This is a genomic window from Pseudomonas sp. KK4, from assembly GCF_001984065.1.
Classification (GTDB): Bacteria; Pseudomonadota; Gammaproteobacteria; order Pseudomonadales; family Pseudomonadaceae; genus Aquipseudomonas.
Window position 1 is genome coordinate 115,344 of record NZ_LYVP01000002.1, and the last position, 43,549, is coordinate 158,892.

The following is a 43,549-nucleotide window of genomic DNA, read 5'->3' on the forward strand; positions in this document are numbered from 1 at the left end:
AGCCTTTGCGGTGGCAGAAATGCCGCGAAGAGGCCGTCAGTCACACCTAAGACTCAGGCCTCTAAACGGCATCTCGCGGCAACATAAGTCCCAACGGCAACCGCACCCGCGCTTCAAGCCCGCCACCTTCACGGTTGCGAAGTTCGACATTGCCGCCATGCATCGAGGCGATTCGCTTCACGATTGCCAAGCCCAATCCGGTGCCTTTACCACCTCTGGCGCGGTCACCACGAGTGAAAGGGTTGAAGATGGCTTCCAGTTCCGATGAATCGATTCCCGCACCCCGATCCATGACACTGAGCACCACGTACGGAGCAGCCGTATCTCCCGAAACGTAGGCGGCCACTTCAACTCCACTGCCGGCGTGGTGCAGTGCGTTGCCGATCAGATTGTTCAGCAGTCGCTTCATCGAAACCCGGCGCAACGGAAACGGCTGGATCGGCTCCAGGCGCAAGTGCACTTTCTCTTCGCTCTGGTTGTACGGCGCGGCGACTTCGCGAACCAGATCGCTGAGGTCCACCTCTTCCACCGACTCGTCGCGGCCGTCGCGGATGAACGCCAGGAACTGGTCGAGAATCGCATCCATGTCTTCGATGTCGCGGACCATGTCATCGGTCAGGTCGTTGCGGTCGCCCATCAGCTCCAGTGACAGGCGTAAGCGGGTCAGCGGCGTACGCAAGTCATGGGATACCCCGGCCAACATCAGTTCACGTTCACGCCCGGCCTGTTCGACGTCTTCGGCCATCTGGTTGAAGGCGCGATACACCTCGGTCATTTCACTGGGCGTGTCGCTGATCGGCAGACGCACGCTTCTTCCCTGGCCGAGTTGCCGCGCGGCATAGACCAGACGTTTGAGGGGTTGGTTGAGCTGGCTGACGAAAATCCATGCCGATGCCGTGGACAGCAAGCCGATGGCCAGGAACCAGCCAAGCACGTTCCAGATTTTCTGACCGCGCAACGGATGCGGGTACAACGGCACTTTCAGCCAGCCGTCACCCAGGCTTGGCGCTCGGACCCACAACGCCGGTGGCGTGTGCATGCGCAATCGAACTTCAGTGTCGGCCCCCAACTCGGCCTGCATCTGCCGCTGGTAGATTTCGCTGTAAGGCCAGTGTTGTTCGCCTTCCGGCACACCGGCACCCACCACCCGGATCAGGGTCGCGGCTTCGGCAATCTTGTCGCGGTTGTTTTCGTCGGCTGCCCAATAGGCGCGCAATGTCAGGGCGACACCGTGGCTGTATTGTCGGTCCACCAGCACGTCTTCGTTCATCAACAGATAAACCAGGGTCAGTGCCTTGGAAAACAGGACGACGATCAGCACCAGCCAAAGGGTGCGGGAGAAGAAACTCTGGGGAAACCAAACCGGGGTTTTCATGGATAAGTGCTACGTACTTGCAGGAACGAGCGATGCTCGCATATTGCCGGTCGCGAGTCTGCGGACAACGTCCGAGAGACCCGCCCCTGCAATTGGCCGATCACTTGGTGGCGGTGCCGTCCGGAACGAACACGTAGCCCACGCCCCAGACAGTCTGGATGTAGCGCGGTTTGGACGGATCGGGTTCGATCATCCGGCGCAGACGGGAGATCTGCACATCGATGGAACGCTCCAGGGCATCCCATTCGCGGCCACGGGCCAGGTTCATCAGCTTGTCGCGGGTCAGCGGTTGGCGGGCGTTCATCACCAGCGCCTTGAGTACCGCGAACTCACCGGTAGTGAGCATGTGCACTTCTTCACCGCGCTTGAGCTCGCGGGTGGCCAGGGACAATTCGTAGTCCCCGAAGGTCACGCTTTCATCTTCGCTGCCCGGCGCGCCCGGTACGGGTGCGGACTGACGACGCAGGACGGCTTTGACACGGGCCATCAGCTCATCGGGGTTGAACGGCTTGGCCAGGTAATCGTCGGCGCCCAGTTCAAGGCCCTTGATACGGCTCAGCTCGTCGCCCTTGGCGGTCAGCATGATGATGGGAATCTGGTTGTTCGCGCCACGCAGGCGGCGGCAGGCGGTCAGGCCGTCTTCGCCGGGCAGCATCAGGTCGAGGACGACCAGGTTGAACACTTCACGCGCCAGCAGGCGGTCCATTTGTTCGGTGTTCGGTACGGCGCGGGCGCGGTAGCCCTTGCTGACGAAAAAACGCTCCAGCAGGCTGCTGAGGCCCGGATCGTCGTCAACAATAAGAATTTTTTCGCCTTCAGCAATGTTTGCAGTGCTGCTCATTGGATGCTCCTTTGATCTCGGCGCGCATTATGGCGTAGCTGCCGTTATACGCACCGTGAGCATTGTTAGCAGATTTTTCCTTCAGCGCCAGGAATCCGGGCATCGGCGCACTGCCTGCGATACCCCCCGAAGGGCTGAACGCTGGTTATAATGCGCGGCCTTTTGTGTCAGGCAACGTCTGATCGTTACCCCCGGCAGCCGCTTTTTATTTTCATGGCGCCGGCAGTAATCGTTCGATTTCACGGGTCAACGGGATACCTTTTGACCCAGGCAGCGGCGCAGGCCAGGCCGCTCAACCAGACTCGCCAAGGCCCTATCCTTGCGCCTGCGAGCCTGCTTTCACAATTTGTCAGGTGGTTTTATGGACAGCATCAACAGCCGCATCGCCGAGGAACTCGGTGTACGCCCACAACAGGTCGAAGCGGCCGTCGCGCTACTCGATGAAGGCTCTACCGTTCCCTTCATCGCCCGTTACCGGAAAGAAGTGACCGGCAGCCTCGATGACACCCAGTTGCGTCATCTGGAAGAGCGTCTGCGCTACCTGCGAGAACTCGACGAACGGCGCATCAGCATCCTGGCCAGCATCCAGGAGCAAGGCAAGCTGACCCCGCAACTTGAGCGCGACATCAAGCTCGCCGACACCAAGACCCGCCTCGAAGACCTGTACCTGCCGTACAAGCAGAAGCGCCGCACCAAGGGCCAGATCGCCCTGGAAGCCGGCCTCGGCGAGCTGGCCGACGGCTTGTTCAACGACCCGACCCTGAGCCCGGAAGCCGAAGCCGCACGCTTCGTCGACGGCGAAAAAGGCGTCGCTGATGTGAAGGCTGCCCTCGAAGGCGCCAAGTACATCCTGATGGAGCGCTTTGCCGAGGACGCCGGCCTGCTGGACAAGCTGCGCAACTACCTCAAGCAGGAAGCCACCCTCAGTGCACGCGTGATCGCCGGCAAGGAAGAGGAAGGCGCCAAGTTCCGCGACTACTTCGAACACGACGAACCGCTCAAAAGCATGCCATCGCACCGCGCCCTGGCGATCTTCCGCGGCCGCAACGAAGGCATCCTCAGCTCTGCGCTGAAAGTCGGCGATGAGCTGCCGGGCACCATGCACCCGTGCGAAGGCATGATCGGCCAGCAGTTCGGCATCCAGAACCAGAACCGTGCCGCCGACAAATGGCTGGGCGAAGTGGTGCGCTGGACCTGGAAGGTCAAACTCTATACCCACCTTGAAACCGACCTGCTGGGCGAACTGCGCGACGGCGCGGAAACCGAGGCGATCAACGTCTTCGCCCATAACCTGCACGACTTGCTGCTGTCGGCCCCGGCCGGCCCACGCGCCACCCTGGGCCTCGACCCGGGCCTGCGTACCGGTTGCAAGGTTGCCGTGGTCGATGCCACCGGCAAGCTGCTGGATCACGCCACGGTCTACCCGCACGTACCGCACAACAAATGGGACCAGACCATCGCAATCCTGGCCGCCCTGTGCGCCAAGCACTCGGTCGATCTGATCGCCATTGGCAACGGCACCGCCAGCCGCGAAACCGACAAGCTGGCCGCCGAACTGATCAAAAAATACCCAGCCATGAAGATGACCAAGGTCATGGTGTCCGAGGCAGGTGCGTCGGTTTATTCGGCATCGGAACTGGCGTCCAAGGAGTTCCCGGACCTGGACGTGTCGATCCGTGGCGCAGTATCGATTGCCCGTCGCCTGCAGGACCCATTGGCGGAGTTGGTGAAGATCGATCCGAAATCCATCGGGGTCGGCCAATACCAGCACGACGTTTCCCAGCTGAAACTGGCCCGTGGCCTGGACGCCGTGGTCGAAGACTGTGTAAACGCCGTCGGCGTGGACGTGAACACTGCGTCGGTGGCGTTGCTGGCGCGTATCTCCGGCCTCAACGCGACCCTGGCGCAGAACATCGTCAGCCATCGTGACGAGCACGGCGCGTTCAAAACCCGTGCAGCCTTGAAGAAAGTCGCACGTCTGGGTGAAAAAACCTTCGAACAGGCCGCTGGCTTCCTGCGGGTCATGAACGGCGAAAACCCACTGGATTCGTCTGCGGTTCACCCGGAAGCCTATCCGCTGGTGCAGCGCATCGCCGCCGAGACCGACCGCGACATCCGCTCGCTGATTGGCGATGCCGCGTTCCTCAAGCGTCTGGACCCGAAGAAGTACACCGACGAAACCTTCGGCCTGCCGACCGTCACCGACATTCTGCAAGAACTGGAAAAACCGGGCCGCGACCCGCGTCCGGAATTCAAGACCGCCGAGTTCCAGGAAGGCGTCGAAGACCTCAAGGACCTGCAACCGGGCATGATCCTCGAAGGGGTGGTGACCAACGTGACCAACTTCGGCGCCTTCGTTGACATCGGCGTACATCAGGACGGTTTGGTGCATATCTCTGCGCTTTCGGAGAAATTCATCAAAGATCCTCGCGAGGCAGTGAAAGCCGGTGACGTGGTGAAAGTGAAGGTCATGGAAGTCGACATCCCGCGCAAACGCGTCGGCCTGTCGATGCGCATGAGTGACACCCCGGGCGAGAAAATCGACGGTGCCCGTGGAGCGCGTCCGGGTTCGGCGCCACGCCAGTCCCAGAATACCGCTGCGCGCAAGGAAACCACGGCGGCGGCCCCGGCCAACAACGCCATGGCCTCGCTGTTCGCCAACGCCAAGCAGTTGAAGAAACGCTGATGGAGATCCCCGCCGGGTACACCGAGAGCGCATTTTTCAAGCTGCTGGGTTGCCGTTTGCACAGCCTGGAAACCGGGGTGGCGCAAGTCGCCCTGGCCCTTGAGCCGCATTTGCGCAATCGCGCCCAAAAGATGCACGGCGGGGCCTTGTTCAGCCTGGTGGACATTGCCATGGGGCTGGCCTGTTCCAGCACCCACGGCTTTGACCAGCAGAGCGCGACCATCGAGTGCAAGATCAACTACATCCGCGCCGTCGCTGACGGTGAGGTGATGTGCACGGCACGGGTGATCCACCCGGGCCGGCGCACGCTGGTGGTCGAAGCCGACGTGATGCAGGGCGACAAACTGGTCGCAAAAGCGCAAGGCACCTTCGCTGTCCTGTAGCTAGAAGTCATCGATTTGAGGTAATTTCGGCGCAATGAAAGCTGCGCCGCAATTCCTTGTGGGAGCGGGCTTGCTCGCGAAAGCGGTGTATCAGTCAAGATTGAAGTCGCCTGACGCACCGCTTTCGCGAGCAAGCCCGCTCCCACAGGGGCCATAGCGACCAGCATTCGACTGACCGGCATAAGGCCTGTGCGGCTCAAAAACCAGGCGAACACGCCAGTTTCAACTTCACCCTTGTAGACCGTCTTGCCCACCCCCATATTGGGGCGACTGACGCGTGAAGGAATCCAACTTGAGCGAACTTCTCAACCGCCGCCTGGCCCTGCTCGGCGAGCGCGCTAACCTCTCTCTGCTCGAACAGTGCCTTCACGGCATCGAACGTGAATGCCTGCGCGTGACCGGCGAAGGTCGCCTGGCGCAAACGCCGCACCCGGAAGAATTGGGTTCCGCGCTGACCAACGAACAGATCACCACCGACTATTCCGAGTCGCTGCTGGAGTTCATCACCCCGGCCCTGCCCGACCCCGCCGATACGCTGGCGAGCCTGGACAGCATTCACCGCTTTGCCTACAGCAAGCTCGGCAACGAGTACCTGTGGAGTCCATCGATGCCGTGCCCGTTGCCGGCCGAGGAAGATATCCCGATCGCCTACTACGGCACGTCCAACATCGGGCAGCTCAAGTACGTGTACCGTAAGGGCCTGGCCCTGCGCTACGGCAAGACCATGCAGTGCATCGCCGGGATCCACTACAACTTTTCCCTGCCGGAACAGCTCTGGCCGCTGCTCAAGGCGGCTGAAGGGTTCGTCGGCACCGACCGCGATTTCCAGTCGACGTCCTATATCGCGTTGATCCGTAACTTCCGCCGCTACAGCTGGCTGCTGATGTACCTGTTCGGCGCGTCGCCAGCGCTGGACGCCGGTTTCCTGCGCGGTCGTTCCCATCAGCTGGAACAACTGGACCCGGACACCCTGTATCTGCCGTACGCCACCAGCCTGCGCATGAGCGACCTGGGTTACCAGAGCAACGCCCAGGCCGGCCTGACGCCTTGCTACAACGATCTGACCAGCTACACCGACAGCCTGCGCCAGGCGGTGGCCACGCCTTATGCGCCCTACGTCGAAGTCGGCACCCACAAGGACGGTGAGTGGGTTCAGCTCAACACCAACATCCTGCAGATCGAAAACGAGTACTACTCCAACATCCGTCCGAAACGCGTGACCTATTCGGGCGAGCGTCCGATCCAGGCGCTGATGGCCCGCGGCATCCAGTACGTTGAAGTCCGTTGCCTGGACATCAACCCGTTCCTGCCGATGGGCATCGACCTCACCGAATCGCGTTTCATCGACGCCTTCCTGCTGTATTGCGCCCTCAACGAAAGCCCGCTGCTGACCGATAACAGCTGCGGCAACGCCACGTCGAACTTCCTCAAAGTGGTCAAGGAAGGCCGCCGTCCGGGCCTGCATCTGCAACGCGAAGGTCAAACGGTGGAAATGAAGGAATGGGCGGCCCAACTGCTCGAGAACATTGCACCACTGGCAGCGCTGCTGGATCAGAGCCATGGCGGCGATGCCCACAGCAAGGCGCTGGATGCGCAGATGGCCAAGGTCAAGGACTCGTCGCTGACGCCGTCGGCCCAGGTCCTGGCGGCCATGGCCGAGCACAAGGAAAGCTTCGCTCAGTTCTCCCTGCGCCAGAGCCTGGCCCATGCTGAGTTTTTCCGCAGCGAGCCGTTGCCGGCCGAGCAGCAGGCAGCATTTGAAGAACGCGCACGGACTTCCCTGGCCGAGCAAGTGGAGCTGGAGCAGAACGAAGTGGGCGACTTCGATGTGTTTGTCGGGTCGTACCAGGCGAGCATCCTGGCGATCAGTAACTGATCCTGTAAGGTCCTGCGGACCTTATCGCTAGCAGGCTAGCTCCCACAGTGGATTTTCGTGTTGGCACATTTGTGTGAACACTCTTGAACCGCTGTGGGAGCCAGCCTGCTAGCGATCGACCGCGAAGCGGTCGCTCTTAAAAATTTCCGCTCATAAGCTCATTCGAAAAAGTTATTTATTTTCGAATTCTTAGATCATTTAGTCTCCTATCTCGCCGAACCTCGGTCGCCTGATATGGAGATTTTCAATGAAACTGCACTTCCCTCTTCGCTTGCTGGCGGCCGCATCCCTGGCTGCAGCGAGCCTGTTTGCCCAGGCGGCTGACGTCACCGTCGCCTACCAGACCACCGTCGACCCGGCGAAAGTCGCCCAGGCCGACGGCGCTTACGAAAAAGCCACCAAGGCCGACATCAGCTGGCGCAAATTCGATAACGGTGCCGACATCATTGCTGCCATCGCCTCCGGCGACGTGCAGATCGGCTACCTCGGTTCCAGCCCACTGACCGCCGCGATCACCCGCAAAGTCCCGGTGGAAACCTTCCTCATCGCCACCCAGATCGGCGCCGCAGAGGCCCTGGTTGCCCGCGACGGTTCCGGGATCAAGACCCCACAAGATTTGATCGGCAAAAAGATCGCCGTGCCGTTCGTGTCCACCGGCCACTACAGCCTGCTGGCGGCGTTGAAACACTGGAACATCGACCCGTCGAAAGTCACCGTCCTCAACCTCGCGCCACCGGCAATCATTGCCGCCTGGAAACGCGGTGACATCGACGCCACCTACGTCTGGGACCCTGCGCTCGGCGTTGCCAAAGAGAACGGCAAAGTGCTGATCACCTCCGGCGAACTGGCCAAGTTCGGCGCACCGACCTTCGACGCCTGGATCGTGCGCAAGGATTTCGCCGAGAAGCACCCGGACATCGTCACCGCGTTCGCCAAGGTGACCCTGGACGCCTACGCCGACTACCGCAAGGACCCGCAAGCCTGGCTCGCCAATCAAGCCAACGTCGACAAACTGGTGAAGCTCTCCGGTGCCAAGGCCAGCGACATTCCCTTGCTGTTGCAAGGTAACGTCTACCCGCTGGCCGCTGACCAAGTCGTGACCCTGGGCGCGCCGACCACCAAAGCCATCACCGACACCGCCGCGTTCCTCAAGGAACAAGGCAAGGTCGAGGCGGTACTGCCGGACTACGCGCCCTACGTCAGTGCCAAGTTCATCACCAATTGATCGGGAGTTAATCGCGATGGCTTTGCTACAGCTGGAGCGCATCAGCGCACAGTACCCTGGCAGCCCGGAACCGGTGCTGGCGGATATTTCCCTGAGCCTGGGGCCCCAGCAACTGCTGGTCGCCCTCGGCCCGTCCGGCAGTGGCAAGACTTCGCTGTTGAACTTGATTGCCGGTTTCGTCGAGCCCAGCGCCGGGCGCATCACCCTGGATGGTGTGCCGGTCAAAGGCCCAAGCGCCGAACGCGGCGTGGTGTTTCAGGACGATGCCCTGCTGCCCTGGCAGGACGTGCTGGCCAACGTCGGCTTCGGCCTGGAACTGGCCGGCGTGTCCCGGGAAAAGCGCGAAATCCGCGCCCGGGAAATGCTCGCGCTGGTGGACCTCTCCGGTTTCGAACAACGCCGCATCTGGCAGCTCTCCGGCGGACAGAAGCAGCGTGTCGGCCTGGCCCGCGCGCTGGCTGCCGACCCACGCGTATTGCTGATGGACGAACCCTTCGGCGCCCTCGATGCGTTTACCCGCGAACAGATGCAGGAACTGCTGTTGCAAGTCTGGCGCCGCACCGCCAAACCCGTGTTCCTGATCACCCACGACATCGAAGAAGCGGTGTTCCTCGCCACTGACCTGATCTTGCTGGCGCCGAACCCGGGGCAGATCGTCGAACGCCTGCACCTGGATTTCGGCCAGCGTTACGCCGCCGGCGAGTCGGCGCGCTCGATCAAATCCGACCCACGCTTTATCGAAACCCGCGAACACGTGCTCGCCAAAGTGTTCTCCCAACGCAGCGCCGCCCAGCGGCAGGAGCGCGCATGAGCAGCTATGAGATCCCCGCGGCGGCAGTAAAACCCGGCGCTACCGTCATTCCCGTGCGGCGCAGCCTGAGCACCCGCTGGATCAGCGTGCTGACCCTGGTGGCGCTCCTTGTCATTTGGTGGGCCGTGACCGCCAGCGGCATGATCGAACCGCTGTTCCTGCCGCCACCGTCCGCCGTGCTGCAAAAAGGCTGGCTGCTGGTGACCACCGGCTACATGGATTCGACCCTGTGGCAGCATTTGGGCGCGAGCCTGAGCCGTATCGGCCTGGGCCTCGGTTTCGCGGTGCTGACCGCAGTGCCGGTGGGCATCGCCATCGGTGCCAATCGCATCGCCCGGGGCGTGCTCGATCCGCTGATCGAGTTCTACCGCCCGATTCCGCCGCTGGCGTATCTGCCGCTGATCGTGATCTGGTGCGGCATCGGTGAGCTGTCGAAAGTCCTGCTGATCTACCTGGCGATTTTCGCGCCGATCGCCATCGCGACCGCCACCGGCGTGCGCACCGTCGACCCGGCGAAATTGCGCGCCGCGCAGTCCCTGGGCGCGACCCGGGCGCAGTTGATTCGTCATGTGATTCTGCCGAGTGCCTTGCCGGACATTCTGACCGGCGTGCGCATTGGCCTGGGCGTGGGTTGGTCGACCCTGGTCGCCGCCGAGCTGATCGCGGCCACCAGCGGTTTGGGGTTCATGGTGCAATCGGCTGCGCAATTCCTGGTCACCGATGTGGTGGTGCTCGGGATTCTGGTCATCGCGCTGATCGCCTTCGCCATGGAAATGGGCCTGCGTGCCCTGCAACGCAAACTGGTGCCTTGGCACGGCCAGGCCCATTGAACGATTGTCTACGCCGACAAATCGGCGCCCCGGAATTGAAGAGAAAGACCATGAGCACCCTGCACATCACACCTCTAAGCTCCGCCCTCGGCGCGCAAATCAGCGGCGTCGACATCAGCCAGCCGCTGAACCTGGAACAGCGCGATGCCATTGAGCAGGCGCTGCTCAAGCATCAGGTGCTGTTCTTCCGCGAGCAGCCGATCACGCCGCAGCAGCAGGCGCGTTTCGCCGCCAACTTTGGTGACCTGCACATTCACCCCATCTACCCGAATGTGCCGGAACAACCAGAAGTGCTGATCCTCGATACCGCCGTCACCGACGTGCGCGACAACGCGATCTGGCACACCGATGTCACCTTCCTGCCGACCCCGGCCATGGGCGCGATACTCAGCGCCAAGCTGTTGCCGGAGTTTGGCGGCGACACGCTGTGGGCCAGCGGCATTGCGGCGTACGAAGCCTTGTCGGCACCGATGAAGACCCTGCTCGAAGGCCTGACCGCCACCCACGATTTCACCCGCTCGTTCCCGCTGGAGCGCTACGGCAATACGCCAGAAGCGCTGGCGCAATGGGAAGAGGCACGGCGCAAGAACCCACCGCTGTCGCATCCGGTGATCCGCACGCATCCGGTCAGCGGGCGTCGTTCGCTGTTCGTCAATGAAGGCTTCACGTCGAAGATCAACGAGCTGTCGGAGACCGAGAGCGAGGCGATCCTGAAGTTTCTGTTCGCCCACGCCACCCGCCCGGAATTCACCATTCGCTGGCGCTGGCAGCAGGACGACATCGCATTCTGGGACAACCGCGTGACCCAGCATTACGCGGTAGACGACTACCGCCCGGCGCGGCGGGTGATGCAGCGAGCGACGGTGCTGGGGGATGTGCCGTTCTTTCGCTGAGTCCGGATGATCTTTATCGGCTTTTATGGCCTCTTCGCGAGCAAGCCCGCTCCCACAGTTCGACCGTATGCTCAGTAGCGACGCGGTCTACTGTGGGAGCGGGCTTGCTCGCGAAAGGGCCGGAACAGGCGCCAAAAATCAGCGCCCGGACACTTACTCAGCCGTCGATGGCTTCTCCCAGAGATTGATCCCACCCTCCTGGGCAAACCGGTCAATCTCCGCCAGTTCCTCAGCACTGAAGCTCAAATTCTTCAACGCCCCGACGTTCTCAATGATCTGCTCCGGCCGGCTCGCGCCGATCAGCGCCGAGGTCACCCGTGGATCACGCAGGGTCCAGGCCAGTGCCAACTGCGCCAGGCTCTGACCGCGACGCTTGGCGATCTCGTTCAACGCTCGCACGTGAGCGATGTTGGCCTCGGACAAGTGCGACGCCTGCAACGAACCACCGCCCGGACGATTGACCCGCGCATCCGCCGGCACGCCGTTCAGGTATTTGTCGGTCAGCAACCCTTGGGCCAGCGGGGTGAAAGCGATCACCCCGGTGCCGAGTTCGTCGGTGGTGTCCAACAGGTCTTTTTCCACCCAACGATTGAGCAGGTTGTAGGCCGGCTGATGGATCAGCAGCGGCACTTTCCACTCGTTGAGCAACGCTGCCATCTCACGGGTTTTCACTCCGGAATAAGACGAGATGCCAATGTACAGCGCCTTGCCCTGCTGTACCGCGGTGGCCAGGGCGCTGGCGGTTTCTTCCAGCGGGGTGTCCGGGTCGAAACGGTGGGAATAGAAAATGTCCACGTAGTCCAGGCCCAGGCGTTGCAGGCTCTGGTCGAGGCTGGCCAGCACGTATTTGCGCGAACCGCCGCCCTGACCGTAAGGGCCGGGCCACATATCCCAACCGGCCTTGCTGGAGATGATCAGCTCATCGCGGTATTGCTTGAAATCTTCACGCAGCAAACGGCCGAAATTGATTTCGGCGCTGCCGTACGGCGGGCCGTAGTTGTTGGCCAGGTCGAAGTGGTTGATGCCCAGGTCGAACGCCGTACGCAGCAGGGCGCGCTGGGTGTCGATCGGCGTGGTGTCGCCGAAGTTGTGCCACAGGCCCAGGGACAATGCCGGCAGCACCAGCCCGCTGCGGCCTACGCGGCGGTACGGAATGGAGTCATAGCGGTTTTCGGCAGCGGTGTAAGTCATCGAATCCTCTCTTGTTTGAGTCTTATTCATTGAAGCCTGGCAAACCTGCGGCCTATGCAAAGCGGTTCGAAGGCCTGGCCAACCCAAGGTTCTGGCGCAATGTCCGGCCTTCATACTCCGTTCTGAACAACCCGCGCCGTTGCAGTTCCGGCACCACGCCTTTGGCGAAATCTTCGAGACCGCCGGGCAGGTGCGGCACCAGCACGTTGAACCCATCGGCTGCGCCCTGTTCGAACCACGCCTGCATGCGGTCGGCAATCTGCACCGGCGTCCCCACCAGGCTGTAGTGCCCGCGACCCCCGGCGATCCGGCGGCCCAGTTCGGCGAGGCTGAGGTTCTCCTGCCCGGCCAGCTCCGTCAGCAGTTTCTGGCGGCTTTGCTGTCCGCTTTCGGTCAGTGGCAAGTCGGGCAGCGGGCCGTCCAACGGGTACTTCGACAGGTCGAAGTTGCCCAGCATACGCCCAAGCAACGCCACGCCAACCTCCGGTTCGACTAATTGCTGAAACGTTTCACATTTTTCCCGGGCGTCGCTTTCGGTTTGCCCGACCACCACGAAGACCCCGGGCATGATTTTCAATGAATCGGCACTGCGCCCGTAGCGACTCAAGCGGCTTTTCACATCGGCATAAAACGCCTGGGCACTGGCCAGCGAGGCCTGCGCGGTAAACACCACCTCGGCGGTTTGCGCCGCCAGCTCACGACCCGCCTCGGAGGAACCGGCCTGCACGATCACCGGTTGCCCCTGAGGCGAGCGCGCCACGTTCAACGGGCCCTTGACCCGGAAGTGTTCACCCACGTGATCCAGCACATGCAACTTGGCCGGGTCGTAATAGGCGCCGCTGTCCTTGTCACGGATAAACGCATCGTCCTCCCAGCTATCCCACAGCCCCGTGACCACCTGATGAAACTCCCGGGCGCGGCTGTATCGATCGGCGTGCCCGATGTGTTCGTCGCGGCCGAAATTCTGCGCTTCGGCCGCGTTGTCCGAGGTCACCAGATTCCACCCCGCTCGCCCGCCGGACAGGTGATCGAGCGAGGCGAATTTACGCGCCACGTGATACGGCTCGTTGTAGCTGGTGGTGGTCGTGGCGATCAGGCCGATGCGGTCGGTCACCACGCTCAAGGCGGACAGCAGCGTGAGTGGCTCGAAGCCGGCCGAGCGCGACATACGGCTGGCGATGTCATCCCGCGGCGCGGCGACGTTATCGGCGACGAACAAGGCGTCGAACTTCGCCGCTTCGGCCATCTGCGCCAGGCGTTTGTAGTGGCCGAAATCCAGCCCGGCATCGGCCGGTACATCGGGGTGTCGCCAGGCGGCGATGTGGTGCCCGCCGGCCATCAGAAAGGCGCCCAGTTTCAGCTGTCGAGTCATGCTCAGAAATCCTTGCGCAGTTGCACGCCGAAGTAGCGCTCGTCATCGCGCGGCACGGCGCGGTAGATGTAGTTGCCGCCATTGGCCAGCAGCGGCGAGTAGGACTTGTCCGCGAGGTTCTTGCCCAGCAGCGCCACACGCCAGCCATTGTTGTAGTCGGCCAGGGCAACGCTGGCGTTCCAGATGCCGTACGCGCCCTGCTTGGTGTCGGGGTTCTGGCTGATGTCGTACTGCACTTCGCTCTGCCAGCTGTAATCGGTGCCCAATTCGACATCCAGGCCGTTGTCCAAAGGAATGCTGTAATCGGCGCGCACGTAGCTTTTCCAGTCCGGGCTGAACGGCAGCGGCTTGCCGTCGACGTTGCACGACGCCGCTGCCCCTACCGGGCAGGCGAACTCGTCGATGCGGGCGTGGGTGTAAGCCAGGGCGCCGGAGAATTTCAGTTGCTGGGTGGCCTGCAAGGCGTAATCGAGTTCGACGCCTTCGGTGCTGACACTGCCGGCGTTGATCAGGCGGGTCACCACTTGCCCGGCGACGGTGTCGAAGAAGTTCGCCTGGTAGTTGTCGTACTCGCTGTGGAACACCGCCAGGTTGGTGGTCAGGCGATTGTTCCAGGACGTGGCCTTGATCCCCAGTTCCCAGTTGTTGGAGGTCTCCGGCTTCAGCGCATCGGTGTCCCGTGGCTGCATGTTGAAGAACACGTTATAGGCCGGGCCCTTATACCCCCGCGAATAAGTGAGGTAGGTGGTGACCGAGTCACTCAAGTCGTACTGCACGCCGACGCGCCCGGACCAGCCGTCTTCATCCACTGAGCCCGAGCTGCTGGTATCCGGCTGAATACCGGTGACGGCGATCGGCGAGGTGGAAACCCGGCGGTGATCGTATTCCAAGTCGTCGTGAGTCCAGCGCAGACCGAAGATGCCGCGAAAGTCCTCGGTGAAATTGAGGGTGCTTTCACCGAACACCGCGTAGCTGTCATTGGTGGTGCTGTAGTCGGCGATGCCACGGTTGACGCTGGCGGGCGTGGTCAGGGTGCGCTGGTACGTCTCGTCGTCCTTGCCGTGCATGTAGAACAGACCGCCGACGTACTCGAGGAACTCACCCTTGGGCGACGCCAGACGCAGCTCTTGCGAGTATTGATCGAAGGCCAGATCGCCCTTGTCAGCCGTGCCGGGGAACGCCGCCGTCACCGTGCTCAACCGGTCGCCGTCCTGATACTGGGTGTTGTCCCAGCCGCGCCAGGCGGTGATCGAGGTCAAGGTGTAATCGCCCAGTTGCCAGTCGAGTTGGCCGGACAGGCCCTTGTTGATGTCATCGACGTGACTGCGGGTCTCTGTATTGATGTCACGGTTGTGGCCGGAGGCATTCACCGGGCTCAGGGCATTGGCGAACGCCGGGGTCAGGGACTTGCTGACCACGCCATTGGGTGCGTCGTCGTGGGCCTGCATGTAGTCGGCGATCAGGGTGAAGGTGATGTCGTCATTGGGGGTGAATTCCAGTTTTCCGCGCACGCCCTTGTGGTTGTAGCCGTTGACCTCCTGACCGTTGAATGTGTTGTCGACGTTGCCGTCGTAGGTGCCGAACAGGGTGGTGATCGAGCCCTTGAGCGTCTGCGGAATCAGGCTGCCGCCGAGGCCGAAACGGGTGCGGCTTTCGTTGCCGGTGTAGAAAGACTGGTCGATGTAGCCGTGGGTTTCGCCGGGCGGTGGGTTGCTGGTGATGTTGAGGACGCCGGCCGAGGCGTTCTTGCCGAACAGTGTGCCTTGCGGCCCGCGCAGCACTTCGACGCGCTGCAGATCGAGCAGGTCCAGGGTCGACTGGCCCGGGCGGGCATACACCACGCCGTCGATCACTGTGGCCACCGTTGGCTCGACCCCCGGCGAGGTGGAAATGGTCCCCACACCGCGGACGAACAGCGAGGTGTCCTTGTTCGACGCGCCGGTGCGGAAGTTCAGTGACGGCACTTGCTGGACGATGCTCGATACGCTGTTGCGGTTGTCGCGCTCCAGTTGCTCGCCATCGAGCACGGTGACCGCCACCGGGACTTTCTGCAGCGACTCTTCGCGGCGGGTGGCGGTGACCGTTACCGATTTGAGGGTGGGCTCCTGATCGGTGCTGTCGGCAGCGAAAGCCCCCGGAACGGGCAGCGTCGCCAACCCGGCGAGCAGCCAGCCCAGGGTCGACCGGCGTGGTGTGGCGGCGCGAATCAATTGCGCCAGTGTTCGTGATTCCCCAGAAATGAAGTACATGGTTTGCCCGTTCGAAAGTGGCCCTGAACCACTGCCGTTCTGCGACGACAGCGCCTGTGAGTTGTCTTGGGCATTCGCTTGAGCGAGTAGCAGACAGCGCGCCTTGTTAGCGCTAACATCACCAGTATTGGCAAGCAGCACATAGACCGTCCAATACTGAAAAATTACGTTTATATGCTTTTTGGTTTAGTTGAGGGATCGACCGTTGACTGAAGACAAGCCCCGCAAACGCCGTGGCGCCGGCCGTGTGACGCTCAATACCGTGGCTCGGCAGGCCGGCGTGTCAGCGATCACCGTGTCGCGCTATTTCAATCAGCCGGAGCAGGTGTCCGAGGAATTGCGCGAGCGCATCGCGACGGTGGTAACCGCACTGTGTTACGTGCCAAACCTGGTGGCCGGTGGCCTGGCGTCTGCCCGTGGCAAGATCGTCGGCATGGTGATCCCCAACATCTCGGGCCCGATCTTCGCCAACACCATCCAGGGCTTCAGCGACACCCTCAGTCGCCACGGCTATCAACTGTTGCTGGCATCGAGTTACTTCGATGCGACCCAGGAAGAAAGCGCCGTGCGGGCCTTTCTCGGCTGGTCCCCGGCAGCGCTGGTGTTGACCAGCCACTTCCACAGCGCCGGCACCGAAAAGATGATCGCCGAGGCGGACATCCCGGTGATCGAAACCTGGGATTACCAACCCGATCGCGAGCCTCTGCAGATCGGTTTTTCGCACTTTGAAGTCGGCGTGACCGCCGCCCGCTATCTGCACGGCAAAGGTTATCGGCGCATCGCCTTCGTGCAGAACAGCGCGCCGGGAGACTTCAGTGCGCTGGAGCGGCGCGACGGCTATGCGACCACCGTACGGGAGTTGGGACTTGAGCCCTGGGTATTCGCCCCGGACCCCGACAGCGCACCGTTCGAGGCCGGCAAGCAAGCGATGCAAGCCTTGATGAACACCTCCCCCCGCCCCGACGCCATCATCTTCGCCAACGACAACCTCGCCGCCGGCGGCCTGCTGGCCGGGCAACGCGCCGGCCTGAACATCCCCGAAGACTGCGCAGTGCTCGGCTTCGGCGACTACCCCTTCGCCGAAATGCTCCTGCCCAGCCTGAGCACCATCAAACCCCCGGCCCTTGAAATCGGCGTGCTCGCCGCCACCCGAGTGCTGGAAAGTCTGGGTGTGTTGCCGGTTGAGGGTGAGGTGAAGCGTCTGAATCTGCTGGAGTGTCGGGTGATTGAGCGGGAGAGTGCTTGAGCGATGTGGCGCCTTTAAGGCGTGGTTTTAGACGTCAACGATTTGCCGAAATAAGGCATGGCGTTCAATTCCACTACCGCCCACACACCATCGGCGTACTCGGGATTATCAAGGTGAGCGTCGATGTCGCGCACTTGCGGCAATGGATCGCCATCGGCAACCAGTCCCTCGTAATGCAGGGATAGCGCCTCCTTCACGCTACAGAGCGCCTGTTTCACCGTGCAACCTGCGGAGAAACAGCCTGGAACGTCGGGGACAATCACTCCGTAGTCCGAGTCGGCATCCTTGTGCAAAACAACCGGGATTTTCATTTCGGCTAGTCCTTCTCATGAGTCAAATGAGCGAACTCGGACTGTACGGCAGAGAAACGAAATGGACTCAGGCCTTAAACATCTTGCAAAGATCGCAGCCTTCGGCAGCTCCTACAGGGGTACGCATTCCAATGTAGGAGCTGCCGAAGGCTGCGATCTTTTGCGGTTCATTTGGCCCCCGCAAACACCTCCCCCAACCAATCCACAAACACCCGAACCCGTGGCGACATGTGTCGGTTGTGCGGGTACAGCACCGATACCGGCATCGGGGGCGGTGGGGTGTCGGGGAGGATTTCCTTGATCAGGCCCTGGGCGATTTGCATTTCCATTCGGTAGTGCGGGCACTGGATCAGGCCCAGGCCGGCGATGGCCGAGGCGGCGTAGATTTCTGCGCCGAACACGGAAATGGCGCCCTCAATGGGTATTTCCTTGAGTTCGCCATTCACCATGAATTCGAACGGAAACTGCTTGGCCGTGGTGCGCGAAACGTAGTTCACGGCGCGGTGGTGTTTGAGGTCGTCGAGGTTGTTCGGTTCGCCGTATTGACGCAGGTAGGCGGGACTGGCGCAGGTGATCTGGCGCAGGTTGGCGACGCGTTTGCCGATCAGCGCGGAGTCGCTCAGGGTGCCGGCGCGCAGCACGCAGTCAACGCCTTCGGTGATCAGGTCGACCAGGCGGTCGGCCTCACTGATGGACAGTTCGATGTCGGGATAGCGGGCCATGAATGTCGGCAGTGCCGGAATCACGAAATGCCGGGCGAGCGTGCCGTGAAGGTCCACCCGCAGCCGCCCTTTAGGCGCGACGCTGCGAAACGCCAGTTCTGCCTCTTCCAGTTCCGCCAGCAGTTGCACACAGCGCAGGTAGTACGCCTCGCCATCGAGGGTAGGACGCACCTTACGCGTGCTGCGCTCCAGTAAACGTGTACCGAGCCAGGCTTCGAACTGGTTGAGGGTGTGGGTCAGCGTCGCGCGTGGCAGGTTCAGGTCTTCAGCGGCCAGGGTGAAGCTGCTGCGCTCGTAGATGCGTACGAATACCTTCATCGCTTTGACTTGGTCCACGCTGGACTCCTGATGCTCGATTGTTGGCGATTCTTGAACAGTCAAGGCAACTCTGGTGCATTTATCGACTTGGGTAAACATGTGAGATTGGCTTCACACCCAATTGAGCAGGAATCACCACCATGACGTCCAAAGTAGCCCTCATCACCGGCGCCTCCCGCGGCATTGGCGCGGTCATCGCCAAACAACTGGCCAGTGAAGGTTTCGCCGTCGCCATCAACTACGCCAGCAGCGCCAGTGAGGCCTCGAAACGGGTGGTGGAACTGCGTCAGGCCGGTCATCAGGCCATAGCGATCAAAGCGGACGTGGCCAGTGCCGAGGATGTGAGGCGGATGTTCGACGACACCGAAGCGCAATTGGGCAAGGTCGATGTGCTGGTGAACAACGCCGGCATCCTCAAGGTCATGCCGTTGGCGCAGCACAGCGACGAGTTGTTCGAGCAAAACTTCAACATTCACGCGCGCGGCACGTTCAACACCATGCGTGAAGCCGCTAGCCGTATGAACGCGGGCGGGCGCATCATCAATTTTTCCAGCAGCACCGTCGGGCTGAACCTGCCGGGTTATGCGGTGTATATCGCCAGCAAGGCCGCAGTGGAATCCCTGACCCAGGTGTTCGCCAAGGAAATGCGCGGGCGCAACATCACGGTCAACGCGGTGGCGCCGGGGCCGGTGGCGACCGATCTGTTTCTGCATGGCAAGAGCGAGGAGCAGATCCAGCAATTCGCCAGGATGGCGCCGCTGGAGCGCCTCGGTCAGCCGGAAGACATTTCCCGCGTCGTGGCCTTTCTGGTCGGGCCGGACTCGGCCTGGGTCAATGGGCAGATTCTGCGGGTCAATGGTGGGCTGGTTTAACTATGCTGACTCTGACACCGAGGTGAATCCTTCGCGAGCAGGCTCGCTCCCACAGGGAACACAATCCATGCACAGCACCATCATCATCACCTTTGGCCTGATCCTGCTGGCGCTGATGCTCTACATCGGCGAGCGCATCGGCTTCAGCCGCCAGACCCTGGCCTACAGCTTCATCGTGCTGTGGCTGGCGCTGACCCTGATCAACGGCGCGGTCGGCATGGTGCATGCCGGCCAGCCATTGAGCACCGAACTGGCGGTGGGCAGCGCCGTGTTCGGGGTGCCGGTGGCGGCGCTGGTGTTGTTCATGGTGCTGACCAGCGAAGGCTGACCGCGATCAACGCACCAGATGCAAAAACTGCATGTGCCGCTCGTACTGGTCGAGGATGTCGTTGATCACCTGCTCCTTGCTGTAACCCACCAGGTCGTAATCCTGACTGCCCTCGCTCAAATGCACTTCGGCCCGGTAGTAGCGCCGGTTGTTGAGCTCCTTGGAACCCATGCCACCCCGGGCGAACGACGGCGTGAAGTAGCCGCGCATCTGCACCTGATAGATGAACGGATGCTGATCGCCGTGGCCGATCTCCAGGCTGACGCTGTCGTTGACCGGTTCCGGGTGGGTGATGACCCGCAGGCCCTTCTCGCTGAACACCGCTGATACCTCCTCGATCGCCGGACGCACCGTCGAATCGAGGAAACGATACACCTCGTCCCGCGATGGAAAATGCACCGCCTGGCTCAAGCGCTGACGCCAACCGCCGCGCCGCGCGCCCGGCACCGGGGCCAGCGAATGCATCTGCGCAATCTTCTTTTGCGACTCCAGATAGAACGCCTTGTGCAGGCCCCACATCATCAACAGCAAAATCAGCGAGAACGGCAACGACGTCAGCACCACCGCCGACTTCAGCGCATCGATGCTCCCGGAAAACAGCAGCGCACTGGTCACCAATGCAGTCATCGCCCCCCAGAACACCCGCAGCCATTTCGGCCCGTCCTCATCGGGGTTGCCGCCCTTGGCCGACAGCGTCGACAACACCACGGTGCCGGAGTCGGCCGAAGTGACAAAGAACACGAAGCTGATGAACACCGTGACCGCGATGACGGTTTTGCTCCACGGGTAGGTTTCCAGCAACAGGTACAGGGTCATCGATGGGTTATCGAGGGCCGACATGCCCAGCGCCGACATGCCGTGATTGAGCACCTGGTCGATGGCGCTGTTACCGAAAATCGACATCCACGCCAGGGTGAAACCCAACGGAATCAGCAGCACGCCGAAGACGAATTCGCGGATAGTCCGGCCACGGGAAATCCGTGCGATGAACAGGCCCACGAACGGCGACCATGCAATCCACCAGGCCCAATAGAACACTGTCCAGCCGCCCAGCCAGTCGCTGGGTTTGTCGTAGGCGTACAGGTCGAAGCTCTTCATCGGCAAGGCGCCGAGGTAATCACCGATGTTCTGGATCAGGGTATTGAGCAGGTGCTGCGTGGGCCCGGCGAACAACACAAACAGCAGCAGCGCGCAGGCCAGCAGCATGTTGATGTCGGACATCACCCGCACGCCTTTATCGACGCCGGAGACCGCAACGATGATCGCCGCGCCCATCATCAGGGTGATCAGGCCGACCTGAATCCACTGCGTGTGCGCAATGCCAAACAGGTAGTCCAGCCCCGAGTTGAGGTGCAGCACGCCAAAGCCCATGTCGGCACCGAGACCGAACACCGTGGCGATGATGCCGAAGCCATCCACCGCGTAACCGATGGGGCCGTTGATGCGCTTGCCGATCAGCGGGTACAGCGCCGAGCGCAGGGCCAGCGGCAGGTTGTGCCGATAGGCGAAATAAGCCAGGGCCATGCCGACGAAGGCGAACACGCCCCAGCCATGCAGGCCCCAGTGCAGGAACAGAATCTGCATCGCCTGACGCGCCGCATCCGCCGTGCCCGCCTCGCCCTGGGGCGGTTGCAGCATGTGGGTCAGGGGTTCGGACACGCAGAAGAAAAACAGGGTGATGCTGATGCCCGCGGCGAACAGCATGCCGGCCCAGGACAGGTAACTGAATTCGGGCTCGTCGTGGTCGGCACCGAGTTTGATCTTGCCGTAGCCCGATAACGCGGTGACCACCACGAAGACCAGATACAGGGTCATCGCCAGCATGTAGTACCAGCCAACAGTGTTGGCCGCCCAGTTTTGCGCCGCCAGCAACCAGGCACCCGCCTGTTCCGGCATGGCGATGACAACGACGCCGAACAGTAGGATGAAGCTCGCGGAGAACCAGAAAACCGGGGGATTCATGCGGACCAGGCCGCTTGGCGGGAGGGACGATGCACTCATGTACGGTGCACCTCGAAGGGGGAAAACGTGGCTGTGGAAATCGGACTCAGCAAAGGCAAGCCTCCTGTTGTGAGCGGGCGGCGAACCACCGGTTTAACTTGAATGAGCGTTCAATTTAAACATGGATAGCGTGCTAAGGACTAATCGCAGGGCTGGGCGGTCGCTTTGTGGCGAGGGGATTTATCCCCGTTGGGCCGCGAAGCGGCCCCAAAAAGGCAGAGTCACTCTAGATAGATCGGGTGGGGTTTATGGTGCGGTTGCTGCGCAACAGAGCGGGGATAAATCCCCTCACCACAAAAGCGCTGTAGACCCGGGTTTACTTCTGCGCTCCGTCATCCAGCTGCAGATTGGCCTGGGTCAGGTTGCTGCCCGCCGGCACGCTGCGGGTCAGCCAGACGTTGCCGCCGATGGTCGAGCCCTTGCCGATGGTGATCCGCCCCAGAATGGTCGCGCCGGCGTAGATCACCACGTCGTCCTCGACAATCGGATGGCGCGGCTGGCCCTTCTGCAACTGGCCGTCTTCGTCCGCCGGGAAGCGCTTGGCGCCCAAAGTCACCGCCTGATAAATCCGCACCCGCTCGCCAATGATCGCTGTCTCGCCGATCACCACGCCGGTCCCGTGATCGATGAAGAAACTGCGGCCGATCTGCGCACCCGGGTGGATGTCGATGCCGGTGGCCGAGTGGGCGATTTCCGCGCTGATCCGCGCCAGCAACGGCAGCCCGGCGCGGTACAGATGATGGGCCAAACGATGATGAATCACCGCCAGAATCCCCGGGTAGCACAGCAGCACCTCATCGACGCTGCGCGCCGCCGGGTCACCGTGATAGGCCGCCAGCACATCGGTATCCAGCAGGCTGCGCAACCCTGGCAGCGCGAGGGCGAAATCCTGAATGATCTGGATCGTGCGGGCTTCGATCTCGTTATCGGCCTGGGCGCTATGACGCGCGGCGTAACGCAGCTCCAGGCGTGCCTGGGCCAGCAAGGCATTGAGCGCTACGTCCAGGGTGTGGCCGACGTAGAAGTCTTCGCTTTCCTCACGCAGGTCCACCGGCCCTAGACGCATCGGGAACAGCGCCCCGCACAGCGCTTCGAGAATCTCCGCCATCGCCGCCCGGGACGGCAGCTCGCGACCGCCCTGCTCGGTGCTGGCGCGGCCGTTTTGCGCACGCCACTGATCACGTGCGGTGCGCAGCTGGCTGACGATGGTCTGCAATTGCCAATGGCTGGAACGCTCACTCACGGTAAAAACTCCTCACGGGCGACCGGACTGTCTGGCCGCGCTGACGGCGATTACTTTACGGCAAGGCCTGCGGCGCAAATTAAGAACCGATTGTGCTGTGGTCAGCACCTTTGGCTATAAGCGATTGGCGGTTGCCCGTGCCTGAGGGCGTGCCTATAGTCCTGAGATCTTCCACCGCCAGTACGGAATCATGATCATCAAACAACAGCTTGCCCGCTTTAACCGCCTCGACCTGCTCGGTCAGCCCACTCCCCTGGAAAAACTCGAACGCCTGTCGACCTGGCTGGGGCGCGACGTCTACGTCAAACGCGATGACCTGACCCCACTCGCCATGGGCGGCAACAAGCTGCGCAAACTCGAATACCTGGCCGCCGATGCCTTGGCCCAGGGTGCCGACACCTTGATTACCGCCGGCGCGCTGCAATCGAACCATGTGCGTCAGACCGCGGCCATTGCCGCACAACTCGGCCTGGGCTGTATCGCGTTGCTGGAAAACCCGCTGGGCACCGACGACGCCAACTATATCGGCAACGGCAACCGGCTGTTGCTGGACCTGTTCGATGCCAAGGTCGAGCTGGTCGAGAACCTCGACAACGCCGACGAGCAATTGCAGGCCCTGGCGGCGCGTCTGCGCAACAACGGCAAAAAGCCCTATCTGGTGCCCATCGGCGGCTCCAATGCCTTGGGCGCGCTGGGTTACGTGCGCGCTGGCCTGGAACTGGCCGAGCAGATCAAGGACACCGGCCTGAATTTCGCCGCCGTGGTCCTCGCCTCCGGCAGCGCCGGGACCCACAGCGGCCTGGCGCTGGCACTGAACGAGGCGCTGCCGGACCTGCCGGTGATCGGCGTTACGGTCTCGCGCAGCGAAGAAGATCAGTTTCCGAAGGTGCAGGGACTGGCCGAGCGCACCGCCGAACTGCTGGGCGTGGCCTTGCCGGAGAGTTTCAAGGTCGAGTTGTGGGACGAGTACTTCGCGCCGCGCTACGGCGAGCCGAATGCCGGCACGCTGGCGGCGGTGAAACTGGTGGCGAGTCAGGAAGGCCTGTTGCTCGACCCGGTCTACACCGGCAAGGCCATGGCCGGGTTGCTGGACGGCATCGGACGTTCGCGCTTCGACGAGGGCCCGATCATCTTCCTGCACACCGGCGGCGCCCCGGCGTTGTTCGCCTACAAAGATTTCCTGTAAACCGCCCCTCCCCTGTAGGAGCGAGCACGCTCGCGATGGTCGTGAACGATAACGCTGGGAGCCTGACACCCCGCGGTGTCTTGTCGCCCATCGCGAGCATGCTCGCTCTTACAGAGGAAGCTCTTTTATTCATAAATTGAATAAGCAGAAGATAATTTATTATTTTCTAATCTAAAAACGCCACCATATAGTCATACTGAAGGCGCATTTCCCGAGAGACGCATACGCTGCTTTAAGGCAGGATATCGCTGTCATCCAATTCCCGATTTCGCCAACCTTTCCAAACGCATTTTCCATAAGAAAACACAGGGGCTAGTCATGAATTTTTCCGCACTACGTCGAAATCTGCTGGTGGGTTCGCTGGGCCTGGCACTGAGCGCCGGCCTGATCGGCCAGGCGGTTGCCGGTGAGCAGCTGCAAAAAATCAAGGATGCCGGCGTGATCAACGTTGGCCTTGAAGGCACTTACCCGCCGTTCAGCTTCGTCGATGCCGACGGCAAACTGGCCGGTTTCGAAGTCGAATTCTCCGAAGCCCTGGCCAAAGAGCTGGGCGTGAAGGTCAAGCTGCAGCCGACCAAATGGGACGGCATCCTCGCGGCACTGGAATCCAAGCGTCTGGACGCGGTGATCAACCAGGTGACCATCTCCGAAGAACGCAAGAAAAAGTATGACTTCTCCGAGCCGTACACCGTTTCCGGTATCCAGGCGCTGGTGCTGAACAAGAACAAGGACACCATCAAGTCCGCCGATGACCTGGCCGGCAAGAAAGTCGGTGTAGGCCTGGGCACCAACTACGAACAATGGCTCAAGGACAATCAGCCTAAAGCCATCATCAAGACCTACGACGATGATCCGACCAAGTTCCAGGACCTGCGCGTCGGCCGCATCGACGCCATCCTGATCGACCGCCTCGCCGCACTGGAATACGCCAAGAAGGCCAAGGACACCGTTGCCGCCGGCGACGCGTTCTCCCGCCAGGAAGCCGGTATCGCCCTGCGCAAAGGCGAGCCAGAACTGCTGGCTGCGGTGAACAAGGCAATCGACAAGCTGCGCGCCGACGGCACGCTGAAAAAGCTTTCGGAAAAATACTTCAGCGCTGACGTCACTCAATAATGGAAGAAGCTTTTCAACTCGCACTGGATTCCGCGCCCTTTCTGCTCAAGGGCGCGTACTACACAGTGATCCTGAGCCTGGGCGGCATGTTCTTTGGCCTGGTGATGGGGTTCGGCCTGGCGCTCATGCGCCTGTCGCGCTTCAAACTGGTGAGCTGGATCGCCCGCATCTACGTGTCGTTCTTTCGCGGCACGCCGTTGCTGGTGCAACTGTTCGTGATCTATTACGGCTTGCCGCAAATGGGTCTGGAACTCGATCCGCTGCCGGCGGCCCTGATCGGCTTCTCGCTGAACATGGCCGCCTATGCCTGTGAAATCCTGCGTGCCGCGATCAGCTCCATCGAACGTGGCCAATGGGAAGCGGCTGCCAGTATCGGCATGACCCGTGCGCAGACCCTGCGCCGGGCCATCATTCCGCAGGCGATGCGCACCGCATTGCCGCCACTGGGCAACAGCTTCATTTCGCTGGTCAAGGACACCGCGCTGGCGGCCACCATTCAGGTGCCGGAGCTGTTCCGTCAGGCACAGCTGATCACCGCCAGGACCTTCGAAGTCTTCACTATGTACCTTGCCGCCGCGCTGATTTACTGGATTCTGGCCACGGTGCTTTCGCACCTGCAGAACCGGTTGGAAGTTCGGGTCAATCGGCACGATCAGGAGTCCTGACCCCATGATTGTCGTGGAAAAACTGACAAAGCAGTTCAAGGGTCAGGTCGTGCTCAACGGCATCGATCTGCAAGTGAAGGAAGGCGAAGTGGTGGCGATCATCGGGCCCAGTGGCTCGGGCAAGACCACCTTCCTGCGCTGCCTGAACTTCCTCGAAGAACCCACCAGCGGCCGGATCAAGGTCGGCGATATCGAGATCGATACCAGCCGTCCCCTGAACCAGCAGCAGAGCCTGGTGCGCCGCTTGCGCCAGCACGTGGGCTTCGTGTTCCAGAGCTTCAACCTGTTCCCCCATCGCACCGCCCTGGAAAACGTCATCGAAGGCCCGATCATCGTCAAGAAGGTCCCGCACGCCGACGCCGTTGCCCTGGGTAAAAAACTGTTGGCCAAGGTCGGCCTGGCGGGCAAGGAAGACGCTTACCCGCGCCGCCTCTCGGGCGGCCAGCAACAACGCGTGGCGATCGCCCGCGCGCTGGCGATGGAACCGGAAGTGATCCTGTTCGACGAACCAACCTCAGCCCTGGACCCGGAACTGGTGGGCGAAGTGCTGGCGACCATTCGCGGCCTGGCACAGGAAAACCGGACCATGGTCATCGTGACCCATGAGATGGCTTTTGCTCGTGACGTGGCCAATCGGGTGGTGTTCTTCGACAAGGGTGTGATTGTTGAACAAGGCGAAGCGAAAGCGCTGTTTGCCAACCCGAAAGAAGAACGGACAAAACAGTTTCTCAGCAAGTTTCTAAGTCACTCACACGTTTGAAACATCCCCTGTAGAACCCCCAACTTCCATGGATGGAAGTTACCCCTGCGCAATCTTCCCAACAAACACTCGCCACTGTAGGAGCGAGCTCGCTCGCGATGCCGGCAAACGATTACGCGGGCCTGCTGACACACCACGGCGTATTCAAGTCCATCGCGAGCAAGCTCGCTCCTACAGAAGCTTTGATAATCACCGCAGCGTTTATTGACCTCAGTGCGTAGGAGCATTCTGATTAATCTCAAATAGCGAGCTCAACTAACCCGCTCTATTGACTCCCACCAAACCACACTCTTATCTACCCCCACTACAACCCCATTCATTATTTAACCGAGGTAATGAATAGGTCTCGCGTCAAACTTCCCACCCGTTTCAGAAATGGATTTCGCTGCACTATCTCAAGGAGAGAGAACCATGAACTGCATCTCACGCATCCCGTCCCTGGCACCGCCCACCCTGGCGCAAACCAACAAGGCGGGGGTGAATATCCTCGCGGCGGCCAACCTGCTGATCGACGTGGCGCCGTACGCCGGCATGGACGCCGGCGACCTGATCGAATTGTTCTGGGACAGCCAGTTCGTCGCTTCCCGGGTGCTGACCGAGCAAGACGTTGGCCACACCCTTAGCCTGCGGGTGCCGGAGAGTTTCATCGTCAGCGGCGCACCCTGGATTCACTATCGAGTGATGCAGGTGGGCAGCCGCCCGATGCTGTCGCTGGCGACCCGGGTGCAGGTCAAGCTCGATTGCCCTGGAAGCCCGATTTCACCCCATGCCGGCGAAGACAATCAGTACCTGGCGCCGGTGAGCCTGCCGGTCACCATCCGCCGCCGAGGGATCAACCCGAGACAGGTGCAGCGCGGCGTGCCGCTGGCCATCGAGCCGTACCTCAACATGGCCGAGGGCGACGAAATCACCCTGCGCTGGGGCGATGTGCGCATGGACCTGCCCCCGCTCAAAGCCGAGCAGGTTGGCCAGCCGATTGCGCTCTGGGTGCCGCCAGCGGTCATCTGTGAAGCGGGTGAGGACCTGCGCCTGGAAGTGACCTACTGCATCCTCGACCGGGTCGGCAACAACTCCCAATGGGCACCGGCGCGGACGTTGAGGATTGGTATTGCCAACCATTAAAAATCAAGAGATCGCAGCCTTCGGCAGCCCCTGCAGGGGAACGCATTCCAATGTAGGCGCTGCCCAAGGCTGCGATCTTTTGATCTTCTATGTATATTCCTAAAAGTTAGTTCATAACTTATTTATAAACGCTTAGGGTATATACACCGGACCACCGGACATTCTTGTTTTCGTTCGCCGCACCGCGGCGCTTCCATAAGATGTGAGGTAGGTATGGTCCGGAACACAATCACCCCAGTGCAGATCGCCAGGGCATTGCGTGCAGCCAGGGAGCGGCACTGATGTCCAGTCTGGCAGATGCAATCGCCCAGAGTGATCTGGATATCGCCCCCTTGTTGTTGCCCGCACAAGTGCTGCGCAACGACGCACAAGCCATCAAGGCCGCCCATGAGCTGGCGCAAGCCGCTCGCCTGCAAGCGGCCAAGCGTGACCAGCAGCGCAAGCTGCCATGGTCGGAAATCGAACAGTTCACCCGCAGCGGTCTTGGCAGCATTGCCATCCCGCGCGAGTACGGTGGGCCGCAGGTTTCCTTCGTCACCCTCGCCGAAGTCTTCGCGATCATTTCCGCAGCAGACCCGGCCCTCGGACAGATCCCGCAGAACCAGTTCGGCATCCTCAACCTGGTGCTGGGCAGCGCAACCGAAGCGCAGAAAAAGCAGCTGTTCAAAAGTGTGCTCGAAGGCTGGCGCATCGGTAACGCCGGGCCGGAGCGCGGCGTAAAAAACACCCTGGAGCTCAAGGCACGCATCACCGCCGACGGCGACGGCTTTGTCCTCAACGGCCAGAAGTTCTATTCCACCGGCGCGCTGTTCGCCCATTGGGTCGCGGTCAAGGCGCTCAACGACGACGGCAAGCAAGTACTGGCCTTTGTCCGTCGCGGCACGCCGGGGCTGCGCATCGTCGATGACTGGTCGGGCTTCGGCCAGCGCACCACCGCCAGCGGCACCATTTTGCTGAACAACGTGCGGGTCGACGCCGAGCTGGTGGTGGACAACTGGAAGATCAACGAACAGCCCAATACCCAGGGCGCCGTCTCGCAGCTGATTCAAGCGGCCATCGACGCCGGCATCGCCCGTGGCGCCCTCGACGACGCCATCGAATTCGTCAAAACCCGTGCCCGGCCGTGGGTCGACGCCAACGTCGAACGGGCCAGCGATGACCTCTACGTGATCGCCGACATCGGCAGACTGAAGATCGAACTGCATGCCGCCGAAGCCCTGCTGCGCAAGGCCGGGCAAGTGCTCGACCAGGTCAGTGCCGCGCCGCTCACCGCCGAGTCCGCCGCTCGCGCTTCCATTGCCGTGGCCGAAGCCAAAGTGCTGACCACCGAGATCTCGTTGCTGGCCAGCGAAAAACTGTTCGAACTGGCCGGCAGCCGCGCCACCCTCGCCGAATTCAACCTCGACCGCCACTGGCGCAACGCTCGGGTGCACACCCTGCACGACCCGGTGCGCTGGAAATACCACGCGGTCGGCGCCTATCACCTCAACGGCACGCTCCCCGCTCGCCATTCCTGGATTTAACGACCAGACATCTGGAGAAACTCATGACTCTTTCTCACCACGTCGCGGTCATCACCAGCGATGAGCAAGCCTTGGTCGTTGCCAGTGACCTGGCTGACGATTTCAAACGTGACAGCGCCCAGCGCGACCGCGAACGCCGCCTGCCACACCCGGAGCTGGAAGTGTTTTCCCGCTCGGGCCTGTGGGGCATCAGCGTGCCCAAAGAATACGGCGGCGCCGGCGTGTCCAACGTCACCCTGGCCAAAGTCATCGCGCTGATTGCCCAGGCCGACGGCTCCCTGGGGCAAATTCCGCAGAACCATTTTTATGCCCTGGAAGTGCTGCGGGTGAACGGCAGTGAAGACCAGAAAAAACGCCTGTACGCCGAAGTATTGGCCGGGCAGCGCTTCGGCAATGCCCTGGCCGAACTCGGTACCAAAACCGCCCATGACCGCACCACCCGCCTGACCCGCGACGGCGACGGCTATCGCATCAACGGCCGCAAGTTCTACGCCACCGGCGCGATCTACGCCCAGCGCATTCCCACCTCGGTGATCGACGAAAACGGCGTGCAGCAACTGGCCTTCGTACCTCATGACAGCCAGGGCCTGACCGTGATCGACGACTGGAGCGGCTTCGGCCAGCGCACCACCGGCAGCGGTTCGGTGGTGTTCGAAGACGTCTTCGTGGCCGCTGAAGACGTGATCCCGTTCCAGAGCGCCTTCGAGCGCCCGACCCCGGTCGGCCCGCTGGCCCAGATTCTCCACGCCGCCATCGACACCGGCATCGCCCGCGCCGCCTACGAAGATGCCCTGCACTTCGTGCGCACCAAGACCCGGCCATGGATCGACGCCACCCACGAAAAAGCCATCGACGATCCGCTGACCCTCAAGAGCTTCGGGCACCTGAGCATTCGCCTGCACGCCACCGAAGCGCTGCTGGAACGCGCCGGCGAATTTCTCGACAAGGCCCAGGCCAACACCAATGCCGAGACTGTCGCCGCCGCCTCGATCGCCGTTGCCGAAGCGCGGGCGATCAGCACCGAAATCTCCCTGGCCGCCGGCAGCACCCTGTTCGAATTGGCCGGCAGCCAGGCGACGCTGCGCGAACATGGCCTGGACCGCCACTGGCGCAACGCCCGGGTGCACACCCTGCACGACCCTGTGCGCTGGAAATACCACGCCGTCGGCAACTACTACCTCAATGATGAAAACCCGCCACTGCGGGGGACCATCTGATGACCGCGCCGAAAAAGAAAATCCTGCTCAACGCGTTCAACATGAACTGCATCGGCCACATCAACCATGGCCTGTGGACGCATCCACGGGACACCTCGACCCAGTACAAGACGATCGAATACTGGACCGAACTGGCGCAATTGCTGGAGCGCGGGTTGTTCGATGGCCTGTTCATCGCTGACATCGTCGGCGTGTACGACGTGTACCAGAACTCGGTGGATGTGCCGCTGAAGGAATCGATCCAGCTGCCGGTCAACGACCCCTTGTTGCTGGTGTCGGCCATGGCGGCGGTGACGAAAAACCTCGGCTTCGGCCTCACCGCCAACCTCACCTATGAGCCGCCGTATCTGTTCGCCCGGCGCATGTCGACCCTCGATCACCTGAGCCGCGGCCGGGTGGGCTGGAACATCGTCACCGGTTATCTGGACAGCGCCGCCAAGGCCATGGGCCTGAGCGAGCAGGTCGAACATGACCGTCGTTACGACCAGGCCGATGAGTACCTGGAGGTCCTCTACAAACTCTGGGAAGGCAGCTGGGAAAACGGCGCGGTGCTCAACGATCCGCAGCGGCGGATCTATGCGCAGCCGGACAAGGTGCACAAGGTCGAGCACAAGGGTGAGTTCTATCAGGTGGACGGATATCACCTGTGCGAACCGTCGCCACAGCGCACGCCGGTGCTGTTCCAGGCCGGCAGCTCCGACCGTGGCTTGCTGTTCGCCGGGCGGCATGCCGAGTGCGTGTTCATCAGCGGCCAGAACAAGCCGTCGACCAAGGTGCAGGTGGACAAGGTTCGCGCCAGCGCCGCCTCCGCCGGGCGCAATCCCGAGGACATCAAGGTGTTCATGGGCTTGAACGTGATTGTCGGCGCCACTGAGGAGCTGGCTTGGCAGAAACACGCCGAGTACCTGAGCTACGCCAGCGCCGAAGCCGGCGTGGCGCATTTTTCGGCGTCCACCGGGATCGATTTTTCCGAGTACGCCATCGACGAACCGATCCAGTACGTCAAGAGCAACGCCATCCAGTCCGCCACCAGGAACCTGCAGAACAACGACTGGACACGCCGCAAATTACTCGATCAACACGCCCTCGGTGGTCGCTACATCACCGTGGTCGGCTCGCCTGCGCAAGTGGCCGACGAACTGGAATCCTGGATCGCCGAAACCGGCCTCGACGGCTTCAACCTGACGCGCATCGTCACGCCGGAAAGCTATGTGGATTTCATTGAACAGGTGATTCCCGAGTTGCAGCGTCGCGGGTCGTACAAGACTGCGTACGACGACGGCAGCCTGCGGGAAAAGCTGTTCCGCGAAGGGGCGCATTTGCCTGAGCAACATACGGGCTCGGCTTACCGACGCTAAAAGCTTCGCGAGCAAGCCCGCTCCCACAGTAGACCGCGTTTCCCTGTGGGAGCGGGCTTGCTCGCGAAGAGGCCCGCCAACACAACGTATTTTTTGCACTGACTGGAAATATTCCCCATGAAAAAGAACGCTCTCTCGCAACCAGTCAAAGCACTGGCCCTGGCCCTCGGCCTCTTCAGTTCGGCAGTCTTCGCCGCCGACGCCCCGCTGAAAATCGGCACCACCGCCGCTTTCGCCATCCCACTGGAAGCCGCGGTGGAAGAGGCCGGCAAGCAAGGCCTGAAAGTCGAACTCGTGGAGTTCACCGACTGGATCGCGCCCAACGTCAGCCTCGCCGCGGGCGACATCGACGTGAACTACTTCCAGCACATCCCGTTCCTGGAAAACGCCAAGGCCGCGTCCGGGTTTGACCTGGTGCCGTTCGCCCCGGGGATCATCAACAACGTCGGCCTCTACTCCAAGAAATACAAAAGCTTCGACGAGTTGCCCGAAGGCGCCAGCGTCGCCATCGCCAATGACCCGATCAACAGCGGCCGTGGCTTGCAGCTGCTGGCCAAAGCCGGACTGATCACCCTCAAGCCCGGCGTCGGCTACAAGGCCACCGAAGAGGACATCATCGCCAACCCGAAGAAAATCAAGATTCTGCAGGTTGAAGCGGTGCAACTGGTGCGCGCCTATGACGACGCCGACCTGGTCCAGGGCTACCCGGCGTACATCCGCCTGTCGAAGACCTTCGATGCAGGCTCCGCGCTGCTGTTCGACGGCCTCGATCACAAGGAATACGTGATTCAGTTCGTGATCCAGCCCAAGAGCAAAACCGACCCGCGCCTGATCAAGTTCGTCGACATCTACCAGCATTCGCCAGCCGTTCGCGCCGCCCTGGACAAGGCCCACGGCAAGCTCTATCAAGCCGGTTGGGAAAGCTGAAAATGACGGCCGCGACTCAACTGCGACTGGAGATTCCAGAGCCTCAACAAGCGATCAGAACTGAACTGCACCCAGACCTGAACCACGCCCACGTGCGCTTCATCAACCTGGGCAAAACCTACGACGGCCAGCAAGGTCCGGTGGCGGCCCTGCACGGCATCGACCTGGCGATCCAACGCGGTGAAGTGTTCGGCATCATCGGCCGCAGCGGCGCCGGCAAGTCGTCGCTGATCCGCACCATCAACCGCCTCGAACAACCGAGCAGCGGCCGGGTGTTGATTGATCAGGTGGACATCGGCGAGTTCGATGAGGATCGGCTGGTGGCGCTGCGTCGGCGCATCGGCATGATCTTCCAGCACTTCAACCTGATGTCGGCCAAGACCGTTTGGCAGAACGTCGAACTGCCGCTGAAAGTCGCCGGCGTGCCCAAGGAACAGCGCGATCGCAAAGTGCGTGAGCTGCTCGAGTTGGTGGGCCTGCAAGCCAAGCACAAGGCCTACCCGGCGCAGCTGTCCGGCGGCCAGAAACAGCGCGTCGGCATCGCCCGTGCGCTGGTTCACGACCCGGCGATTCTGCTGTGCGACGAAGCCACGTCGGCACTGGACCCGGAGACCACGCAATCGATCCTCGGCCTGCTGCGCGAGATCAATCAGCGCCTGGGTTTGACCATCGTCCTGATCACTCACGAGATGGCGGTGATCCGCGAGATCTGTGATCGCGTGGTGGTGCTCGAACGCGGTCGCGTGGTCGAGCAAGGGCCGGTGTGGGAAGTGTTCGGCAACCCCCGGCATGAAGTCAGCAAGACCCTGCTCGCGCCGTTGCAGCATGCCTTGCCGCCAGAGCTGCAAAGCCGCTTGCAGGCGCGCCCGCAGTCCCCGGACGCTGCCGTGGTGCTGCGTCTGCAATTCACCGGCGCCGCGCAGGACGAACCGGACATCGCCGCCCTGTTCAACGCTCTCGGTGGGCGGGTGCGTCTGCTGCAAGGTGGCGTGGAACGGATTCAGGGTCACGCGCTGGGGCAACTGCTGCTGTCGGTGTCCGGCTCGCCGCTGGACGCCGAAGACCTGTGCCAGCGCGCCAGCCAGTGGGCGCAACAAGTGGAGGTGTTGGGTTATGTGGTTTGATCGCTTGCTGCAAGGTTTCATCGACACCTTCCTGATGGTCGGCGTGTCGTCGCTGATCGCGCTGCTGGCGGGGATTCCGCTGGCAGTGATTCTGGTCACCAGTTCCAAGGGCGGCATCTACGAAGCCCCGGCAGTGAACCGGGCGCTGGGCGCGTTCGTGAACCTGTTTCGTTCGATTCCGTTTCTGATCTTGATGGTGGCGCTGATTCCGTTCACTCGGTTGATCGTTGGCACCACCTACGGCGTGTGGGCGGCCGTGGTGCCGCTGACCATTGCGGCCACGCCGTTCTTTGCGCGGATTGCCGAAGTGAGTTTGCGCGAAGTGGATCACGGCTTGATCGAAGCGGCCCAGGCCATGGGGTGCCGGCGTGGGCATATCGTTTGGCATGTGCTGTTGCCCGAAGCGCTGCCGGGGATTGTCGGCGGGTTCACCATCACCCTGGTGACCATGATCAACTCATCGGCCATGGCCGGAGCCATTGGCGCCGGTGGGCTGGGGGACATTGCTTATCGGTATGGTTACCAGCGCTTCGACAGCCAGATCATGTTGACGGTGATCGTGTTGCTGGTGGCCTTGGTCGCAGTGATTCAGCTGGGCGGAGATCGGTTGGCCAGGGGCCTGAACAAACGCTGAGCCGCTGGATATTGCAGTGCTGAATGTGGCGAGGGAGCTTGCTCCCGCTGGGCTGCGAAGCAGCCCCAAAACGCGGTGGTTAGGGCAAATCCGCACGCAGGTTTTGCGATTGCTGCGCAATCGGACGGGAGCAAGCTCCCTCGCCACAAATGCCTGTTCGCCTGAAGGCCCGCGAAGGCTGCGCAGCAGCCATGAAACCGTTGGCGTATATTCGGCAAATCCCCATTGCCTGCGCAGCCACCATGAAACAAACCCCCACCGACCTCGAACACATCACAACCACCACGTTGGGCCATTACAACTCGGTGGCCGAAGGCTTTCGCGAGGGCACCCGTGATCACGATGTGAGCCAGAACATCGATGCCTTGCTGCGGCACATCCAGGGCCAGGCGCCGTTCGAGATTCTCGATTTCGGCTGTGGCCCGGGCCGGGACTTGCAGACGTTCACCCGCATGGGGCACACGGCGGTGGGCCTGGACGGCGCGGAGAAATTTGCGCAGATGGCGCGCGCAGATAGCGGTTGCGAGGTGTGGCATCAGGACTTTCTGAAGCTTGATCTGCCAGCAGAACGCTTCGACGGGATTTTTGCCAACGCGGTGCTGTTCCACATTCCGCGTCAGGAATTACCGCGAGTGTTGAAGCAACTGCGAGCGGCGTTGAAACCGGGTGGCGTGTTGTTCAGTTCCAACCCCCGTGGTGAAAATCAGGAAGGCTGGAACGGGCCGCGCTATGGGTCGTATCACGATCTTGCGGCGTGGCAGCAGTTGTTGACCGAGGCGGGGTTTGTGGAGCTGGAGCATTACTACCGCCCGGCGGGGCTGCCGCGCGAGCAGCAGCCTTGGCTGGCCAGTGTCTGGCGCAAGGTTTAGCGGTGCCTGCACGGGCGCTTTCGCGAGCAAGCCCGCTCCCACATTTGGAACGCGTTCCTCCTGTGGGAGCGGGCTTGCTCGCGAATGAGCGCGCAGCGCTCGCCCTTACTTCACCTCTTTGTGCGGCTCGCGAATCTTGTACCAGGCCACATACAGTGCCGGCAAAAACAGCAACGTCAGCAGGGTCGCAACGATAATCCCGCCAATCATCGCGTACGCCATCGGCCCCCAGAACACTTCCCGGGCAATCGGGATCATGCCCAGGCTGGCCGCCGCTGCCGTCAGCAGAATCGGCCGTCGACGATGTTCGGTGGCTTCCAGCACGGCATCCCAGGGTGACGACCCTGCGCGCTCGAACTCGTCGATCTGGGTCACCAGGATCACCGAGTTGCGGATGATGATGCCGATCAGCGCCAGGATCCCCAGAATCGCCACGAAGCCCATCGGCGTGCCGGTCGGCACCAGCGCCAGCACCACGCCAATCAGGCCCAGCGGCGCCACGCTGGCCACCAGGAACATCTTCTGCACGCTGTGCAACTGGATCATCAGGAAGGTCGCCATCAAGAACAGCATCAGCGGCACCACTTTGGCGATCGGCCCCTGGGCCTTGCCGCTCTCCTCCACTGTACCGCCGGTGGCGACCTTGTAGCCCACCGGCAACGCGGCGGCGAACTTCTCGATGTCAGGCTTGAGCAGGGTCACCAGGTCCGTCGGTTGAATCTCACCCAGGGTTGCAGCCTTGATGGTCACTGTCGGCTTGCGGTCGCGACGCCACACCAGCGGCTGCTCCAGTTCATAACGCACCGTGGCGAACGCCAGCAGCGGAATCGACGTGCCGCTCGGCGTGGTGATCTGCAGGTTCTGCAAAGTCTCCGGCGTGCCCCGTTCAGCGTCCACCGCACGGCCTACCAGATTGATCAGGTAAATGTCATCGTCGACCTGGGTCACGGTCGAGCCGCTGACGATGCTGTTCATCAGGTTCGCCACGTCCTCGGACGACAGCCCGAGCTGGCGCGCCTTGTCCTGGGCGATGTCGATGCGCAGCACCTTGCCCGGCTCGTTCCAGTCGAAAATGATCTCGCCGATGTGCGGACTCTGGTCCAGTACGGTGGCCAGATCGATGGCGTGCTTGCGCACCTGATCGATGTTGCCCCCACTGACCCGGTACTGGATCGGGCGCCCTACCGGCGGCCCCATTTCCAGCGCCTGGACGTAGCTGCCGATGCCGACGAAGTCTTTGCGCAGGCGTTCACGCAGGCGATCGCTGAGCACTTTGCGGGCCTCGAAATCCTTGCTGACGATCACCAGTTGCGCGTAGTACGGGTTCTGCAATTGCTGGTCCAGGGGCAGGTAGAAACGGATCGCACCCTGGCCGATGTAGGTGCTCCAGCGCACGATGTCCGGGTCACCCTTGAGCGTCGCTTCGAGCTTGTCCACGGCCTTGCGGGTTTCCGCGATAGAGGCGTTTTGCGGCAGGTTCAGGTCCACCAGGATTTCCGGGCGATCCGAGGACGGGAAGAACTGGTTCTGCACAAAACGCATGCCGAATACCGACAACACAAACAGCAGCACCGTAATGCCGATGGCCCACCAGCGATTGCGCATGCTCCACAGCAGGCCGCCGTTGAACGCCCGGCCGATACGCCCAGGCTCCGCCGAATGCTTTTTGATATGGGTGCTGAGGATGTGCACGCCGATCACCGGGGCGAACAGCACTGCAACGATCCACGACACCAGCATGGCCACGGCGATCACCGCGAACAGGGTGAAAGTGTACTCGCCGGCAGAACTGGCATTGAGGCCGATGGGCACGAAGCCGGCGACCGTCACCAGCGTACCCGTCAGCATCGGGAATGCGGTCGAGGTATAGGCAAAAGTCGCCGCCTGCTCCTTGGTTTCCCCAAGCTCCAGGCGTGAAACCATCATCTCCACGGTGATCATCGCATCATCCACCAACAGGCCCAGAGCGATGATCAGCGCGCCGAGGGAAATGCGCTGCATGGTGATGCCGCTGTATTCCATGAACACGAACACCATGGCCAGCACCAGCGGGATCGAGCAGGCCACCACCAGGCCTGCGCGCACCCCGAGGCTGATGAAACTCACCACCAGTACAATCACCACCGCTTCGAACAGCGCACTGGTGAAGCCGCCCACCGCCTCTTCCACCACCTCGGCCTGGTCGGACACGTTATGCACACCGACACCCACCGGCAAATCGGCGGTCAGCTCACTCATGCGCTGGTGCAGCGCCTTGCCGAACACCTGGATATTGCCGCCCTTCTGCATGGCGATGGCCAGACCGATGGCTGGCTGGCCATTGAAGCGAAATTGCGGGGTCGTCGGGTCGACGTAGCCGCGCTGGATGTCGGCGATATCGGCCAGGCGATAGAAGCGATCGTTGAGCCGCAGGTTGACGTTGGCCAGGTCCTTTTCCGAAGCGAACTGCCCGGAGGTGCGCACGGAAATCCGCTCGGGACCTGCCTCGATCACCCCGGCCGGGGTAATCGCGTTTTCTTTTTGCAGGCTCTGCACCACCTGCCCTTCGTCGATGCCCAGCGCCGCCAGTTTGCGCGTGGAGAAATTCAGGTAGATGACTTCGTCCTGCTGGCCGACCATTTCGATCTTGCCCAGCCCCGGCACATCATGGATTTCGGCCCTGGCCTGTTCGACATAGTCACGCAACTGGCGCATCGACAAGCCGTCGGTGGTAAAGGCGTAGACCGAGCCGTACACGTCACCGAATTCGTCGTTGAACGACGGCCCCTGGATGCCCTGGGGAAATTGCCCGCGAATGTCGCCGATCTTCTTGCGCACCTGGTACCAGATTTCCGGGATGTCCGGAGCTTTGGTGGTGTCGCGCAAATACACATAGACCGTGGATTCGCCCGGGCGGGTGTAGCTTTTCACGTAGTCGAGGGAGTCGAGCTCTTCGAGTTTTTTCTCGATGCGATCGGTGACCTGCTTGAGGGTTTCTTCCTGGGTCGCACCCGGCCAGCGGGTCTGGATCACCATGGTCTTGATGGTGAACGAAGGGTCTTCTTCGCGCCCCAGGTTCAGGTAGGAAAACACGCCCATCAGCAACGCGACGAACATCAGATACCAGACGAACGACTGATGTTTGAGCGCCCATTCGGATAAGTTGAAACTCCCTTTCATTGTGGGCTGCCCTCATCGACTTTCACTGTCTGCCCCGGTTTGAGGCTGTTCACACCGGCGGTGACGACACGCTCGCCGTTCTTGACGCCGTCGGCCAGCACCACACTGTTGTAGCCGCGGCTGGCCACCCGGACATCCCGTGGCGACACGGTATGCGCCTTTGGATCGACGACCCAGATGCGAGTTTTGCCTTCGACCTCCTGCAGGGCACTGACCGGCAGTTCGATGCGCGGTTTGATGGCCGAGCTCAGGGTCACGCTGATCGCCGTGCCCAGGCGAAACGCCGTGGGTGTCTCGGCCAGGGTCAGGCGCGCGCGACGAGTGCGGGTGGCGCTGTCGGCCTGGGGCTCGATTTCCCGCACCACCGCCGTGGTGTTGACTTGCGGGTTCAACTGCAAAGCCACTTGAAACACCACATCGGCGGGCAACTGATCGACCAGGGTGTCCGGCAGATCGATCACCGCTTCCTTGATGTCCGGTTGCGCCAGGGTCACCACTTGCTGGCCGGCACTGACCACCTGCCCGGCCTCGGCATTCCATGCGGTCACCACCGACTTGTGGTCGGCGCGCAACTCGACGTAATTGAGCTGGTCCTTGGCCTGACTGACCGCCGCCTGGGCCTGATCGAGGGACGCCTGGGTGGTTTTCAGATCGGTTTGCGCGGCGTCCAGCTGTGCCTGCGAGCCCACACCGCGATCGAACAATGCCTGCTGCCGCCGGGCGCTGGCCTGGGCATTGATGAGCTGCGCCTGGACGCTCGCCAGATTGCCCTGGGCGGACCGTAACTGGTTCTGCTGGTCGGTGGGGTCGAGCGAGGCGAGCAGGTCGCCTTTTTCAACTTCGGCACCGACATCCACGGCGCGGCTGGCAATGCGCCCGGGCACCCGGAACCCGACATTGCTTTCGTAACGCGCCTGGATATTGCCGGCAAAACGCCCGAGATTTTCCTCGCCCGACGACTGGACCACGGTCGACAGCACCGGACGCACAGGCTCCGGCGGTGGTTCTTTTTTCGAACAGGCCACCAGCACCACAGCGACAAACATCAGCAACAGACGCCTCATGGTTGAGCCCCCGTGGCCAGATCCTTGTACGTATTTTCGGCGATCTCTACCGCCATGCCGGGATGCAATAACTGGCCGCCGGCGATGACGACTTTTTCACCACCGACCAGGCCGCCGCTGATGATGACCCTGCCGGTCAGGTAGCGGCCGACGGTGACAGGATGCAGGAATGCCTTGCCCTCCCCGTCCACCAGCCACACGGCGGGCTTGCTGACGTCTTTGGTCAGCGCCGACCAGGGCAACTCCACGGCGGCTTTGCCTCGGGTATTGGCGGTGGCGCTGACCACCGAACCCAGCTGCATGCCGGGCGGCAAGCCATCGAGGGTAACCTTGACCTGCACCGTGCCGGTCTGCTCGGAGACCGCCGGGGTAATTTCCCGCACGGTGCCGGTGGTCTTGATCGCCGGGTTGTCCAGCAGGCTGACCACCACGGATTTGTCGGAGGGCGGCCCGGCCAGCAGTGATTCGTACACATTGAACACAGCGTCGCGGTCACCGTCCTGGGCCAGGCTGAAAATCGGCACGGTCGCCTGCACCACCTGACCGACTTCCGCCTGACGCGCGGTGATCACACCCGGGGCCTCGGCAATCAACGCGGTGTAGCTCAATTGCTCCCGAGCATTGGCCAATTGCGCCTGGGCCGCCGCCAGCGAACTCTCGCTGCTGCGTAAGGCAGCCTGTGCCGAATCGTATTCGCTCTGGCTGGTGTAGCCCTTGGGCAGCAGTTTTTGCTGGCGCATGAAAGACGCGGCGTTCTGTTTGACCTTGGCCTGTTCAGCAACGACCTGGGCCTGGGCGGAGTCGAGATTGGTTTGCAGATCTTTGGGGTCGAGCCGGGCCAATACCTGTTTGGCGCTCACCCGATCCCCGACATCCACCGAACGCTGGATGATCTTGCCGCCGACGCGAAACGACAGCTCCGTCTGGACCCGCGCCTGCACATCACCGGTCAGGGTCACGCTGGCGGCGTAATCGGTCAGCTTCACTTGCTGAACGAAAACCCGCGGCCGAGCCTTCTCGGCCGGTGTCTTCTCACCACAGCCGCTCAGCAATGCCAACAGGCTCAGGCCAAGGGCTATTTTCAATCCGGGACCAGCCATGCAGACTCCTTTGCGTTTAACGGGCGCGATACGTCTGTCAGCTTAGAACAGGGTTCCACGAGTGCATCCGACCCTGTCAAATAAAGTGCTCAGAGGGCATTCGCTGCAGGAGCGAGCATGCTCGCTCCTACAGGGGTTACAGTGTTCGATGACGAAGAAAAGTTCCTGGCAGGATGCTCCCCATGCTCAAGACCCTCGCGGTGGCCAATTACCGCTCGATCAACAAACTGGTGATCCCGCTGGGCCGGCTGAATCTGATCACCGGCCCCAATGGCAGCGGCAAATCCAACCTTTACCGGGCACTGCGCCTGCTGGCGGAAACGGCGCAAGGGGGCGTGGTCAATGCGCTGGCCCGTGAGGGTGGGCTGGACTCGACCTTCTGGGCAGGGCCGGAACAGATCAGCGCGCGCATGCGCAAGGGTGAAGTGCCCGTCCAGGCCACGGTTCGACAAGGCGTCAAACGCCTGCGCCTGGGCTTTGCCGGGGAGGATTTCAGCTACTCGATTTCCCTCGGGCTGCCCGAGCCGAGCCTGTCGGCGTTCTCCCTCGACCCGGAAATCAAGAAGGAATGCATCTGGTCCGGACCGTTCTACCGCCCGGCCAGCCTGCTGGTGGATCGCGACGGCCCGATGATCCGCACCCGGTCCGGTCGCAGTTGGGAGGTGCTGGCGCAGCACACGCCGAATTTCGACAGCCTGTTCGATCAGGTCGGCAGCCTGCGCACCTCGCCGGAAGTGTTGCAGATGCGCGAGTTCATCCGCCGCTGGCGCTTCTACGATCACTTTCGCAGCGATGCCGATGCGCCGGTGCGCCAACCACAACTGGGCACCCGCACGCCGGTGCTGCACCACGATGGCCGTGATCTGGCAGCCGCGTTGCAGACCATCATCGAAATCGGCGACCCCGAGGCCCTGCAGGCGGCGATCAGCGACGCGTTTCCCGGTGCACGGCTCCACATCGAGCCGCTCACGGGCGGTCGCTTTGCCATCGAGTTTTATCAGGAAGGTTTGCTGCGGCCCTTGTCGGCGGCAGAGCTGTCGGACGGGACACTGCGGTATCTGCTGCTGGTGGCGGCGCTGCTGACCCCTCGGCCACCGACCCTGATGGTGCTGAACGAACCGGAAACCAGCCTGCATCCGGACCTGTTGCCAGCGTTGGCCAGGTTGATCATCCGCGTGTCGGCGCAGTGCCAGGTGTGGGTGGTGTCCCATGCGCGGCGCTTGATTTCGGCGCTTCAGCAAGACCCGGAGTGCAATTGCATCGTGCTGGAAAAAGACCTCGGGCAAACCGGAATCGTCGGGCAGCGGATGCTGGATGAGCCGGCGTGGCATTGGCCGGATTGAGCGGTGCCTGGAAAAGCTTCGCGAGCAAGCCCGCTCCCACGGGGCAATGCATTTCAAAGGTGGGAGCGGGCTTGCTCGCGAAAGCGGCAGCGGGATCGCTGCAAACCCCAACGCCAATGGCTTACGGGCATTTGCGCAGGCAGCGGATGGCGACTATTTTCCTTTGCCCCGTAGGACGGATCTTTTTTTCAGATTGCCCCTCCAAGGACGAACCGCTTTTGGCCAGACTCCTCGGCCAACCACTCACAAGGAAGAGAAAATGGCAGACGTGAAAGTGCCGCAACCGATGGACCCGCAGGACCTGCTGAAATGGCTCGTGGCGTTGCGCAGGGCGTTGAAGGCGAGAGGAGGCTGAACCGAGTGTGACGATGCGTTTGTGGCGAGGGAGCTCGCTCCCGCTCGGCTGCGCAGCAGTCGCAACAGCGGTTAGTACGGTGCATCTGTTGAACCGTGCGGGCAGGATTCAGGGTTGCTTCGCAACCCAGCGCGAGCAAGCTCGCTCGCCATAGGACAGGGCAGGACAGGACTGCTGAGCACAAAAAAACGCCGACGCTATTGCTAGCCGTCGGCGTTGGTAACCTTGAAGAAGTTAACCGGGAGAATCAGAACGCTGGCAGCACCGCGCCGCTGTACTTCTTCTCGATGAACGCTTTCACTTCCGGGCTGGTCAGGGCTTTGGCCAGTTTCTGGATGGCGGCGCTGTCCTTGTTGTCCGGACGGGCTACCAGGAAGTTCACGTAAGGCGAATCCGCGCCTTCGATCACCAGTGCATCTTTGGCCGGGTTCAGGCCCGCTTCCAGTGCGTAGTTGGTGTTGATCAGGTCCAGGTCGACTTCTTTGAGAACCCGTGGCAGCAAGGCCGATTCGAGTTCCTTGAACTTGAAGTTGTGCGGGTTCTTGGCGATGTCTTTCGGAGTGGACAGGGCGTTGGTCGGATCTTTGAGCTCGATCAGGCCAGCCTTCTGCAGCAGGATCAGTGCACGGCCGCTGTTGCTGCCTTCGTTTGGCAGAGCGATGGTCGCGCCGTTTGGCAGTTCAGCCAAAGACTTGTACTTGCTCGAGTAGCCACCGAACGGTTCAACGTGAACGCCGATCACGGTTTCCAGGTTAGTGCCTTTACCTTTGTTGAAGCTGTCCAGGTACGGCTTGGTCTGGAAGTAGTTGGCGTCCAGGCGCTTTTCGGCAACCTGTACGTTCGGCTGAACGTAGTCGGTGAACACCTTGATCTCCAGGTCCACGCCTTCTTTGGCGAGGGTTGGCTTGATCAGTTCGAGAATCTCGGCGTGTGGAATCGGGGTCGCCGCAACCACCAGTTTCTCGCCAGCCTGGGCCAGGCCCGCGGTCAGGGCAGCCGCCAGTGCGGTGAACAACAGAACCTTTTTCATGCAGTGTCCTTATCGAAAATCACGGTCGCTTGTGGCGACGGCTATTAGTACGTGTGCCAGTGAAGTGCTATCGCTGGCGTGAAGCGGACAATACCGGGATTTTATATTCCCGAACAATATCTTTTATTCACTTTCATATTCCATTTTGCTCATACAGCTCTGGCACAGGCCTTACCCTGTAGGAGCGAGCTTGCTCGCGATGAACGCAAGGGCAACGCGTTCAATCA

The 43,549-nt window shown here is 61.8% G+C and carries 35 protein-coding genes and 1 pseudogene; 23 read left to right on the plus strand and 13 right to left on the minus strand.

The window, feature by feature from the left end; translation table 11 throughout:
* Positions 1-61: 61 nt before the first annotated feature.
* Entirely contained in the window at positions 62-1,375 is a 1,314-nt protein-coding gene (locus tag B0W55_RS01275; RefSeq protein WP_077044241.1) for an ATP-binding protein, read from the minus strand.
* Between the two features lie 100 nt (positions 1,376-1,475).
* Positions 1,476-2,216 (minus strand): two-component system response regulator OmpR, encoded by a 741-nt coding sequence (gene ompR, locus B0W55_RS01280; RefSeq protein ID WP_047536233.1) that lies wholly within the window; start codon positions 2,214-2,216, stop codon positions 1,476-1,478.
* A gap of 361 nt (positions 2,217-2,577) precedes the next feature.
* Here ompR and B0W55_RS01285 point away from each other — a divergent pair, with 361 nt between their 5' ends.
* From B0W55_RS01285 to tauD, 7 genes are all read left to right on the plus strand, one after another.
* Positions 2,578-4,902, plus strand: a complete 2,325-nt coding sequence (locus tag B0W55_RS01285) for a Tex family protein (RefSeq protein ID WP_077044242.1) — start codon at positions 2,578-2,580, stop codon at positions 4,900-4,902.
* Positions 4,902-5,285, plus strand: coding sequence for a PaaI family thioesterase (locus tag B0W55_RS01290; protein WP_077044243.1), 384 nt, complete (start codon positions 4,902-4,904; stop codon positions 5,283-5,285). The genes B0W55_RS01285 and B0W55_RS01290 overlap by 1 nt, the downstream gene beginning before the upstream one ends.
* Positions 5,286-5,577: 292 nt before the next feature.
* A complete protein-coding gene (gene gshA / locus B0W55_RS01295; RefSeq protein WP_077044244.1) occupies positions 5,578-7,161 on the plus strand; it encodes a glutamate--cysteine ligase in 1,584 nt (527 codons plus the stop codon).
* 247 nt (positions 7,162-7,408) lie between these two features.
* The gene (gene tauA, locus B0W55_RS01300; RefSeq protein ID WP_077044245.1) at positions 7,409-8,386 is read left to right on the plus strand and encodes a taurine ABC transporter substrate-binding protein; all 978 of its coding nucleotides are present in this window, start codon (positions 7,409-7,411) and stop codon (positions 8,384-8,386) included.
* 16 nt (positions 8,387-8,402) lie between these two features.
* Positions 8,403-9,197, plus strand: a complete 795-nt coding sequence (tauB, locus tag B0W55_RS01305) for a taurine ABC transporter ATP-binding subunit (RefSeq protein ID WP_077044246.1) — start codon at positions 8,403-8,405, stop codon at positions 9,195-9,197.
* Entirely contained in the window at positions 9,194-10,027 is an 834-nt protein-coding gene (gene tauC / locus B0W55_RS01310; RefSeq protein WP_077044247.1) for a taurine ABC transporter permease TauC, read from the plus strand. The genes tauB and tauC overlap by 4 nt, the downstream gene beginning before the upstream one ends.
* 50 nt (positions 10,028-10,077) lie before the next feature.
* On the plus strand, positions 10,078-10,920 hold the full coding sequence (gene tauD / locus B0W55_RS01315; RefSeq protein WP_077044248.1) for a taurine dioxygenase: 843 nt from the start codon (positions 10,078-10,080) through the stop codon (positions 10,918-10,920).
* 153 nt (positions 10,921-11,073) lie between these two features.
* On the opposite strand, the gene mgrA is transcribed toward tauD, so the two are convergent.
* From mgrA to B0W55_RS01330, 3 genes are read right to left on the minus strand one after another with little or no spacing between them, the layout of a single operon-like run.
* On the minus strand, positions 11,074-12,111 hold the full coding sequence (gene mgrA, locus B0W55_RS01320) for an L-glyceraldehyde 3-phosphate reductase (RefSeq protein WP_077044249.1): 1,038 nt from the start codon (positions 12,109-12,111) through the stop codon (positions 11,074-11,076).
* 52 nt (positions 12,112-12,163) lie between these two features.
* On the minus strand, positions 12,164-13,483 hold the full coding sequence (locus B0W55_RS01325) for an LLM class flavin-dependent oxidoreductase (RefSeq protein WP_077044250.1): 1,320 nt from the start codon (positions 13,481-13,483) through the stop codon (positions 12,164-12,166).
* 2 nt (positions 13,484-13,485) lie between these two features.
* Positions 13,486-15,732, minus strand: coding sequence for a TonB-dependent receptor (locus B0W55_RS01330; protein ID WP_077044251.1), 2,247 nt, complete (start codon positions 15,730-15,732; stop codon positions 13,486-13,488).
* A gap of 205 nt (positions 15,733-15,937) precedes the next feature.
* On the opposite strand from B0W55_RS01330, the gene B0W55_RS01335 reads away from it, so the two are divergent.
* Complete coding sequence (locus B0W55_RS01335; protein ID WP_077044252.1) at positions 15,938-16,978, plus strand: LacI family DNA-binding transcriptional regulator; 1,041 nt, start codon at positions 15,938-15,940, stop codon at positions 16,976-16,978.
* A 20-nt stretch (positions 16,979-16,998) separates the two neighbouring features.
* Here the strand turns inward: B0W55_RS01335 and B0W55_RS01340 are convergent.
* Positions 16,999-17,289: pseudogene (locus B0W55_RS01340) on the minus strand (type II toxin-antitoxin system HicB family antitoxin); the annotation flags it as partial.
* 167 nt (positions 17,290-17,456) lie between these two features.
* A complete protein-coding gene (locus tag B0W55_RS01345) occupies positions 17,457-18,347 on the minus strand; it encodes a LysR family transcriptional regulator (protein ID WP_077044253.1) in 891 nt (296 codons plus the stop codon).
* Between the two features lie 113 nt (positions 18,348-18,460).
* On the opposite strand from B0W55_RS01345, the gene B0W55_RS01350 reads away from it, so the two are divergent.
* Entirely contained in the window at positions 18,461-19,201 is a 741-nt protein-coding gene (locus B0W55_RS01350) for an SDR family oxidoreductase (protein WP_077044254.1), read from the plus strand.
* Positions 19,202-19,268: 67 nt separating this feature from the next.
* Positions 19,269-19,529: a hypothetical protein gene (locus B0W55_RS01355; protein ID WP_077044255.1), complete on the plus strand. Its 261-nt coding sequence runs from the start codon at positions 19,269-19,271 to the stop codon at positions 19,527-19,529.
* 6 nt (positions 19,530-19,535) lie between these two features.
* Here B0W55_RS01355 and betT read toward each other — a convergent pair whose 3' ends face one another.
* Positions 19,536-21,491, minus strand: coding sequence for a choline transporter BetT (betT, locus tag B0W55_RS01360; protein WP_175645452.1), 1,956 nt, complete (start codon positions 21,489-21,491; stop codon positions 19,536-19,538).
* A gap of 355 nt (positions 21,492-21,846) precedes the next feature.
* Complete coding sequence (gene epsC / locus B0W55_RS01365; protein ID WP_077044257.1) at positions 21,847-22,773, minus strand: serine O-acetyltransferase EpsC; 927 nt, start codon at positions 22,771-22,773, stop codon at positions 21,847-21,849.
* Positions 22,774-22,966: 193 nt separating this feature from the next.
* Here epsC and B0W55_RS01370 point away from each other — a divergent pair, with 193 nt between their 5' ends.
* The 12 genes from B0W55_RS01370 (at position 22,967) to B0W55_RS01425 (ending at position 35,271) form a co-directional block, all read left to right on the plus strand.
* The gene (locus B0W55_RS01370) at positions 22,967-23,959 is read left to right on the plus strand and encodes a D-cysteine desulfhydrase (protein ID WP_077044277.1); all 993 of its coding nucleotides are present in this window, start codon (positions 22,967-22,969) and stop codon (positions 23,957-23,959) included.
* A gap of 318 nt (positions 23,960-24,277) precedes the next feature.
* The gene (gene tcyJ, locus B0W55_RS01375; RefSeq protein ID WP_077044258.1) at positions 24,278-25,072 is read left to right on the plus strand and encodes a cystine ABC transporter substrate-binding protein; all 795 of its coding nucleotides are present in this window, start codon (positions 24,278-24,280) and stop codon (positions 25,070-25,072) included.
* Entirely contained in the window at positions 25,072-25,737 is a 666-nt protein-coding gene (gene tcyL / locus B0W55_RS01380) for a cystine ABC transporter permease (RefSeq protein WP_077044259.1), read from the plus strand. The genes tcyJ and tcyL overlap by 1 nt, the downstream gene beginning before the upstream one ends.
* Before the next feature lie 4 nt (positions 25,738-25,741).
* Complete coding sequence (gene tcyN, locus B0W55_RS01385; protein WP_077044260.1) at positions 25,742-26,497, plus strand: L-cystine ABC transporter ATP-binding protein TcyN; 756 nt, start codon at positions 25,742-25,744, stop codon at positions 26,495-26,497.
* Between the two features lie 411 nt (positions 26,498-26,908).
* Positions 26,909-27,619 carry a hypothetical protein gene (locus tag B0W55_RS01390; RefSeq protein ID WP_077044261.1) on the plus strand — a complete coding sequence of 237 codons (711 nt, stop codon included), beginning with the start codon at positions 26,909-26,911 and terminating at the stop codon, positions 27,617-27,619.
* Positions 27,620-27,900: 281 nt separating this feature from the next.
* Entirely contained in the window at positions 27,901-29,142 is a 1,242-nt protein-coding gene (locus tag B0W55_RS01395; RefSeq protein WP_077044262.1) for an SfnB family sulfur acquisition oxidoreductase, read from the plus strand.
* A 23-nt stretch (positions 29,143-29,165) separates the two neighbouring features.
* Positions 29,166-30,359: an SfnB family sulfur acquisition oxidoreductase gene (locus B0W55_RS01400; protein WP_077044263.1), complete on the plus strand. Its 1,194-nt coding sequence runs from the start codon at positions 29,166-29,168 to the stop codon at positions 30,357-30,359.
* Positions 30,359-31,717 carry an LLM class flavin-dependent oxidoreductase gene (locus B0W55_RS01405; RefSeq protein ID WP_077044264.1) on the plus strand — a complete coding sequence of 453 codons (1,359 nt, stop codon included), beginning with the start codon at positions 30,359-30,361 and terminating at the stop codon, positions 31,715-31,717. Before B0W55_RS01400 ends, B0W55_RS01405 begins: the two co-directional genes overlap by 1 nt.
* Positions 31,718-31,834: 117 nt before the next feature.
* Positions 31,835-32,644, plus strand: a complete 810-nt coding sequence (locus B0W55_RS01410) for a MetQ/NlpA family ABC transporter substrate-binding protein (protein WP_077044265.1) — start codon at positions 31,835-31,837, stop codon at positions 32,642-32,644.
* A gap of 2 nt (positions 32,645-32,646) precedes the next feature.
* Positions 32,647-33,768 (plus strand): methionine ABC transporter ATP-binding protein, encoded by a 1,122-nt coding sequence (locus tag B0W55_RS01415; RefSeq protein ID WP_077044266.1) that lies wholly within the window; start codon positions 32,647-32,649, stop codon positions 33,766-33,768.
* A complete protein-coding gene (locus tag B0W55_RS01420; protein ID WP_077044267.1) occupies positions 33,758-34,402 on the plus strand; it encodes a methionine ABC transporter permease in 645 nt (214 codons plus the stop codon). Before B0W55_RS01415 ends, B0W55_RS01420 begins: the two co-directional genes overlap by 11 nt.
* A gap of 242 nt (positions 34,403-34,644) precedes the next feature.
* Complete coding sequence (locus B0W55_RS01425; protein ID WP_077044278.1) at positions 34,645-35,271, plus strand: bifunctional 2-polyprenyl-6-hydroxyphenol methylase/3-demethylubiquinol 3-O-methyltransferase UbiG; 627 nt, start codon at positions 34,645-34,647, stop codon at positions 35,269-35,271.
* A 105-nt stretch (positions 35,272-35,376) separates the two neighbouring features.
* On the opposite strand, the gene B0W55_RS01430 is transcribed toward B0W55_RS01425, so the two are convergent.
* From B0W55_RS01430 to B0W55_RS01440, 3 genes are read right to left on the minus strand one after another with little or no spacing between them, the layout of a single operon-like run.
* Positions 35,377-38,430: an efflux RND transporter permease subunit gene (locus tag B0W55_RS01430; RefSeq protein WP_077044268.1), complete on the minus strand. Its 3,054-nt coding sequence runs from the start codon at positions 38,428-38,430 to the stop codon at positions 35,377-35,379.
* Entirely contained in the window at positions 38,427-39,494 is a 1,068-nt protein-coding gene (locus B0W55_RS01435; RefSeq protein WP_077044269.1) for an efflux RND transporter periplasmic adaptor subunit, read from the minus strand. Before B0W55_RS01435 ends, B0W55_RS01430 begins: the two co-directional genes overlap by 4 nt.
* A complete protein-coding gene (locus B0W55_RS01440; RefSeq protein WP_077044270.1) occupies positions 39,491-40,594 on the minus strand; it encodes an efflux RND transporter periplasmic adaptor subunit in 1,104 nt (367 codons plus the stop codon). Before B0W55_RS01440 ends, B0W55_RS01435 begins: the two co-directional genes overlap by 4 nt.
* 182 nt (positions 40,595-40,776) lie before the next feature.
* Here B0W55_RS01440 and B0W55_RS01445 point away from each other — a divergent pair, with 182 nt between their 5' ends.
* Entirely contained in the window at positions 40,777-41,937 is a 1,161-nt protein-coding gene (locus B0W55_RS01445) for an AAA family ATPase (RefSeq protein ID WP_077044271.1), read from the plus strand.
* Between the two features lie 602 nt (positions 41,938-42,539).
* On the opposite strand, the gene B0W55_RS01455 is transcribed toward B0W55_RS01445, so the two are convergent.
* A complete protein-coding gene (locus B0W55_RS01455; RefSeq protein WP_077044273.1) occupies positions 42,540-43,322 on the minus strand; it encodes a MetQ/NlpA family ABC transporter substrate-binding protein in 783 nt (260 codons plus the stop codon).
* Positions 43,323-43,549 lie beyond the last annotated feature (227 nt).

Excerpts from the sequence above, each read along its gene's own strand:
- B0W55_RS01275 (WP_077044241.1), bottom strand. The coding sequence starts at position 1,375 with ATGAAAACCCCGGTTTGGTTTCCCCAGAGTTTCTTCTCCCGCACCCTT.
- ompR (WP_047536233.1), bottom strand. The coding sequence starts at position 2,216 with ATGAGCAGCACTGCAAACATTGCTGAAGGCGAAAAAATTCTTATTGTT.
- B0W55_RS01285 (WP_077044242.1), top strand. The coding sequence starts at position 2,578 with ATGGACAGCATCAACAGCCGCATCGCCGAGGAACTCGGTGTACGCCCA.
- B0W55_RS01290 (WP_077044243.1), top strand. The coding sequence starts at position 4,902 with ATGGAGATCCCCGCCGGGTACACCGAGAGCGCATTTTTCAAGCTGCTG.
- tauA (WP_077044245.1), top strand. The coding sequence starts at position 7,409 with ATGAAACTGCACTTCCCTCTTCGCTTGCTGGCGGCCGCATCCCTGGCT.
- tauB (WP_077044246.1), top strand. The coding sequence starts at position 8,403 with ATGGCTTTGCTACAGCTGGAGCGCATCAGCGCACAGTACCCTGGCAGC.
- tauC (WP_077044247.1), top strand. The coding sequence starts at position 9,194 with ATGAGCAGCTATGAGATCCCCGCGGCGGCAGTAAAACCCGGCGCTACC.
- tauD (WP_077044248.1), top strand. The coding sequence starts at position 10,078 with ATGAGCACCCTGCACATCACACCTCTAAGCTCCGCCCTCGGCGCGCAA.
- mgrA (WP_077044249.1), bottom strand. The coding sequence starts at position 12,111 with ATGACTTACACCGCTGCCGAAAACCGCTATGACTCCATTCCGTACCGC.
- B0W55_RS01325 (WP_077044250.1), bottom strand. The coding sequence starts at position 13,483 with ATGACTCGACAGCTGAAACTGGGCGCCTTTCTGATGGCCGGCGGGCAC.
- B0W55_RS01330 (WP_077044251.1), bottom strand. The coding sequence starts at position 15,732 with ATGTACTTCATTTCTGGGGAATCACGAACACTGGCGCAATTGATTCGC.
- B0W55_RS01355 (WP_077044255.1), top strand. The coding sequence starts at position 19,269 with ATGCACAGCACCATCATCATCACCTTTGGCCTGATCCTGCTGGCGCTG.
- betT (WP_175645452.1), bottom strand. The coding sequence starts at position 21,491 with ATGAATCCCCCGGTTTTCTGGTTCTCCGCGAGCTTCATCCTACTGTTC.
- tcyJ (WP_077044258.1), top strand. The coding sequence starts at position 24,278 with ATGAATTTTTCCGCACTACGTCGAAATCTGCTGGTGGGTTCGCTGGGC.
- tcyL (WP_077044259.1), top strand. The coding sequence starts at position 25,072 with ATGGAAGAAGCTTTTCAACTCGCACTGGATTCCGCGCCCTTTCTGCTC.
- tcyN (WP_077044260.1), top strand. The coding sequence starts at position 25,742 with ATGATTGTCGTGGAAAAACTGACAAAGCAGTTCAAGGGTCAGGTCGTG.
- B0W55_RS01390 (WP_077044261.1), top strand. The coding sequence starts at position 26,909 with ATGAACTGCATCTCACGCATCCCGTCCCTGGCACCGCCCACCCTGGCG.
- B0W55_RS01395 (WP_077044262.1), top strand. The coding sequence starts at position 27,901 with ATGTCCAGTCTGGCAGATGCAATCGCCCAGAGTGATCTGGATATCGCC.
- B0W55_RS01400 (WP_077044263.1), top strand. The coding sequence starts at position 29,166 with ATGACTCTTTCTCACCACGTCGCGGTCATCACCAGCGATGAGCAAGCC.
- B0W55_RS01405 (WP_077044264.1), top strand. The coding sequence starts at position 30,359 with ATGACCGCGCCGAAAAAGAAAATCCTGCTCAACGCGTTCAACATGAAC.
- B0W55_RS01410 (WP_077044265.1), top strand. The coding sequence starts at position 31,835 with ATGAAAAAGAACGCTCTCTCGCAACCAGTCAAAGCACTGGCCCTGGCC.
- B0W55_RS01415 (WP_077044266.1), top strand. The coding sequence starts at position 32,647 with ATGACGGCCGCGACTCAACTGCGACTGGAGATTCCAGAGCCTCAACAA.
- B0W55_RS01420 (WP_077044267.1), top strand. The coding sequence starts at position 33,758 with ATGTGGTTTGATCGCTTGCTGCAAGGTTTCATCGACACCTTCCTGATG.
- B0W55_RS01425 (WP_077044278.1), top strand. The coding sequence starts at position 34,645 with ATGAAACAAACCCCCACCGACCTCGAACACATCACAACCACCACGTTG.
- B0W55_RS01430 (WP_077044268.1), bottom strand. The coding sequence starts at position 38,430 with ATGAAAGGGAGTTTCAACTTATCCGAATGGGCGCTCAAACATCAGTCG.
- B0W55_RS01435 (WP_077044269.1), bottom strand. The coding sequence starts at position 39,494 with ATGAGGCGTCTGTTGCTGATGTTTGTCGCTGTGGTGCTGGTGGCCTGT.
- B0W55_RS01440 (WP_077044270.1), bottom strand. The coding sequence starts at position 40,594 with ATGGCTGGTCCCGGATTGAAAATAGCCCTTGGCCTGAGCCTGTTGGCA.
- B0W55_RS01445 (WP_077044271.1), top strand. The coding sequence starts at position 40,777 with ATGCTCAAGACCCTCGCGGTGGCCAATTACCGCTCGATCAACAAACTG.
- B0W55_RS01455 (WP_077044273.1), bottom strand. The coding sequence starts at position 43,322 with ATGAAAAAGGTTCTGTTGTTCACCGCACTGGCGGCTGCCCTGACCGCG.